34 protein-coding genes and 1 rRNA gene (1 of these 35 running past the window's edge) are annotated in these 57,671 nt (G+C 61.6%); 28 read left to right on the forward strand and 7 right to left on the reverse strand.

Annotation, left to right across the window (positions count from 1 at the left end; all coding sequences use genetic code 11):
* Positions 1–187: 187 nt before the first annotated feature.
* Positions 188–303: ribosomal RNA gene (gene rrf, locus KW841_RS09490) — 5S ribosomal RNA — on the forward strand.
* 125 nt (positions 304–428) lie between these two features.
* Here rrf and KW841_RS09495 read toward each other — a convergent pair.
* A complete protein-coding gene (locus tag KW841_RS09495) occupies positions 429–1,139 on the reverse strand; it encodes a GntR family transcriptional regulator (protein ID WP_218475500.1) in 711 nt (236 codons plus the stop codon).
* Between the two features lie 197 nt (positions 1,140–1,336).
* Between KW841_RS09495 and lapG the strand changes: the two genes are divergently transcribed.
* Together lapG and lapD are read left to right on the forward strand one after the other, a co-directional pair.
* Positions 1,337–2,029 (forward strand): cysteine protease LapG, encoded by a 693-nt coding sequence (lapG, locus tag KW841_RS09500; RefSeq protein ID WP_116583418.1) that lies wholly within the window; start codon positions 1,337–1,339, stop codon positions 2,027–2,029.
* 14 nt (positions 2,030–2,043) lie between these two features.
* On the forward strand, positions 2,044–3,990 hold the full coding sequence (gene lapD / locus KW841_RS09505) for a cyclic di-GMP receptor LapD (protein ID WP_218475502.1): 1,947 nt from the start codon (positions 2,044–2,046) through the stop codon (positions 3,988–3,990).
* A 44-nt stretch (positions 3,991–4,034) separates the two neighbouring features.
* Here the strand turns inward: lapD and KW841_RS09510 are convergent, their stop codons facing one another.
* Positions 4,035–4,373 carry a hypothetical protein gene (locus KW841_RS09510; protein ID WP_015092944.1) on the reverse strand — a complete coding sequence of 113 codons (339 nt, stop codon included), beginning with the start codon at positions 4,371–4,373 and terminating at the stop codon, positions 4,035–4,037.
* Positions 4,374–4,519: 146 nt separating this feature from the next.
* The gene (locus KW841_RS09515) at positions 4,520–20,062 is read right to left on the reverse strand and encodes a retention module-containing protein (protein WP_218475505.1); all 15,543 of its coding nucleotides are present in this window, start codon (positions 20,060–20,062) and stop codon (positions 4,520–4,522) included.
* 357 nt (positions 20,063–20,419) lie between these two features.
* On the opposite strand from KW841_RS09515, the gene KW841_RS09520 reads away from it, so the two are divergent.
* The 15 genes from KW841_RS09520 to KW841_RS09590 all read left to right on the forward strand — a co-directional run bounded on the left by KW841_RS09520 (position 20,420) and on the right by KW841_RS09590 (position 39,568).
* Positions 20,420–21,769 carry a TolC family outer membrane protein gene (locus tag KW841_RS09520; protein WP_218475508.1) on the forward strand — a complete coding sequence of 450 codons (1,350 nt, stop codon included), beginning with the start codon at positions 20,420–20,422 and terminating at the stop codon, positions 21,767–21,769.
* A gap of 42 nt (positions 21,770–21,811) precedes the next feature.
* On the forward strand, positions 21,812–23,968 hold the full coding sequence (locus KW841_RS09525) for a type I secretion system permease/ATPase (protein WP_102702432.1): 2,157 nt from the start codon (positions 21,812–21,814) through the stop codon (positions 23,966–23,968).
* Positions 23,958–25,322, forward strand: a complete 1,365-nt coding sequence (locus KW841_RS09530) for an HlyD family type I secretion periplasmic adaptor subunit (protein ID WP_218475511.1) — start codon at positions 23,958–23,960, stop codon at positions 25,320–25,322. The genes KW841_RS09525 and KW841_RS09530 overlap by 11 nt, the downstream gene beginning before the upstream one ends.
* Before the next feature lie 370 nt (positions 25,323–25,692).
* Positions 25,693–26,580 carry a TauD/TfdA family dioxygenase gene (locus KW841_RS09535; protein ID WP_218475514.1) on the forward strand — a complete coding sequence of 296 codons (888 nt, stop codon included), beginning with the start codon at positions 25,693–25,695 and terminating at the stop codon, positions 26,578–26,580.
* Positions 26,581–26,598: 18 nt separating this feature from the next.
* The gene (locus KW841_RS09540) at positions 26,599–27,624 is read left to right on the forward strand and encodes an ABC transporter substrate-binding protein (protein WP_102702429.1); all 1,026 of its coding nucleotides are present in this window, start codon (positions 26,599–26,601) and stop codon (positions 27,622–27,624) included.
* 5 nt (positions 27,625–27,629) lie between these two features.
* Positions 27,630–28,490: an ABC transporter ATP-binding protein gene (locus tag KW841_RS09545; protein WP_218475516.1), complete on the forward strand. Its 861-nt coding sequence runs from the start codon at positions 27,630–27,632 to the stop codon at positions 28,488–28,490.
* Positions 28,491–28,511: 21 nt separating this feature from the next.
* Positions 28,512–29,378 (forward strand): ABC transporter permease, encoded by an 867-nt coding sequence (locus KW841_RS09550; RefSeq protein WP_007977620.1) that lies wholly within the window; start codon positions 28,512–28,514, stop codon positions 29,376–29,378.
* A 108-nt stretch (positions 29,379–29,486) separates the two neighbouring features.
* Positions 29,487–30,404 (forward strand): LysR family transcriptional regulator, encoded by a 918-nt coding sequence (locus tag KW841_RS09555; protein WP_102702427.1) that lies wholly within the window; start codon positions 29,487–29,489, stop codon positions 30,402–30,404.
* Positions 30,405–30,619: 215 nt separating this feature from the next.
* Entirely contained in the window at positions 30,620–32,152 is a 1,533-nt protein-coding gene (locus KW841_RS09560) for an MFS transporter (RefSeq protein ID WP_218475519.1), read from the forward strand.
* Between the two features lie 26 nt (positions 32,153–32,178).
* Positions 32,179–33,243: an HlyD family secretion protein gene (locus KW841_RS09565; protein WP_218475522.1), complete on the forward strand. Its 1,065-nt coding sequence runs from the start codon at positions 32,179–32,181 to the stop codon at positions 33,241–33,243.
* Complete coding sequence (locus KW841_RS09570) at positions 33,240–34,787, forward strand: efflux transporter outer membrane subunit (protein ID WP_218475524.1); 1,548 nt, start codon at positions 33,240–33,242, stop codon at positions 34,785–34,787. Before KW841_RS09565 ends, KW841_RS09570 begins: the two co-directional genes overlap by 4 nt.
* 79 nt (positions 34,788–34,866) lie before the next feature.
* The gene (locus KW841_RS09575) at positions 34,867–35,646 is read left to right on the forward strand and encodes an efflux RND transporter periplasmic adaptor subunit (protein ID WP_218475525.1); all 780 of its coding nucleotides are present in this window, start codon (positions 34,867–34,869) and stop codon (positions 35,644–35,646) included.
* A complete protein-coding gene (locus tag KW841_RS09580) occupies positions 35,643–36,962 on the forward strand; it encodes an HlyD family efflux transporter periplasmic adaptor subunit (RefSeq protein WP_218475528.1) in 1,320 nt (439 codons plus the stop codon). The genes KW841_RS09575 and KW841_RS09580 overlap by 4 nt, the downstream gene beginning before the upstream one ends.
* Positions 36,963–39,059 (forward strand): biotin/lipoyl-binding protein, encoded by a 2,097-nt coding sequence (locus KW841_RS09585; protein WP_218475530.1) that lies wholly within the window; start codon positions 36,963–36,965, stop codon positions 39,057–39,059.
* 11 nt (positions 39,060–39,070) lie between these two features.
* Complete coding sequence (locus KW841_RS09590) at positions 39,071–39,568, forward strand: N-acetyltransferase (protein WP_218475534.1); 498 nt, start codon at positions 39,071–39,073, stop codon at positions 39,566–39,568.
* A gap of 23 nt (positions 39,569–39,591) precedes the next feature.
* On the opposite strand, the gene KW841_RS09595 is transcribed toward KW841_RS09590, so the two are convergent.
* Both KW841_RS09595 and KW841_RS09600 read right to left on the reverse strand, forming a co-directional pair.
* Entirely contained in the window at positions 39,592–39,903 is a 312-nt protein-coding gene (locus KW841_RS09595; protein WP_102702420.1) for a hypothetical protein, read from the reverse strand.
* Between the two features lie 54 nt (positions 39,904–39,957).
* Positions 39,958–40,545, reverse strand: a complete 588-nt coding sequence (locus KW841_RS09600; RefSeq protein ID WP_218475537.1) for a phage tail protein — start codon at positions 40,543–40,545, stop codon at positions 39,958–39,960.
* A gap of 307 nt (positions 40,546–40,852) precedes the next feature.
* On the opposite strand from KW841_RS09600, the gene KW841_RS09605 reads away from it, so the two are divergent.
* From KW841_RS09605 to cysC, 4 genes are read left to right on the forward strand one after another with little or no spacing between them, the layout of a single operon-like run.
* Positions 40,853–41,698, forward strand: a complete 846-nt coding sequence (locus KW841_RS09605; protein ID WP_102702434.1) for a sulfotransferase — start codon at positions 40,853–40,855, stop codon at positions 41,696–41,698.
* A gap of 56 nt (positions 41,699–41,754) precedes the next feature.
* The gene (locus tag KW841_RS09610) at positions 41,755–51,795 is read left to right on the forward strand and encodes an Ig-like domain-containing protein (protein WP_218475540.1); all 10,041 of its coding nucleotides are present in this window, start codon (positions 41,755–41,757) and stop codon (positions 51,793–51,795) included.
* 44 nt (positions 51,796–51,839) lie between these two features.
* Positions 51,840–53,354: a TolC family protein gene (locus KW841_RS09615; RefSeq protein ID WP_116582502.1), complete on the forward strand. Its 1,515-nt coding sequence runs from the start codon at positions 51,840–51,842 to the stop codon at positions 53,352–53,354.
* Positions 53,338–53,943, forward strand: coding sequence for an adenylyl-sulfate kinase (cysC, locus tag KW841_RS09620; protein WP_218475542.1), 606 nt, complete (start codon positions 53,338–53,340; stop codon positions 53,941–53,943). Before KW841_RS09615 ends, cysC begins: the two co-directional genes overlap by 17 nt.
* Before the next feature lie 11 nt (positions 53,944–53,954).
* Here cysC and KW841_RS09625 read toward each other — a convergent pair whose 3' ends face one another.
* Both KW841_RS09625 and KW841_RS09630 read right to left on the reverse strand, forming a co-directional pair.
* Positions 53,955–54,713 carry a slipin family protein gene (locus KW841_RS09625; protein ID WP_218475545.1) on the reverse strand — a complete coding sequence of 253 codons (759 nt, stop codon included), beginning with the start codon at positions 54,711–54,713 and terminating at the stop codon, positions 53,955–53,957.
* 2 nt (positions 54,714–54,715) lie between these two features.
* Positions 54,716–55,249: an NfeD family protein gene (locus tag KW841_RS09630; protein WP_218475549.1), complete on the reverse strand. Its 534-nt coding sequence runs from the start codon at positions 55,247–55,249 to the stop codon at positions 54,716–54,718.
* 199 nt (positions 55,250–55,448) lie between these two features.
* Here KW841_RS09630 and KW841_RS09635 point away from each other — a divergent pair, with 199 nt between their 5' ends.
* The 6 genes from KW841_RS09635 to KW841_RS09660 form a co-directional block, all read left to right on the forward strand.
* On the forward strand, positions 55,449–55,910 hold the full coding sequence (locus tag KW841_RS09635) for an aminoacyl-tRNA deacylase (RefSeq protein ID WP_217836835.1): 462 nt from the start codon (positions 55,449–55,451) through the stop codon (positions 55,908–55,910).
* 137 nt (positions 55,911–56,047) lie between these two features.
* Positions 56,048–56,293, forward strand: a complete 246-nt coding sequence (locus KW841_RS09640) for a DUF2789 domain-containing protein (protein ID WP_057399133.1) — start codon at positions 56,048–56,050, stop codon at positions 56,291–56,293.
* Between the two features lie 82 nt (positions 56,294–56,375).
* Positions 56,376–56,621: a type II toxin-antitoxin system prevent-host-death family antitoxin gene (locus KW841_RS09645; protein WP_007975643.1), complete on the forward strand. Its 246-nt coding sequence runs from the start codon at positions 56,376–56,378 to the stop codon at positions 56,619–56,621.
* Positions 56,611–56,892, forward strand: coding sequence for a type II toxin-antitoxin system RelE/ParE family toxin (locus KW841_RS09650; protein WP_218475551.1), 282 nt, complete (start codon positions 56,611–56,613; stop codon positions 56,890–56,892). Before KW841_RS09645 ends, KW841_RS09650 begins: the two co-directional genes overlap by 11 nt.
* 132 nt (positions 56,893–57,024) lie before the next feature.
* Positions 57,025–57,453: a MarR family winged helix-turn-helix transcriptional regulator gene (locus KW841_RS09655; RefSeq protein WP_033047983.1), complete on the forward strand. Its 429-nt coding sequence runs from the start codon at positions 57,025–57,027 to the stop codon at positions 57,451–57,453.
* Positions 57,450–57,671, forward strand: partial view of an FUSC family protein gene (locus KW841_RS09660; protein ID WP_218475554.1) — the beginning only. 1,851 nt of this gene lie beyond the right edge of the window; the window shows 222 of its 2,073 coding nt (coding positions 1–222); its start codon is at positions 57,450–57,452; the stop codon falls past the right edge of the window. The genes KW841_RS09655 and KW841_RS09660 overlap by 4 nt, the downstream gene beginning before the upstream one ends.

The raw sequence follows: 57,671 nt of genomic DNA on the forward strand, positions 1-57,671 counted from the left end.
ATCCCGAACTCAGAAGTGAAACGATGCATCGCCGATGGTAGTGTGGGGTTTCCCCATGTGAGAGTAGGTCATCGTCAAGATTAAATTCCGAAACCCCAATTGCGAAAGCAGTTGGGGTTTTGTTTTTAGTAGAAGTCACCCATTTTCACCGGCACGTTGATGTTCTAACGGGCTGGTCACAGAATTTCTTGACGACCATAGAGCGTTGGAACCACCTGATCCCATCCCGAACTCAGAAGTGAAACGATGCATCGCCGATGGTAGTGTGGGGTTTCCCCATGTGAGAGTAGGTCATCGTCAAGATTGAATTCCAAAACCCCTGTCTGCTAGCGCAGACAGGGGTTTTGTCGTTTCAGGGGTACTGAAAAGCCCGTTGTGGAGTCTCTCCACAACGGGCTTTCTCACGTCTTGTACTTGCCGCTGGGGGGTTACTTCGGTGTGTTTCTGGCCTGGACTTCAGGGCTGTTGAGGTAGCGCGTAATGACCTCGACCGCTCGGTTCAGGTGATGCTCGAGCAACTTCACGGAGCGTTCCACGTCCCGGTCCTTGGCGGCCCGCAACAGTGTCTGGTGGTCGTCCTGGGACAGTTTGCCCAGACCCATGGCTTCCAGGTTGAAACGCAGGAACCGCTCTTCCTCATTCAGGCCGTCTTCAACCAGTTTCAACAGCCGGCGATTGGGTGCTCGGCAATAAAGCGTCATGTGGAACAAGCGGTTGAGCCGGCCGATTTCGCTGTAGTCGCTTTGCGTTTCGAGTTCGTCGATGTAGCGGGCTGCCTGCTCCAGATCTTCGTCCTGGAGCAATGGCACCGAGAGACGCAGGGCCTCGGACTCCAACAGAATGCGCAGCGCGTAGGTTTCCACGGAGTCTCCCTGGACCAGCGGCGCGACCACGGCGCCCTTATGGGCCACTACGTTGAGCAACGACTGTGCTTCGAGCTGGCGCAAGGCTTCGCGCACGGGCATGCGGCTGACGCCGAACAGGTCGGCGAGGTCCTGCTGGCGCAGGGCCGCACCACAAGGGATGCGCCCGTCAAGTATCGCCGCGCGCAGGGTTTCTTCGATCACCGAGCGAGCCAGATGTGCGGGAATCGGCCCGTTGACCTTGATACTGCTCAGAGGGTTGGGCTTTTGTGTCACTAAACGCACCCTGAATAATGAAAGTTTTTTTGGATCCAAATGACACTAGTGACTGCCTGACAGCTTGTCAAACAAGTGAACGAATGCCTTTCCTCCAGTTTAGCGCGCCACCAGTGATCTCACCGTGCCATTGTCTTTTTCCGGACTAACCTTCACCATTCGAACAATTCTCTCCTGCCTACCCAGGATGCCTCGCATTGGCGGCATGTTTAACGATCCCCCGGATTTTACGCTGGCTGTGCAGCGCTTTGCTGCTGGCTGGCGTGATGCTGGGCAGCTTGAGTGCCGATTGGGACTTTTCCCTGATCAGCCGGCGGGCGCAGGCATTGTACGGACCTTTGGGAGAGGGCCAGCAACGCATTAATGATTGGCAATACTTGTTGGCCAGTCAGAAGCAGATCGGCGAGTCGGAACAACTCAATGTGGTCAATCGCTTCTTCAACAAACAGGTGCGATACGTTGAAGACATCGATCTGTGGCATGAAGTCGATTACTGGGAAACCCCGATCGAAGCCCTGTGGAAAGGCGCCGGCGACTGTGAAGACTACGCTATTGCCAAGTACTTCAGCCTGCGTCACCTCGGTGTAGCCAGTGAAAAGCTGCGTATTACCTACGTCAAGGCACTGACCCAGAACCGCGCGCACATGGTGCTGACCTACTACTCGAGTCCGGAGGCTGAGCCACTGGTGCTCGACAGCCTGATTGATGCAATCAAGCCGGCCAGCCAACGAAAGGATTTGCTGCCGGTCTACTCTTTCAACGCAGAAGGATTGTGGTTGCCGGGTGCCAAAGGCAACAAAAAGGTCGGCGATACCAAGCGTCTGTCGCGCTGGCAGGATGTGTTGAAGAAAATGCAGGCCGAAGGATTCCCGGTCGAGACGACTAACTAGGAGCACGTGCTCAGATGTCTTTGTTCAAACAGCTGTTGATTGCTATCTGTCTGTTCCTGGTGGTCGCCTTCACCGGCAGTTTCATGGTCAGTCTGGAGAGCTCGCGTACTCAGTACGTCAACCAGTTGCGCTCCCATGCCCAGGACGCTGCGACCGCGCTGGCGCTTTCCCTGACCCCGAATATCGACGACCCGGCGATGGTCGAGTTGCTGGTCAGCTCGATCTTCGACAGCGGTTACTACGCGAGCATCCGCGTGGTCGATCTGAAGACCGATCAGCCCCTGGTTGAGCGCACGGGCATTCCGGCGGTCAACAACGTTCCGGACTGGTTCGTCAAACTCATCGGCCTGGAGCCCGCCGGTGGTGATGCGATCGTCAGCCGCGGCTGGGAGCAGGCTGCCCGGGTCGAGGTCGTCAGCCATCCGATGTTCGCGCTGGCCAAGTTATGGCAAAGCGCCTTGGGCAGTCTGGGCTGGTTGCTGCTATGCGGTGCCGTCAGTGCGGTGCTCGGCGCGCTGTTGCTGCGCCAGCAATTGCGACCGCTGGATTACATGGTCAAGCAATCCCACGCCATCGCCCGACGGGAGTTCCTCAGTCTGCCCGAACTGCCGCGCACTCCCGAGCTTCGCCGGGTCGTGCAGGCCATGAACCAGATGGTGGAGAAGCTCAAGGCGCTGTTCCAGGAACAGGCCGAGCGTAGTGAAAAACTGCGGGTCGAGTCCTATCAGGATTCGTTGACCGGGTTGGCCAACCGGCGCTATTTCGAGATGCAACTGAATGCGCGCGTGAGCAACCCGGAGCAGGCCAGCTCCGGTTATCTGCTGCTGTTGCGGGTCAAGGATCTGGCCGGCCTCAACCAGCGTCTCGGCGGCCAGCGCACCGATGAAGTGCTCAAGGCCGTCGGTGAGCAACTGACTCGCGAGTGCGCCAAGTACCCGGAAACCCAGAACCTGGTCACCCGTATCCGTGGTGGCGAATTTGCCGTGCTGGCGCCGGGGCTGGTGCGCGAAGAAGCGCTGCAACTGGCGCAAAATCTCGATAGCGCCCTGGCCAGTCTGCACGCTACCGGCGCCACGGATGTGGCTGCCGTGGCGTCTATCGGCCTGGCACCTTTTGCTCACGGTGACTCGCCGCAAGCCGTGCTCAGCCTCGGTGATCAGGCGTTGGCCCAGGCCGAAGGTCAGGGGGAGCAAAATTGGGCCTGCCTCGAACACAGCCTCTCGGCCAGTGTCGGCGACGATCACCACGCCTGGCATCAGATGCTCGACCAGGCGCTGACACAGCGGCGCTTCGAGCTGTATTTCCAGCCGGTAGTGGCCGCCCAGGACACGCAACTGGTACTGCATTACAAAGTGCTGTCGCGACTGCTCGACGAGCACGGTCAGACCATCCCCGCCGGGCGTTTTCTGCCATGGCTGGAGCGCTTCGGCTGGACCGCGCGCCTGGATCGGCTGATGCTCGAACGGGTGTTGGCGCAAATGAGCGAACATGAGGAGTCGCTGGCGCTGAATCTGTCGTCGGCGACCCTGGGCGACCCCCAGGCGCAAAACAAAATCTTCGAGCTACTGCGTGCGCACTCCAACCTTGGCCCGCGTCTGACCCTGGAGATTGGCGAAGAGCAACTGCCTGATCAGGCAGTGCTGGAGCAGTTGACCCGGCGCCTGCGCGAACTCGGCTTCTCACTGAGCCTGCAACGTTTTGGCGGACGTTTCAGCATGATCGGTAACCTGGCGCGGCTGGGGCTGGCGTACCTCAAGATCGATGGCAGCTACATTCGCTCGATTGACCTGGAGAGTGACAAACGCCTGTTCATCGAGGCGATCCAGCGAGCGGCACACAGCATTGATCTGCCGCTGATTGCCGAGCGGGTCGAGACGGAAGGCGAGTTGTCGGTGATTCGCGAGATGGGGCTATACGGTGTGCAGGGCCAGTTGTTCGGCGAGCCCAAGCCCTGGCGCTGATTCGATCGCTCCCACGCAGGGCGCGGGAGTGATCGGAGGGGGCGTCAGATCAGCCCGGTCTCTTCATCATCGATCAATTGGCTCAAGCCACCCAAGGCTTCACGGGCCTGGTTTCGGTCCATGAGTTTGGCCTGGGCCGCCGTCGGCAGGTCGGTGACGCGGATCACGCCTTTCTGGGTCAGCACCTGAATCAAGTCATCAAGTACCCGGATCATTTCCAGGTCGCTTTGCTTGAGCTGTTTGAGGCTGTTCTCCACCGCCGCATTGGCAAACCAGGCCTGGATTTCATGATTGTCGGCCGGCAGCGTTTCCGTGGCCTCGGCATAGGCGGCGGGTTCCACGCGTACCAACAGGCCCTGCGCATCGCGTTGCACGTAAAACATTGAGCATCCCTCAGAATTGAGCCAGCGTCATGCTGTCAGCAGCATAGGTCAACTGCGCGCCAGTATGTGGCGCAGCGACGAAATCGTCACCGGGCAGTGGACACAAACGTGACGACCGCCCCGGAAGGGGCGGCCGTTTTCATGCATCAGCTGTTGTTGTGATCGATTTTGATGGTCGGGTCGCTACCGGCAATCAGGTTGTGCAGGTTGGCGCTTGACCAGTTGTTGCCCTCCAGCTTGATCGTCACATCCGGCGTGGCGGCTGCGGCGTTGCCAGAGTTGAACTGACCGGTCGAGCTGACTTGCAGCGACGACACGCCATCGACCGTGGTGATCTTCAGGAAGTTGTCGATGGTGCTGCCGGTTTCGCCCTGCAACAGATCGCGCAGGTCGATCCGGTCGCCTTCGCTGGCCTTGAAGTCCTTGATCACGTCGGTGCCGGTGTCGCCCGCTTTCCAGACGAAGGTGTCGCCGCCCAAACCGCCAGTCAGGGTGTCATTGCCCTTGCCGCCCAAGAGAATGTCATTGCCGTCGCCACCGTCCAGCAAGTCGTTTCCGGTACCGCCGAGCAGAATGTCATTGCCGGTGCCGCCGTAGAGTTTGTCGTCGCCACCCTGGCCAAAGATGATGTCATTGCCGGCGGCGCCGAGCAGCGTATCGGCACCATCCTGAGCCCCAGACACATCGAACACGTTGTAGTGCTCGGTGATGTACTGGTGCACATTGCTTGGTGTGACCAGATTGGTCTCGACCCCGGTTTGCAGGCCGACAAAAGCCTGCAGCGAAGCGTAACCCTCGCCGGTGACGCTATTGAAGCTCACCAGGTCGCCGAAGATGATGTCATTGCCATCACCGCTGTTGACGGTGTCGTGACCCGGTAGCGTGGCCTCGCTGTGGCCGAGAATCGCGTTGGCCAGATCCGAAGGGTTGATATTGGCCAGCGGCTTGCCGTCGGTGGTGTTGTACGGCGCCAGGTCGCTTTCCTTGACGTCGCCGTTCAGACCGATGGCTTGCACGGTGGAGTGGGCCGCGGCCAGCAGGGCAAATGCCGCTGCGGCATTGGTGGCGCTGGTGGTGTCGACATAGCCATCGCCATCGTTGGCCGACAGCTCATAAGTGCCGTCACCCTGCGCATGGAGTGTCAGGCCACTGTATTTTGAAGAGCTCCAGTTACCCTTGCTGTCCTCACTCCATTTGTAAACGGCGCCATTGGCATCGACCAACGTACGAGTCGCACCGCCGATCACTGTGGTGAAAGCAGTGCCAGGCCTGTAGTCACCCAGTTTCAACAGGCTGTCCAGGGTCAGGTCCGGGGAGCCGCTTGACTTGAAGTTGACGACGACCGGGTTGGTCTGTTCATTGCTGGTGTAAGCGGTTGGCTCACCGTCGGTAATGAAGTAGGTGAGATTGATCGCATTAGGGTTGCTCTTCGCATCAGCACTGTAGAACCAGTTGGCAGTGGTCTTGAACACGTCCTCGTAGTTGGTGTATCCGCCCGATTTCATGCCGTCGAGAACCGACTTCAAGTTCGCCAGGGCATCCTTGCTGGACAGGTCGATCGAAATCGACTGTTTGACCGTCGTGTCGAAGTCCACGAGGAACACTTTCACAGTACCCGGATTCGCGTCTTTCGAAGTCGCACTGGCGATCAGCGAAGTAAACACCGCCTCCAGAGACTTCTTCGCCGCCGACATGGAGGCGTCGCCCATACTGCCCGAGCTGTCGACCATGAAGGCGATATTGTAGTTCTGACCTGGTGCGACCGTCAGCCCGCCGATATCCGACACCACGATGTCATTGCTACTGGTGCCGGTGACTGTGTCGTTACCGGCGGTGGCAGTGAGCGGGTTATAGACCGCTGGATTGATCGTGATCGGAATCTGCGTCGTGTTGCTGGCCGAATCACCCTGGCTCTCGGTCGAGACTGCCGTAACGGTCAATGTGTTGGTGCCGGTGGCGTACGGTGCCGGGGTGTAGCTCAACTTGCTGACATCCCACCCGCTGAGGTTGACGACGCCGTTACCGGTTGTGCCGGTAAAGGTGTGCGTGCCATCGGTCAGGGTCGCACCCGCCGGGATTCCACCGATCGAGGTAATGGTCTGGGTTTCAGAGCCATCAGTGTCCACCGACGTTACCTTCAAGCCCAACGCGATGCTGCTGTTCTCGGCCACCTGAGAAGTGGTGGCAGTCACGATGGGAGTATCCGCGACCGCAGTCACACTGATGTCCAGCGTGGTGCTTGAACCGGTATTGGTGGTGTAGGTCACAGCCGGAACCTTGCCACTCCAATTGTCGGCAGGGGTAAAGCTGTAGTCACCGTTGGCACCGACTGTCAGCCTGCCCACGTTTGCGATGGTGGCAGTCCCCCCCGCGCTGTACTCGATGCCACCGATAGTGAACTTGGTCACGCTCAGAGCGTTGTCCACATCACGGTCGTTGGTCAGCACGTTACCGGTGGCGACCTGGTCTTCAAGGGTGGTTTTGAGGTCCGCAGCCAGCACACTCGGGTCATCGACCGACGTGACGCTGATATTCAGGGTCGAGGTGACGTTGGGGCCCGAACCGTCGGTGACGGTGTAGGTGACGGTTGGCACCGTGCCGTTGTAATTGGCGGCCGGGGTGAAGGTGTAGGCCCCGCTGGCTGCGATCACCAGGGTACCGACATTGGCGATGGACGCCGTGCTGCCGGCCGTGTAGGTGGTCGAACCAATGGTGAAGTTGACCACGCTGACCGGACCGTCGACGCTGCTCGTGCCGGAGAGGACGCTGCCGGTCAGGGCGGTGTCTTCCAGGGTGGAGAGCGTTTCGTTGGCATCGGTGAAGCTGTCGTCGACCGGCGTGACGCTGATGTTCAGGGTCGAGGTGTCGTTAGATCCCGAACCGTCGGTGACGGTGTAGGTGACGGTCGGCACAGCGCCGTTGTAGTTGGCGGCCGGGGTGAAGGTGTAAGCACCGTTCGCTGCGATCACCAGGGTGCCGACGTTGGCGATGGTCGCGGTCTGGCCGGCGGTAAAGGTTCCAGGAACACCGTTGATGGTGAAGTTGACCACGCTGACCGGGCCGTCGACGCTGCTCGTGCCACTGAGGACGCTGCCGGAGAGGGTGGTGTCTTCCAGGGTGGAGAGCGTTTCGCTGGCGTCGGTGAAGCTGTCGTCGACCGGCGTGACGCTGATATTCAGGGTCGAAGTGTCGTTTGTTCCCGAACCGTCGGTGACGGTGTAGGTAACAGTCGGCACTGTGCCGTTGTAGTTGGCGGCCGGAGTGAAGGTATAAGCGCCATTGGCGCCGATCACCAGGGTACCGACGTTAGCGATGGTCGCGCTCTGGCCGGCGTTGAAAGTGCCAGTCACGCCGTCGATGGTGAAGTTGACCACACTGACCGGGCCGTCGACGCTGCTCGTGCCGGAGAGGACGCTGCCGGTCAAGGTAGTGTCTTCCGGGGTGGACAGCGTTTCGTTGGCGTCGGTGAAGCTGTCGTCGACCGGCGTGACGCTGATGTTCAGGGTCGAAGTGTCGTCAGGTCCCAAACCGTCGGTGACGGTGTAGGTAACGGTTGGCACGGTGCCGTTGTAGTTGGCGGCCGGGGTAAAGGTGTAAGCCCCGTTCGCCGCAATCATCAGGGTACCGACATTGGCGATGGTCGCTGTGCTGCCGGCCGTGTAAGTGGTCGAACCAATGGTGAAGTTGACCACGCTGACCGGACCATCAACGCTGCTCGTGCCGGTGAGCACGCTGCCGCTGAGGGCAGTGTCTTCCAGGGTCGAGACCGTTTCGCTGGCGTCGGTGAAGTTGTCGTTGACCGGGGTTACGCTGATGTTCAGGGTCGAGGTGTCGTTAGGTCCCGAACCGTCGGTGACGGTGTAGCTCACGGTTGGCACCGTGCCGTTGTAGTTGGCAGTCGGAGTGAAGGTGTAAGCCCCGTTGGCACCGATCACCAGGGTACCGACGTTGGCGATGGTCGCCGTGCTGCCCGCGGCGTAGGTGGTATCACCGATGGTGAAGTTGACCACGCTGACCGGGCCGTCGACGCTGCTCGTGCCAGAGAGGACGCTGCCGGTCAAGGCGGTGTCTTCCGGGGTGGACAGCGTTTCGTTGGCGTCGGTGAAGTTGTCGTTGACCGGCGTAACGCTGATGTTCAGCGTACTGCTCGAGCCAGTATTGGTGGTGTATGTCACCTGTGGAACGTTGCCATTCCAGTCGGCAGCCGGCTTGAAGGTGTAGTCGCCGTTGCTGGAAATGATCAGCGTACCGACACCCGCGATGGTCGCGGTCTGGCCCGCCGTGAAACTGCCGTTGACCCCGTTCACGCTGAAGCTTGCGACGCTCAGGGCATTATCGACATCGTGGTCGTTAGTCAGCACGTTGCCGATCGCGTTGTGATCCTCTTCGACGGTGATCTGGTCCGACTGCAGCACGCTGGCGTCATCGACGGCAGCCACGTGCACCACCAGTGGCAGCGAGGTGCTCGCGCTTGGGGCATCGCCGTCTTTGGCGGTGGCCGTTACGGTCAGGGGGATGTCGCCATTGAAGTTCGTCGGCGGTGTCAGCTTGAGCGTGGACAGGTTCCAACCCGTAATGTCCACCGACGTCGAGCCGTCGGCAGCATTGAAGGTGTGGGTGCCATCGGTGAGGCTGGAACCCGCCGGCAAGCCGTTCAGTGTGAGGGTGAGCGTTTCCGAACCGTCGGCGTCATTGGTGTGGGCCTGGATGGTGGACAACAGGATCGCGTTGTCTTCAAGGCCCGAGTTGAGCACCTGAGTAACATTGATGTTGTCCAGCAGGCCGCCCAGGCTGTTGCTGTCCCCAGCGCGGAACTCGAGTTTATGGTTGCCATCGGCAGTGACCGGAATGTCGAAGCTGTAGTGCTGCATGCCCGTGGTCGAGGTGTTCAGGGTGCCAATGAGTTGACCGCCCCAGTACACGTTGATGAGCGAATTATCAACGCCGGCACGCGGTGCATAGTCGAACGATACGTTGTACGTGGTACCGGCCTTCGCATCGATAGTGGTGTAGAGGTTGCTCGCATCACCGGTATTGCGCTCGAGTTCGATGACCTGGTTATTGCCGCCGGCACCGTAGACGCTGGCTTTGCCGATTTCGACCATGCCCCCGTGGTTATCAGTGTGCCAGGCGCCGTTGCCGAGCTTGCTGACATCGACGTCGATACTCGCAGCGGCTTCCTGGAAGTCGGTCGAGGCAACCATACCGCCACCGGTCAGCGACAGGCTCGGGGTATCGGTGACTGGTGCGACGACGATGGTGCCGGTCGCCGAAGCCGCAGAAGGCATGCCCCCGTTGTCGGTCGCGCTGTAATTGAAGCTGGTGGTGCCACTCCAGTCGCCGGTGGGCTTGAAGTAAACCGTTGCACCATTGGCCGTTGCGGAGATCACGCTGCTGGTGGTCAGCTCGATGGTCCCGGCGGCGTCTGCGTAAAACTTGCCATTGGCCGGCAGGCTGGTCAGGGTGAAGTGGTTGACGCTGCCGTCAATGTCATTGCCGCCGAGCTGCACGGCGATCAAATGATCTTCATCACCCCTGGCCGAGGTGGCGTTAACGGTCGGAGCGTCATTGACCGGGTTGACCGTGATGTCCAGCGTACTGGTGGCGTTGGTGTTGGTGGTGTAGCCGATCTGTGGAACTGTTCCGTTCCAGTTCGCGGCAGGGCTGAAACTGTAATCGCCGTTGGTGGCGATAGTCACAGTACCGACGCCAGTGATAGTCGCGACTTGACCCGCGGTAAAGGAGCCGGGAACGCCTTGTATGGTGAATGTCGCGACACTCAGAGTGTTGTCGACATCGATGTCATTGCCAAGCACGTTGCCTGTTGCAATGTGGTCTTCATCGACCGACTTGGTATCTGCGATCAGAACGCTCGAGTCATCGACCGGAGTGACGTTGATGTTCAGGGTCGAAGTGACATTGCTGCCGGAGCCGTCGGTGACGGTGTAGCTGACCGTCGGCACTGTGCCGTTGTAATTGGCGGCCGGGGTGAAGGCGTAGGCGCCGTTGGCCCCGATGACCAGGGTGCCGACGTTGGCGATGGTTGCGGTCTGGCCGGCAGTGAAGGTGCCAGTCACGCCGTCGATGGCGAAATTGAGCACGCTGACCGGGCCGTCGACGCTCGAGGTGCCCGTCAACACGCTGCCGGTCACGGCGGTGTCTTCAGCGGTAGTCACGTTTTCACTGAGGTCGGTGAAGCTGTCGTCGACCGGGGTGACGTTGATGTTCAAGGTCGAGGTGACATTGCTGCCAGAACCGTCGGTGACGGTGTAGCTCACGGTCGGCACGCTGCCGTTGTAATTCTCGGCTGGGGTGAAGGTGTAGGCCCCGTTGGCCCCGATCACCAGGGTGCCGACATTGGCGATGGTCGCGGTGCTGCCGGCGGCGTAGGTGGTTTCACCGACGGTGAAGTTCACCACGCTGACCGGGCCGTCGACGCTCGAAGTGCCCGTCAACACACTGCCGGTCACCGGGGCATCTTCAGCGGTGGTCACACTTTCGCTGGCATCGATAAAGCTATCGTCGACCGGGGTGACGTCGATGTTCAGGGTCGAGGTGACATTGCTGCCGGAACCGTCGGTGACGGTGTAGCTCACGGTCGGCACGCTGCCGTTGTAATTCTCGGCTGGGGTGAAGGTGTAGGCCCCGTTGGCCCCGATCACCAGGGTGCCGACATTGGCGATGGTCGCGGTGCTGCCGGCGGCGTAGGTGGTTTCACCGACGGTGAAGTTCACCACGCTGACCGGGCCGTCGACGCTCGAAGTGCCCGTCAACACACTGCCGGTCACCGGGGTATCTTCAGCGGTGGTCACACTTTCGCTGGCATCGATAAAGCTATCGTCGACCGGGGTGACGTCGATGTTCAGGGTCGAGGTGACATTGCTGCCGGAACCGTCGGTGACGGTGTAGCTCACCGTCGGCACGCTGCCGTTGTAGTTATCGGCCGGCGTAAAGGTATAGGTGCCGTTGGCGCCGATCACCAGGGTGCCGACGTTGGCGATGGTCGCGGTTTCACCGGCCTGGTACTGGGTGCCGCCAACCGTGAAGTTGAGCACGCTGACCGGGCCGTCGACGCTGCTCGTGCCGGTGAGGACGCTGCCGCTGACGGCGGTGTCTTCGCTGGTGGTCACGTTTTCGCTGAGGTCGGTGAAGCTGTCGTCGACCGGCGTGACGCTGATGTTCAAGGTCGAGGTGACATTGCTGCCGGAGCCGTCGGTGACGGTGTAGCTCACGGTCGGTACTGTGCCGTTGTAGTTATCGGCCGGCGTAAAGGTGTAGGCGCCGTTGGCGCCGATCACCAGGGTGCCGACGTTGGCGATAGTCGCGGTCTGGCCCGCTGTGAAAGTGCCAGGAACGCCCTCGATGGTGAAGTTGAGCACACTGACCGGACCATCGACGCTGCTCGTGCCGGTGAGCACGCTGCCGCTGATGGCGGTGTCTTCGCTGGTGGTCACGCTTTCGCTGAGGTCGGTAAAGCTGTCATCGACTGGCGTGACGCTGATATTCAGGGTCGAGGTGACATTGCTGCCGGAACCGTCGGTGACGGTGTAGCTCACGGTCGGCACTGTGCCGTTGTAGTTGGCGTCCGGAGTGAAGGTGTAGGCGCCGTTCGCCCCGATCACCAGGGTGCCGACATTGGCGATGGTCGCGGTCTGACCGGCGGTGAAAGTGCCAGGAACACCCTCGATGGTGAAGTTGAGCACACTGACCGGACCATCGACGCTGCTCGTGCCGGTGAGCACGCTGCCGCTGATGGCGGTGTCTTCGCTGGTGGTCACGCTTTCGCTGAGGTCGGTAAAGCTGTCATCGACTGGCGTGACGCTGATATTCAGGGTCGAGGTGACATTGCTGCCGGAACCGTCGGTGACGGTGTAGCTCACGGTCGGCACTGTGCCGTTGTAGTTGGCGTCCGGAGTGAAGGTGTAGGCGCCGTTCGCCCCGATCACCAGGGTGCCGACATTGGCGATGGTCGCGGTCTGACCGGCGGTGAAAGTGCCAGGAACGCCATCGACGGAGAAATTGAGCACGCTGACCGGGCCATCGACGCTCGAAGTGCCGGTGAGGACGCTGCCGGTCACGGCGGTGTCTTCAGTGGTGGTCACGCTTTCGCTGAGGTCGGTGAAGCTGTCGTCAGCCGGGGTGACGTCGATGGTCAGGGTCGAGGTGACATTGCTGCCGGAACCGTCGGTGACGGTGTAACTGACGGTCGGCACGCTGCCGTTGTAGTTATCAGCCGGGGTAAAGGTGTAAGCACCGTTGGCGCCGATTACCAGGGTGCCGACGTTGGCGATGGTTGCCATCTGGCCGGCAGTGAAAGTGCCAGGAACGCCGTCGATGGCGAAATTCACCACGCTGACTGGACCGTCGACGCTCGAGGTGCCGCTGAGGACGCTGCCGTTCACGGCGGTGTCTTCAGCGGTGGTCACGTTTTCGCTGAGGTCGGTGAAGCTGTCGTCGACCGGGGTGACGTCGATGGTCAGGGTCGAAGTGACGTTGCTGCCCGAACCGTCGGTGACGGTGTAGCTGACGGTCGGCACGCTGCCGTTGTAGTTGGCATCCGGGGTGAAGGTGTAGGCGCCGTTGGCGCCGATCACCAGGGTGCCGACGTTGGCGATGGTTGCGGTCTGGCCCGCGTTGAAAGTGCCAGGAACGCCTTCGATGGCGAAATTCACCACGCTGACCGGACCGTCGACGCTCGAGGTGCCCGTCAACACACTGCCGCTGACGACGGTGTCTTCCTGGGTAGAGACCGTTTCACTGAGGTCGGTGAAGCTGTCGTCGACCGGGGTGACGTCGATGGTCAGGGTCGAGGTGACATTGCTGCCGGAGCCGTCGGTGACGGTGTAGCTGACGGTCGGCACCGCGCCGTTGTAGTTGGCGTCCGGAGTAAAGGTGTAGGCGCCGTTGGCGCCGATGACTAGGGTGCCGACGTTGGCGATGGTCGCGGTCTGGCCCGCTGTGAAGGTGCCAGGAACGCCGTCGATGGCGAAATTCACCACGCTGACCGGGCCGTCGACGCTCGAGGTGCCCGTCAACACGCTGCCAGTGACAGCCGTGTCTTCAGCGGTGGTCACGCTTTCACTGAGGTCGGTGAAGCTGTCATCGACCGGGGTCACGCTGATGGCCAGGGTCGAGGTGACATTACTGCCGGAGCCGTCGGTGACGGTGTAGCTCACCGTTGGCACGCTGCCGTTGTAGTTGGCGTCCGGGGTAAAGGTGTAAGCGCCGTTCGCCCCGATCACCAGGGTGCCGACGTTGGCGATGGTTGCGGTGCTGCCGGCGGCGTAGGTGGTTTCACCGATGGTGAAGTTGACCACGCTGACCGGACCGTCGACGCTCGAAGTGCCCGTCAACACGCTGCCAGTGACAGCCGTGTCTTCAGCGGTGGTCACGCTTTCACTGAGGTCGGTGAAGCTGTCATCAACCGGTGTAACACCGATGTTCAGGGTCGAAGTGACGTCCGTGCCGGAGCCGTCGGTGACGGTGTAGCTGACGGTCGGCACGCTGCCGTTGTAATTCTCGGCTGGGGTGAAGGTGTAGGCGCCGTTGGCGCCGATCACCAGGGTACCGACATTGGCAATGGTCGCCGTCTGACCGGCGGTGAAGGTGCCAGTAACACCGTCGATGGTGAAGTTAAGAACGCTGACCGGGCCGTCGACGCTCGAGGTGCCGGTGAGGACGTTGCCGGTGACAGCCGTGTCTTCAGCGGTGGTCACGTTTTCGCTGAGGTCGGTGAAGCTGTCGTCAACCGGTGTAACACCGATGTTCAGGGTCGAAGTGACGTCCGTGCCGGAGCCGTCGGTGACGGTGTAGCTCACCGTTGGCACGCTGCCGTTGTAGTTGGCGTCCGGAGTGAAGGTGTAGGCGCCATTGGCGCCGATCACCAGGGTGCCGACGTTGGCGATGGTTGCGGTGCTGCCGGCGGCGTAGGTGGTTTCACCGATGGTGAAGTTGACCACGCTGACCGGGCCGTCGACGCTGCTTGTGCCAGTGAGGACGCTACCGGTCACCGGGGCATCTTCAGTGGTGGTCACACTTTCGCTGAGGTCGGTGAAGCTGTCGTCGACCGGGGTCACGTCGATGTTCAGGGTCGAGGTGACATTGCTGCCGGAGCCGTCGGTGACGATGTAGCTGACGGTTGGTACTGTGCCGTTGTAGTTGGCATCCGGGGTAAAGGTGTAGGCGCCGTTGGCTCCGATCACCAGGGTGCCGACGTTGGTAATGGTCGCGGTGCTGCCGGCGGCGTAGGTGGTTTCACCGATGGTGAAGTTGACCACGCTGACCGGACCATCGACGCTGCTCGTGCCGGTGAGGACGCTGCCATTCACGGCGGTGTCTTCAGCGGTGGTCACGCTTTCGCTGATATCGGTGAAGCTGTCGTCGACCGGGGTGACGTCGATGGTCAGGGTCGAGGTGACATTGCTGCCGGAACCGTCGGTGACGGTGTAGCTCACGGTCGGCACGCTGCCGTTGTAATTGGCGTCCGGAGTAAAGGTGTAGGTGCCGTTGGCCCCGATCACCAGGGTGCCGACGTTGGCGATGGTCGCGGTCTGGCCGGCGACGTAGGTGGTATCACCAATGGTGAAGTTCACCACGCTGACCGGGCCGTCGACGCTGCTTGTGCCAGTGAGGACGCTACCGGTCACCGGGGCATCTTCAGCGGTGGTCACGCTTTCGTTGAGGTCGGTGAAGCTGTCGTCAACCGGGGTGACGTCGATGTTCAGGGTCGAGGTGACATTGCTGCCGGAACCGTCGGTGACGGTGTAGCTCACGGTCGGCACGCTGCCGTTGTAATTGGCGTCCGGGGTAAAGGTGTAGGCGCCGTTGGCGCCGATCACCAGGGTGCCGACGTTGGCGATGGTTGCGGTCTGGCCCGCGTTGAAAGTGCCAGGAACGCCTTCGATGGTGAAGTTCACCACGCTGACCGGGCCGTCGACGCTCGAGGTACCCGTCAACACGCTGCCGCTGACGGCGGTGTCTTCCTGGGTAGAGACCGTTTCACTGAGGTCGGTGAAACTGTCGTCGACCGGGGTGACGTCGATGTTCAGGGTCGAGGTGACATTGCTGCCGGAGCCATCGGTGACGGTGTAGCTGACGGTCGGCACTGTGCCGTTGTAATTGGCAGCCGGGGTAAAGGTGTAAGACCCGTTCGCCCCGATCACCAGGGTACCGACGTTGGCGATGGTCGCGGTGCTGCCGGCGGCGTAGGTGGTTTCACCGATGGTGAAGTTGACCACGCTGACCGGGCCGTCGACGCTGCTCGTACCGGTGAGGACGCTGCCGCTGACGGCAGTGTCTTCCTGGGTAGAGACCGTTTCGCTGAGATCGGTGAAGCTGTCATCGACCGGCGTCACGTTGATGGCCAAGGTCGAGGTGACGTCCGTGCCCGAACCGTCGGTGACGGTGTAGCTCACGGTCGGCACGCTGCCGTTGTAGTTATCGGCCGGGGTGAAGGTGTAGGCCCCGTTGGCCCCGATCACCAGGGTGCCGACATTGGCGATGGTCGCGGTCTGGCCGGCGTTGAAAGTGCCAGTAACACCGTCGATGGTGAAGTTCACCACGCTGACCGGGCCGTCGACACTCGAGGTACCCGTCAACACACTGCCGGTCACGGCGGTGTCTTCCTGGGTGGAGACCGTTTCGCTGAGGTCGGAAAAGCTGTCGTCGACCGGGGTGACGTCGATGTTCAAGGTCGAAGTGTCGTTGGTTCCCGAACCGTCGGTGACGGTGTAGCTGACGGTCGGCACCGTGCCGTTGTAGTTGGCGGCCGGGGTGAAGGTGTAAGCCCCATTAGCACCGATGACCAGGGTGCCGACATTGGCGATGGTTGCGGTCTGACCCGCGTTGAAAGTGCCAGGAACGCCGTCGATGGTGAAATTCACCACGCTGACCGGGCCGTCGACGCTCGAAGTGCCCGTCAACACACTGCCGGTTACCGGGGCATCTTCAGCGGTGGTCACGCTTTCGTTGAGGTCGGTGAAGCTGTCATCGACCGGCGTCACGTTGATGACCAGGGTCGAAGTGACGTCCGTGCCGGAACCGTCGGTGACGGTGTAGCTCACAGTCGGCACGCTGCCGTTGTAGTTGGCGTCCGGGGTGAAGGTGTAGGCGCCGTTGGTGCCGATGACCAGGGTGCCAACGTTGGCGATGGTTGCGGTCTGGCCCGCGTTGAAAGTGCCAGGAACGCCTTCGATGGTGAAGTTCACCACGCTGACCGGACCGTCGACACTCGAAGTACCGGTGAGGACGCTGCCGGTCACCGGGGCATCTTCAGTGGTGGTCACACTTTCGCTGAGGTCGGTGAAGCTGTCGTCGACCGGGGTGACGTCGATGTTCAGGGTCGAGGTGACATTGCTGCCGGAACCGTCGGTGACGGTGTAGCTCACGGTCGGCACTGTGCCGTTGTAATTCTCGGCTGGGGTGAAGGTGTAGGCGCCGTTGGCCCCGATCACCAGGGTGCCGACATTGGCGATGGTCGCGGTCTGGCCGGCGTTGAAAGTGCCAGTAACACCGTCGATGGTGAAGTTCACCACGCTGACCGGGCCGTCGACGCTCGAGGTGCCAGTAAGGACGCTGCCGGTCACCGGGGCATCTTCAGTGGTGGTCACGCTTTCGCTGAGGTCGGTGAAGCTGTCGTCGACCGGCGTGACGTTGATGTTCAAGGTCGAGGTGACATTGCTGCCGGAACCGTCGGTGACGGTGTAGCTGACGGTTGGCACGCTGCCGTTGTAGTTGGCGTCCGGGGTAAAGGTGTAAGCGCCATTGGCCCCGATCACCAATGTGCCGACGTTGGCGATGGTCGCGGTGCTGCCGGCGGCGTAGGTGGTTTCACCGATGGTGAAGTTAAGCACGCTGACCGGACCATCGACGCTCGAAGTGCCGGTGAGGACGCTGCCAGTCACGGCGGTGTCTTCTTGAGTGGAGACCGTTTCGCTGAGGTCGGTGAAGCTGTCGTCGACCGTCGTGACGTCGATGGTCAGGGTCGAAGTGACGTCCGTGCCCGAACCGTCGGTGACGGTGTAGCTGACAGTCGGCACGTTGCCGTTGTAGTTGGCGTCCGGGGTGAAGGTGTAAGCGCCGTTAGCCGCGATCACCAGGGTGCCGACGTTGGCGATGGTCGCAGTCTGGCCGGCGTTGAAAGTACCCGTCACACCGTCGATGGTGAAGTTGACCACGCTGACCGGGCCATCGACGCTGCTTGTGCCGGTGAGGACGCTGCCAGTCACGGCGGTGTCTTCTTGAGTGGAGACCGTTTCGCTGAGGTCGGTGAAGCTGTCGTCGACCGGCGTGACGTCGATGGTCAGGGTCGAAGTGACGTCCGTGCCGGAACCGTCGGTGACGGTGTAGCTGACAGTCGGCACGTTGCCGTTGTAGTTGGCGTCCGGGGTGAAGGTGTAAGCGCCGTTAGCCCCGATGACCAGAGTGCCGACATTGGCGATGGTCGCGGTGCTGCCAGCGGCGTAGGTGGTTTCACCGATGGTGAAGTTGACCACGCTGACTGGACCGTCGACGCTGCTCGTACCGGTGAGCACACTGCCGGTCACCGGGGCATCTTCAGTGGTGGTCACACTTTCGCTGAGGTCGGTGAAGCTGTCATCGACCGGCGTGACGTTGATGTTCAAGGTCGAGGTGACATTGCTGCCGGACCCGTCAGTGACGGTGTAGCTGACGGTCGGCACCGCGCCGTTGTAGTTATCGGCCGGGGTGAAGGTGTAGGTGCCGTTGGCCCCGATCACCAATGTGCCGACGTTGGCGATGGTCGCGGTGCTGCCGGCGGCGTAGGTGGTTTCACCGATGGTGAAGTTAAGCACGCTGACCGGACCATCGACGCTCGAAGTGCCGGTGAGGACGCTGCTAGTCACGGCGGTGTCTTCTTGAGTGGCGACCGTTTCGCTGAGGTCGGTGAAGCTGTCGTCGACCGGGGTGACGTCGATGGTCAGGGTCGAGGTGACATTGCTGCCGGAGCCATCGGTGACGGTGTAGCTCACGGTTGGCACGCTGCCGTTGTAGTTGGCATCCGGGGTAAAGGTATAAGCGCCGTTGGCCCCGATCACCAGAGTGCCGACATTGGCGATGGTCGCGGTCTGGCCGGCGACGTAGGTGGTATCACCAATGGTGAAAGTGACCACGCTGACCGGGCCGTCGACGCTCGAAGTGCCGGTGAGTACGCTGCCGGTCACCGGGGCATCTTCAGTGGTGGTCACGTTTTCGCTGAGGTCAGTGAAGCTGTCGTCGACCGGGGTCACGATGATGTTCAAAGACGAGGTGACATTGCTGCCGGAGCCGTCGGCGACGGTGTAGCTCACCGTCGGCACGCTGCCGTTGTAATTCTCGGCAGGAGTAAAGGTGTAAGCGCCATTGGCCCCGATCACCAGGGTGCCGACGTTGGCGATGGTCGCCGTCTGGCCGGCGTTGAAAGTGCCAGGAGCGCCGTCAATGGTGAAATTGACCACGCTGACCGGGCCGTCGACGCTCGAGGTGCCCGTCAACACACTGCCGGTCACCGGGGCATCTTCAGCGGTTGTCACGCTTTCGCTGGCATCGATAAAGCTGTCATCAACCGGCGTAACACCGATGTTCAGCGTCGAGGTGGAACCGTCGGTAACGGTGTAGCTCACGGTCGGCACCGTGCCGTTGTAATTCTCGGCCGGTGTGAAGGTGTAAGCGCCGTCGGCCCCGATCACCAGGGTGCCGACGTTGGCGATGGTCGCCGTCTGGCCCGCGGTGAAGGTGCCAGGAAATCCGTCGATGGTGAAGGTGACCACGCTCAGGGCGTTATCGATGTCGCTGTCGTTGCTCAGCACATTGCCGATCGCGGTGGTGTCTTCAGCAATGGTTTGGGTGTCAGCAGTCAAAACGCTCGGATCATCGACCGCTGTCACGGTGAGGTCCAGCGTGCTGCTCGAGCCAGTGTTGGTGGTGTACGTGACTTGCGGTACGGCACCGTTGTAGTTGGCGTCCGGAGTAAAGGTGTAGTTGCCGTTGGCGCCAATGGTCAACGTACCAACGCCGACGATGGTCGCTGTCTGGCCTGCGATGAAACTGCCGGTCACGCCGGCGATGGTGAAGCTGGTGACGCTGAGCGGCGTCTCGGCATCGCTATCGTTGTTCAGTACGTTGCCCGTTGCGACGCTGTCTTCGGCCAGAGTGCCCGTATCCGCGGTCAGTACACTCGGAGCGTTGAAGGTCGTGAGGGTCGTGGTGTTCTGGTTGCCAGTATCGAGCGTAGTGGGAGTAGCCGTGGACTCAGGACCGGTGGTTGGGAAGCCAATGGTCGGGTCGACGCGGCCAGCCGTGGCGTCGAGCATGACGAAGCTGTGACCGCCCCCGGCGGCACCACCCGAACCTGCGGCAGTCGGGCCCGCGGCGGTGGCTTCAAGGTCTTTGGTCGGGTCGGCACCGGCGGCAATGGCCTGTTGCAGCTCTTCAACGGACGGCGCGGCTTGTGCGGTGGCGGCTGCCAGGTCAGCACTGGAGTCCGGCGCGTCAGCGCTCCACTGGGTTTCGCGGCCCAGGTCGAGTGTGCGGCCATCGGCCAGTTCCAGGGACACGGCACCGGAAAGGCCAGTGTCGATCTGGTCCCCGGCGAACAGTTTGTCGCCTTCAACGAGAACGCGGCGGATGCCCTCTGGGGACACCACGAAAACTTGACCGACAATGCTTTTGACGATGGCAACAACACTGCTCATTGAAGACTCTCCGGGGTGTCACGTTCAGTTGACTTCCATAGACCTGATGGCGCCTACGCCGACCAGACTGGACGTTCATTGCAAAATAGATGCACAAGTTTGACGCTGCAATTCGTCAATATTTTGGCTATATTTTTTCGCTATTAACTTTATGCCAAACTATTGACCTTCTTGGAGCCATCCTAAACAATCGTCCCAGTAATGTCACATTGATATTTGAGCTGTGACCCTGTCTTCGGTATGTGATCCAGTTCCGCTTTTGAGCTTTCCGACATACGGTCACTCCGCTTGCCATCTTCCGACACCGCGCGCTTTTCAGCCGTGATTCAAGACAAGAAGTCCTGGGAAATTCCTACAATGCGTTCGCCTTTGTTCATGGCTCTACCTTTCGCCCTCGCCGCGTCTTTCGTCCAGGCGCAATCCTTACCAGAAGCCATGCAACAAGCGCTGGATGTCCATCCGGAGGTCCAGGCCGGCGTCAACAGCCGGCTGGCGGCTGATTATCAGTTGAAGGCTGCGAAAGGTGGATATTTGCCACGGGTCGATCTGCTGGGCGGTTATGGTCGTGAAGGCACCGATAGCGTGACGACGCGAGACGGCAGCAACAATCACTTCGAAACCCTGAACCGCAGTGAATCGAGCTTGCGACTGACCCAGATGGTTTTTGACGGTTTTGCGACGACCAGCGAAGTAGGGCGTCAACAAGCCACCGTCAACTCCCGCGCCTATTCGCTGCTGAGTACTTCCGAGCGTACCGGGCTGACCGTGGCCCAGGTCTATCTCGACGTGCTGACCCGTCGCGAATTCGTGCGCCTGGCCGAGGACAACCTCAAGAGCCACCAACGCATTTACGACCAGATCCAGCTGCGCACCCAGCGTGGCGTCGGCAGCGGCGCCGACCTCGATCAGGCGGAGGCGCGGATGGCCCAGGCGCGCAACAACCTGATCACCGAGCAGACCAACCTGGCTGATGCCGAGACCAACTACCTGTCCGCTGTCGGCCAGATGCCCGATCAACTGGAGCGCCCGGTGAGTTTCCTGGCGCTGATGCCGGCCAACCTGAATGAAGCGCGCGCGCAGATGCTGGAAAACAGCCCGATCCTGCGCTCGGCCGAATCCGACATCGCCGCCGCCGAAAAGCAGTACGACACGGCCAAGTCGACCTTCTACCCACGCTTCGATGCTGAACTGGGGCGCACCGCCGACAACGATATCGATGGTCAGAACGGCCACAACAACGAATGGCAGGCCATGCTGCGCATGCGCTTCAACCTGTATGCCGGCGGCAGCAACAAGGCCGACCTGGAATCCAAGTCCTACCTGTCGAACCAGGCGCTGGATATCCGCAACAATGCCCTGCGCCAATTGAATGAAGAGCTGGGCCTGGCCTGGAACGCCCTGAACAACGCCAATGCCCAGGTGCCGATCGCTCAGCAATACGTCGATCACAGCACCGCGGTGCGTACCGCTTATCAGCGTCAGTTCACCCTCGGCGAGCGCTCCCTGCTCGATTTGCTCGACAGCGAGAACGAGTTGTTCTCCTCTTCTCGCCGTCTGGCGGAGATCAAGAACATTCAGTTATTTACTCAGTACCGAATCAAGGCGACCATGGGCGAGTTGCTCAAGAGCCAGGGAGTGGTCGCACCATTGGCATCCGTTGTGCAGAACGACGTGAAGCCGAAGGTCCAATTGCCCGGTATGAATTGAGCAGGACCTTCATTGTTCAATTGTTAGCCAAGAGTGCCGAGCGTGGAATCAGAAGTCAGTCGGGTTCAACTCATTCATGATCCGCGCGCGTTGCATGACGATCCGTTGCTGGATGGTCTGCTCGCTCTTTGCATGCTGCACCAGAAGCCGGCCAGCGCGGCCATGCTCACCACCGGCCTGCCACTGCCCGAGCAGCGTTTGAGTGTCGAGCTGCTGCCACGTGCGGCGGCTCGCGCGGGGCTGCAAGGTCGGGTGCTGCAGCGCAAGCTGGAGGATATTCCGGCGATTGCCATGCCGGCATTGTTGCTGCTCAAGGACGGTCGCAGCGCCGTCCTGCTTGGCTGGCAAGGCGAAGATCAGGTGCGGGTGCTGCTCAGCGAAAGCGATGGCGGTGAGTCCCTGGTCAGCCGCGAGCTGCTGGCCGACGACTACACCGGCAAAGTCTTTTTTGCCCAACCGCAGCACAAGTTCGACGTCAATCACGGCACGCTGATTCCGCGTGCGCGCTCGTGGTTTCGGGACACTCTCAAGCGTTCGCGCTGGCTGTACGCCGACGCCATTGCCGCCAGTTTCCTGATCAACATCATTGCCATGGCCGCGCCGTTGTTCGTGATGAACGTCTACGACCGTGTCGTGCCGAACCAGGCCGAAGCGACGCTATGGGTGCTGGCCGTCGGCATCTCTGGCGCCTACCTCTTCGACCTGATCCTGAAAAGCCTGCGCAGCCTGTGCCTGGACCTGGCCGGCAAGAAAACCGACCTGATCATCTCGGCCACGCTGTTCGAACGCATCGTCGGCATGACCATGAAGTACCGGCCGGCACGGGTCGGCAGTTTTGCCCAGAACATCCATGAATTTCAGAGTCTGCGCGATTTCCTCGCCTCGCTGACCCTTACCAGCCTGATCGACCTGCCGTTCACCCTCCTGATTTTCATGGTTATCGCGATCCTCGGCGGCCATCTGGTGTGGATACCGGTGCTGGCCTTCCCGATCGCCCTGGCCATCGGCTATGCGTTGCAGAAACCCCTGGTAGCGACCATGGAGCGGACCATGGCGCTGGGGGCCGAGCGGCAGTCGAGCCTGATCGAAACCCTGGCCGGGCTGGATGCGGTAAAGGTCAACAACGCCGAAAGCGAACGCCAGTATCAGTGGGAACAGACCATTGGCACCCTCAGTCGCCTTGAATTGCGGGTGAAGATGCTGTCCGGCCTGGCGATGAACATCACCTTGCTGATCCAGCAACTGGCCGGGGTGATCATGATCGTCTTCGGTGTGTACCAGATCATTGACGGTCACCTGAGCATGGGCGGTCTGATTGCCTGCTATATGCTCAGTGGCCGTGCGCTCAGCCCGCTGGCGTCGCTCTCCGGGTTGCTGACGCGCTATCAACAGGCACGGGTGACCATGACGTCCGTCGACCAAATGATGGAACTGCCCCAGGAGCGCAATTTCGAAGAGCGCCCGCTCAGCCGCAAGATATTGCAGGGCGCCATTGAATGCCGCCAGCTCAATTTCACCTACCCCCAACAGCAGAACCTGGCGCTGAAGAACATCAATCTGTCGATTCAGCCCGGTGAGAAGATCGGCATCATTGGCCGAAGCGGCTCGGGCAAGAGCTCGCTGGCCAAACTGCTGGTAGGGCTCTATCAGCCGGATGATGGCTCGCTGTTGGTCGATGGTGTGGATATCCGCCAGATCGACGTCAGCGAGCTGCGCTACAACATCGGCTACGTGCCCCAGGACATTCAGCTGCTCGCCGGCACCTTGCGCGACAACCTGGTTTCCGGTGCGCGGTATGTCGAGGATGAACTGGTGCTGCAAGCGGCAGAGCTGGCCGGTGTCCACGAATATGCGCGCCTGCATCCGCAGGGTTATGAGCTGCAAGTGGGCGAACGCGGGCAGAACCTTTCCGGCGGCCAGCGGCAAAACGTGGCCCTGGCCCGTGCATTACTGCTCAATCCGCCGATCCTGCTGCTCGACGAACCGACCAGTGCCATGGATAACACCGGTGAAGAGCGCCTCAAGCAGCGCCTGGCAGCCGTGATCGAAAACAAGACCGTGGTGCTGGTGACACACCGGGCATCGCTGTTGTCGCTGGTGGATCGGCTGATCGTGATCGACCGCGGGCAGATACTCGCCGACGGCCCGAAAGCCGCGGTGATGGAAGCGTTGAAGAAGGGGCAGATCAGTGTTGCTTAAGTCGGGTAAGGGTTCGATCCTTCGCTACTTCAAGGGCTCTTCTTCGCTCCAGGGCCAGCCGCTGCCGGAGGTCAACAAGGCGCTGATCGAAGATGCGCCGCGTGTGGTGCGGCTGACGATCTGGGCGATCATCGCGTTCTTCGTCTTCCTGATGGTCTGGGCCAACTTCGCGGTCATCGACGAAGTGACCAAGGGCGATGGCAAGGCGATTCCGTCGTCAAAGATCCAGAAAATCCAGAACCTTGAGGGCGGTATCATTTCCGAGCTGTTCGTCAAGGAAGGCCAGATCGTCGACGCCGGTGCACCGCTGCTTCGCCTGGACGACACGCGATTTGCGTCGAACGTCGGTGAAACCGAGGCCGATCGGTTGTCGATGGTGCTGCGGGTCGAGCGCCTGAGTGCCGAGGTCGACGATCGTCCGCTGAACTTCCCCGAGGATGTACTCAAGGCTGTGCCAGGTCAGGCCAAGAGCGAAGAGTCGCTCTATATCAGCCGCCGTCAGCAGTTGCACGACGAAATTGGCGGCTTGCAGGAGCAGTTGATCCAGCGCCAGCAAGAGCTGCGCGAGTTCACCTCCAAGCAGGCGCAATACCGCCAGCAATTGGGCTTCCAGCGTCAGGAAATCAGCATGTCCGAGCCATTGGTGGCCCAGGGCGCGGTATCACCGGTGGAAGTCCTGCGCCTCAGGCGTGCCGAAGCGGAGACCCGTGGCCAGCTCGACGCTACCACCCTTGCTATTCCGCGAGCCGAGTCGGCGATCAAGGAAGTACAGCGCAAGATCGACGAAACCCGCGGCAAGTTCCGTAGCGAAGCCCTTACCCAGCTCAATGAAGCACGCACCGATCTGAACAAGGCCCAGGCCACCGGCAAGGCCCTGGAAGACCGGGTCAGCCGGACGCTGGTCACCTCGCCGGTGCGGGGTATCGTCAACAAGCTGCTGGTCAATACCATCGGCGGGGTTATCCAGCCAGGCAGCGACCTGGTGGAAATCGTGCCGCTGGACGACACCTTGCTGGTCGAGGCGAAGATCCGCCCGCAGGACATCGCGTTCCTGCACCCGGGGCAGGAAGCGACGGTGAAATTCACGGCCTATGACTACACCATCTACGGTGGGCTGAAGGCCAAGCTGGAACAGATCGGTGCCGACACCATTACCGACGATGACAAGAAAACCACCTACTACATCATCAAGCTGCGCACCGACCGCAGCCACTTGGGCACCGACGAAAAGCCCTTGTTGATCATTCCGGGGATGGTGGCTTCCGTGGACATCATCACTGGCAAGAAGACCATCCTCAGCTACCTGCTCAAGCCGATCATCCGCGCGCGGGCCGAGGCGCTGCACGAGCGCTAGATCTTTAGTGAATTCACTGGCCTCATCGCGGGCAAGCCCGGCTCCCACAAGTTCTCTGTTGAAACACAATCATGTGTTTGACACAGAAACCTGTGGGAGCCGGGCTTGCCCGCGATGGGGCCAGGAAAAACACCACAACCCTGTCAGTAAGTGACAAATAACGTCACTCCGCAATCCACGCAGCCCCTTAGCAATCGCCATATCGTTATTCATTAACGGTATTTAAATTTCAATTCTTATACCTATAAAGTCAATTTCCTGCGTACCTGCCGACCAATCGGCGCGCCGCACGACACGAACCAACACGGGACCTCCGTGAGTTTCTGATCGACGCGCGCGCCATTGAGCGTGCCGTGCGTGGGAGTGATTTATGTCTGCAGCCTCAGCTTCGCCAAGCATCGCGCCACAATTCTTTGAAATCCGCCCGTTCAGCGGAGCGGTGGGCGCCGAAATCCTCGGCCTCGATTTGTCCCGCCCGATCAATGATCAGGACTTCGCCCGCATTCACCGCGCGCACCTGGACCATCATGTGGTGGTGTTCCGCGACCAGCGCATCACCCCGCAGCAGCACATCGACTTCAGCCGTCGTTTTGGCGTGTTGCAGATTCACGTGCTCAAACAGTTCCTGCTGGCAGGGCATCCGGAAATCCTCATCGTTTCCAACATCGTCGAAAACGGCCAGAACATCGGCCTGGGTGATGCCGGCAAGTTCTGGCATTCCGATCTCTCCTACAAACAACTGCCGAGCCTGGGCTCGATGCTGCACGCCCAGGAGCTGCCAGCGGAGGGCGGCGACACCTTGTTCGCCGACATGCACAAGGCCTGGGACAACCTGCCCGAGGCGCTGCGCAAAGCGGTGGAAGGCCGCTCGGCCGCGCACTCCTACACAGCGCGTTACAGCGAAACCAAATTCGAAGGCAACTGGCGCCCGACCCTGACCCCGGAGCAACTGGCCCAGGTCGCCGAAGTCGTCCACCCGGTCGTGCGTACCCACCCGGAAAACGGCCGCAAGGCCTTGTTCGTCAGTGAGGGGTTCACCACCCGCGTCGTTGGCCTGCCGGAGGACGAGAGCCAGCAACTGCTGGCCGAACTCTACGCCCACAGCGTGTTGCCGCAAAACATCTACCGCCATCAGTGGCAGCCCCATGACCTGGTGTTCTGGGACAACCGCTCGCTGATCCACCTTGCCGCCGGATGCCCGAGCTATCTGCGCCGCAAGTTGTTTCGCACCACCATCCAGGGCGACGCGCCTTTCTGAATTGCCGGAGAATTGATCATGTCCAAACGTCTGCCCTTTGCACCCCTGGCCGCCGCCATCGGCCTGGGTTTCAGTCTGATCGCCGGCAGCCTGGTCGCGCCGACCGTGGCCCATGCCGAAGGTGAAATCCGCATCGCCGAACAGTTCGGCATCGTCTACCTGCTGCTCAACGTGGTGCGCGATCAGAACCTGATCGAGAAGTACGGCAAGCAGGAAGGTATCGACATCAAGGTCGACTGGACCCAGCTCTCCGGCGGCGCGGCGGTCAACGATGCGCTGCTGTCCGGCTCGATCGACATTGCCGGTGCCGGTGTCGGCCCGCTGTTGACCATCTGGGACCGCACCCACGGCAAGCAGAACGTCAAGGCCGTGGCTTCCCTCGGCAACTTCCCGTACTACCTGGTGAGCAACAACCCCAAGGTCAAGACCATTGCCGATTTCACCGAGAAGGACCGCATCGCGGTGCCGGCGGTGGGCGTGTCGGTACAGTCGCGCTTCCTGCAATACGCGGCCGCCAGGCAGTGGGGCGACAAGGATTTCAATCGCCTCGACAAGTACACCATCGCTGTTCCGCACCCCGACGCTACAGCGGCGCTGGTAGCCGGTGGCACCGAGTTGACCGGGCACTTTTCCAACCCGCCATTCCAGGATCAGGCGCTGGAAAACCCCAATGTACACGTGGTGCTGAACACTTATGACCTGCTCGGCCCGAACTCACCGACGGTGCTGTTCGCCACCGAGAAATTCCGCAACGAGAACCCGAAAACCTACAAAGCCTTCATCGAAGCGCTGACCGAGGCCGCACAGTTTGCGCAGAACGATAAAGGCGCAGCAGCGGACACTTACATCCGCGTGACCAAGGCCAAAATCGACCGCGCCGCGTTGCTGAAAATCATCGACAACCCGCAGTTCGAGTTCAGCGTCACGCCGAAAAACACTTACCCGTTGGCCGAGTTCCTCTACCGCGTCGGCGCGATCAAAAACAAACCGGACTCGTGGAAGGACTATTTCTTCCAGGACGCCAAGCCGCTGCAAGGGAGCTGACCGAAATGAACGCCCCTTTGCAAGGCCACACGGTCAGCAATCCGATCGCGGCAGCCCAGGCGCTGCTGTCGGTCGACAACGTCAGCCTCGAGTACCGCACGCCGCAGCGGGTAGTGCGGGCGACCCATCAAGTCAGCTTCGAGATCGATCCGGCAGACCGTTTTGTCCTGCTCGGGCCGTCCGGTTGCGGCAAGTCGACCTTGCTCAAGGCCGCTGCCGGCTTCATCCAGCCCGTGGAAGGCGAGATCCGTCTGCAAGGTCAGCGCGTCGATGCGCCGGGGCCGGACCGGATCGTGGTGTTCCAGGAGTTTGATCAACTGCCACCGTGGAAAACCGTCAAACAGAACGTGATGTTTCCGCTGCTGGCCTCGAAAACCCTCAAGCGCAAAGAGGCTGAAGAGCGGGCCTTGCACTACCTGGAGAAGGTCGGTCTGGCGGCGTTTGCCGATGCCTATCCACACACCTTGTCCGGTGGCATGAAGGCTCGGGTTGCCATCGCCCGGGCGCTGGCGATGCAGCCGAAAATCCTCCTGATGGACGAACCCTTCGCCGCCCTCGATGCGCTGACCCGACGCAAGATGCAGGAAGAACTGCTGCTGCTCTGGGAAGAGGTGCGCTTCACACTGCTGTTCGTCACGCACTCCATCGAAGAGGCGCTGGTGGTGGGTAACCGCATTCTGTTGCTGTCACCGCATCCGGGGCGAGTGCGGGCGGAAGTGCACAGCCACCAATACGATTTGCACAGCCTCGGCGGTGTGGCGTTTCAGGAATCGGCGCGTCGCATTCACCGGCTGTTGTTCGACGAAGGTCAATCACCGCAAGCCGAGCATGAGCTGGATTTCGCTGACATTCGCATTGCGTATTGAGCCAGTTGAGAGGAGGGCCCGATGAGCCATTTATCATCCCCGCGTGAAGCGTTCGAAACGGTTTTGCAGCCACTGACCAGCGTGCCGCTGGAGCGTGAACTGCCCCTTGGGCAACGCCTGTGGCAACAGGGCTGGTTGCGTAAAAGCCTGATCCTGGTGTTGCTCGCCGTGCTCTGGGAAGCCGTTGCGCGCTATCAGAACAACGACCTGCTGCTGCCGAGCTTCTTGCAGACCGCTCACGCGCTGTACGACGGCCTGCTCAGTGGCGAGCTGCTGGGCAAGGTGTGGATCTCTCTGGTGGTGTTGCTCAAGGGTTACCTGATCGGCATCGTCCTGGCGTTTGGCCTGACGACACTGGCGGTGTCGACGCAATTCGGTCGCGACTTGCTCAGTACCCTGACGTCGATGTTCAACCCGTTGCCCGCTATCGCGCTTTTGCCGCTGGCGCTGTTGTGGTTCGGCCTGGGGCAGAACAGCCTGATTTTCGTGCTGGTGCATTCGGTGCTCTGGGCCTTGGCGCTGAACACCTACGCCGGGTTTCTCGGCGTCTCGGAAACACTGCGCATGGCCGGGCGCAACTATGGTCTCAAGGGCATGCGTTTTGTGCTGTTCATCCTGATCCCGGCGGCGCTGCCGTCGATCCTCGCCGGGTTGAAAATCGGCTGGGCGTTTGCCTGGCGGACGTTGATTGCTGCCGAGTTGGTGTTTGGCGCGACCAGCGGCAAGGGTGGGTTGGGCTGGTATATCTTTCAGAATCGCAATGAGCTGTACACCGACAAGGTGTTTGCCGGCCTGGCGGTGGTGATTCTTATTGGGTTGCTGGTGGAGAATCTGGTGTTTGATTCGTTGGAGCGGGTGACGGTGAAGCGCTGGGGGATGCAGCGCTGATCGCAAATCAGAAGATCACATGCCTCTGTAGGCGCTGCCGAAGGCTGCGATCTTTTGATCTGCTAGCATTGCATCTGGATCAATCCTGATCGGCCATGAGTGCCCTGCATGCAACTCCCGGACATGAACCTGCTGGTCGCCCTCGACGCCTTGCTCGACGAGGGCAGTGTGGTGGGGGCGGCGCGGCGGATGAACCTGAGCCCGGCGGCCATGAGCCGGACGTTGACGCGCATCCGCGAAGCCATTGGCGACCCGATCCTGGTGCGCGCCGGCCGTGGCCTGGTGCCGACCCCCAAGGCGCTGGAATTGCGCGAGCAAGTGCGCAGCGTGGTGGAGCAGGCCGGGTTGCTGTTTCGGTCGGCCGATGCGGTGGAGCTGAGTTCACTGCGGCGGCGGTTCAGCATTCGGGCTAACGACTTCTTTGTCGGTGTCTACGGCGGCAGGTTGTTCGACACACTCGACCGGCAGGCGCCGCACTGTGAATTGCGTTTCGTCCCGGAAGGCGATGGCGATGATGAGGCCTTGCGCGAAGGGCGGATCGATCTGAGTGTCAGCAACACACGGCCGTTGACCCCGGAAGTGAAGGTTCAGAACCTGTTTTCCACCCACTTCGTCGGCCTGGTGCGCGAGGATCATCCGCTGCTGGACGAAGAGATCACGGCAGAGCGCTATGCCGGTTATTCCCATATCAGCATGTCCCGGCGTGGCATTGCCCGGGGGCCGATCGATACCGCGCTCAATGCCCTGGGCCTGGAGCGACGGGTGGCGGTGATCGCGCCAAGTTTTCATGCGGCGATGTTTGCCCTGCCCGATTCCGACCTGATCCTGCCGGTGCCCAAGGAAGCCTTGCTGAGTGTGCGGCGGCTGGGGTTGAAACTGCGCTCGTTCAACCTGCCGATTCCGTTGCCGACCCTGATGCTGACCCAGGCCTGGCACCCGCGCTTCGACAAGGACCCGGCGCACCGCTGGCTGCGTGAAACCCTGAAAACCTGCTGCGATGAAACGTGGCTGGCTGCTCAACCATGAGCTGATCAGTTCCCCTGTGGGAGCGAGCTTGCTCGCGATGAGGCCGGCAGCCTCGACATCCCTATTGGCTGACCTGCCGCTATCGCGAGCAAGCTCGCTCCCACAGGAGGGTATCGTTGCGTCTGGCGCACTTATAACCTGCCGATAAGTTGATTTTCGTCAGGCATCACGCTTTTTAGAATGCTTCGGTCTTTCCACGCCGGAGCTCGCAGTACATGACTTCCCTTACGGTCACGGCACCTGTCGCTGCGGTCAGCACGGCAGCCGCACCGCCGGTCTTCGGCCCACGGATCATCATCGGCCTGGTGGGCGTGCTGCTGGCGGTGCTGGTGTCGGGCCTGAACGAGATGGTGACCAAGGTCGCGCTCGCCGACATCCGTGGTGCATTGGCCATCGGCTACGACGAAGGCACCTGGCTGGTCGCCTGTTACACCGCGACGTCGGTGGCGGCCATGGCGTTTGCGCCCTGGTGTGCGGTGACGTTCTCGTTGCGGCGTTTCACCCTGTGCGCCATCAGCCTGTTCACCCTGTTGGGTGTGTTGTGCCCCTTTGCCCCGAATTACGAAAGCCTGCTGTTGCTGCGCACCTTGCAAGGCCTGGCGGGCGGCGCACTGCCCCCCATGTTGATGACCGTGGCCCTGCGGTTTCTGCCCGCCAACGTGAAATTGTATGGCCTGGCCGGTTATGCCCTGACGGCGACGTTCGGCCCGGGCCTGGGCACGCCATTGGCCGGGCTGTGGACCGACTACGTCGGCTGGCAATGGACCTTCTGGCAAATCATCGCACCGTGCCTGATTGCCATGGCCGCGGTAGCGTATGGCCTGCCCCAGGACCCGCTGCGCCTGGAGCGCTTCAAGTCCTTCAACTGGCGCGGATTGCTGTTGGGCTTTCCCGCCATCTGCATGCTGGTGATCGGCATCCTGCAGGGCAACCGTCTGGACTGGTTCGAGTCGAACCTGATCTGCGGATTGCTCGGTGGCGGGCTGTTGCTGCTGGTGCTGTTTTTGAGCGGCGAGTGGTCGCAGCCGATACCGTTTTTCAAGATGCAAATGCTCGGCATCCGCAACCTGTCTTTCGCCCTGCTGACCCTGGCGGGCGTGCTGGTGGTGTTGCAGGCGGTGATCATCATTCCGTCCAGCTACCTGGCGCAGGTCCAGGGTTATCGCCCGGTGCAGACCGCACCGATCATGCTGCTGGCGGCGCTGCCGCAATTGATCGCGCTGCCGTTGGTGGCGACCCTGTGCAACTTTCGCTGGGTTGATTGCCGCTGGGTGTTGGGCATCGGCCTGGGCATGCTGGCGTTGTCGTGCGTCGGCGGCTCGCAACTGACGTCCGCGTGGATCCGCGACGATTTCTATGTGCTGCAATGGCTGCAGATTTTCGGTCAGCCCATGGCGGTATTGCCGCTGTTGATGTTGTCCACCGGCAGCATCAGTCCTATGGAAGGGCCGTTCGCATCGGCCTGGTTCAACACCGTCAAAGGCCTGTCGGCGGTCATCGCCACCGGGGTGATCGAAGCGCTGACCACGGCCCGTCTGCATTTTCATTCGACCATGTTGGTCGATCGCCTCGGCAACTCGCCGCTTGCCGAGCGCGACGGCGCAAGTCTCGCTCATCGTCTGCATGAGCAAGCGCTGGTGCTCACGTCCTCTGATCTTTACCTGTGCATGGCCGGTCTCGCCGTGACCTTGATCCTGCTGATTTTCTGGCTGCCGACGCGGATCTATCCGCCGCGCATACCGACCTGAATGCTCCACTGAAACAGAAGGTTTTTATGAACACCCAAGCAAAGCAGAAAGTCGCGGTGGCCGTGGCCGTCGCATTGGTCGTCGGTGGGGCGCTGTACCTCGCAATGCCCGGCCTGTTCGGCAAGCGTACCCAGCAGAACACCAACGATGCATACGTCTCGGCGGACTTCACCCTGGTCGTGCCGCGGGTCGCCGGGTTTATCAAGGAAGTGCTGGTCGAGGACAACCAGCAGGTCAAGGCGGGGCAATTGCTGGCGCTGATCGATGACCGGGATTTGCGCGCCGCCGCCCAGGCCGCCGACGCCGAAACGCTGGTGGCCAGGGCGCAACTGCAAAACGCCCGGGCGACCCTGGAGCGCCAGGCATCGGTGATTGCCCAGGCGCAATCTTCGGTGGTTTCGGCCAAGGCGGAAATGGCCTTTGCCGAGCATGAATTGAACCGCTACAAGCACCTCGCCGGGGTGGGCGCCGGCACGGTGCAAAATGCGCAACAGGCGCAAACACGCATCGACCAGGCTGGCGCACGTCTGGCTAACGCCACGGCAGTGCTGGCGGCGGAGCGCAAGCAGGTGGAGATCCTGACGGCCCAGCGCGATGCAGCCGAAGGCGGGCTGAAACGGGCGCAAGCGAAGCTGGAAATGGCCAGCTACGAGTTGTCCTATACGCGGATCGTGGCGCCACAGGACGGTATGGTCGGAGAACGCGCGGTGCGGGTCGGCGCCTACGTCACGCCGGGCAGCAAGATCCTTGCCGTGGTGCCGCTGGCGCAGGCTTATGTGATGGCCAATTTCCAGGAAACGCAACTGACGGATGTGCAGCCGGGGCAGGCGGTGCAAGTGCGCGTCGATAGCCTGGGCGGTGCGGCACTCAACGGTCGTGTCGAAAGCATCGCGCCGGCCACCGGGGTGACGTTCGCCGCGATCAAACCGGACAATGCCACTGGCAACTTCACCAAGGTGGTGCAGCGGATACCGGTGAAGATCGTGCTGGAGCCGGGGCAGTCGCTGGCCGAGCGCTTGCGGGTGGGGATGTCGGTGGAGGCGAGTATTGATACGGCCACCGCCGAGGCGAAAGAGGTTGTTCAGCGATGAAGATATTCGTTGATCGCGCTGACGCCTTCGCGAGCAAGCCCGCTCCCACAGGGGAATGCGGTCAACTGTGGGAGCGGGCTTGCCCGCGAAGAGGCCTGTGGCAGTCACTCACCTTCAGTGCCTTGCTCGTCATGAGCCTCAGCGCCTGCACCGTCGGCCCCGATTTCCAAAAGCCCGAAACCACACAAATCACCGAATGGGCAAAACCATCAAAGGCAGCCACCAGCCAGGCCATCGCCGAAACAATGGCCGAGCGCTGGTGGGAAGTGTTCCACGACCCGAAACTCTCGGCCTTGAGCCAGCGCGCCCTGACCGACAACCTCGACCTGAAGCTGGCCGGCAGCCGTTTGCAGCAAAGTCGTGCGGTGCGCCAGGTGATCACTGCCAACCGCTACCCCAACACGGCCGCCAGTGGCAGTTACGGGCGCAATCGCAGCAGTGCTGAAGGCTTGAACGACCCGTCGGGACACAATGGCCAATCGGCTTTCAACCTGTGGAATGCCGGCTTTTCCGCTTCCTGGGAGCTCGACTTCTGGGGCCGCGTGCGTCGGGAAACCGAAGCAGCCGACGCCACCTTGGAGGTCGCCGAGAACGACCGGCGTGGTGTGCTGCTGTCGGTGCTGGCCGAAACCGCCCAGGACTACATTCAATTGCGCGGTGTGCAGAACACCCGGCTCGTTACCGAACAGAACCTCGACGTCGCCCGCCATAGCCTGAAGCTCTCGCAACTGCGCCTGGCCGACGGCGTCGCGACGGATCTGGATGTCGCCGAAGCCGCCGCGCAGGTGGCGGCCATCGAATCGCGTCTGCCCGCGCTGGAGCAGCGCCAGTGGCAACTGATCAATGCCTTGAGCCTGTTGATGGGCGAAGCACCCCAGGCATTGGCGGCGGAATTATCCACAGACGCCCCGGTGCCACAAACGCCCCGCCAGGTCGCCATTGGCTTGCCCTCGCAACTGGCTGAGCGTCGACCGGACATTCGCCAGGCCGAAGCGCGACTGCATGCCGCCACGGCCAGCATTGGCGTGGCCAAGGGGGATTTCTATCCGCGAATCATCCTGTCGGGGAACATCGGCTCCCAGGCCATGCAGCTGAGCGATTTTGGCTCCTGGGGTTCGCGTTCATTCGGGATCGGCCCGCAATTGAGCTTGCCGTTGTTCGACGGTGGCCGTTTGCGTGGCGTGCTCCAATTGCGTGAAGCACAACAACAGGAAGCGGCCATTGCCTATCAGCAAACCGTGTTGCGCGCCTGGCATGAAATCGATGACCAACTGACCGCCTATAACGCCAGCCAATTGCGCCGCGACAGCCTGGCCGAAGCCGTGCGGCAGAACCGCATTGCGCTGGACACCGCGCAACAGCAGTACGTGGAGGGCGTGGTGGATTTCGTCACCGTACTCACCGTGCAAGGGGCGTTGCTGGCCACGCAGGAGCAGTGGGTCGAAAGCTCGACCGGCGTGTCGCTGGCGGCCGTCGGGTTGTACAAGGCGTTGGGTGGGGGGTGGGAGTCGGTGTATCCGTTGAGCGAGTCGGCGCAGCGTTAATACACAGGCAATGATGGCCATCTGCTTGACGCTAGTCACCGCTGTCGTAGACTCCGTTGATCCGAAAGGGAGTGCGGTCATGCGGATTTTCTGTGTGTTGGGGTTGGGATGGGTCCTCGTCGCGAGCGTTGTCCAGGCGCAAACGCCTGGGGTAGACGATCCGCTTACGCAAATGGATGCAGGCGCCAGTGCTGCGACCAGCACCGAGGCCCGTGGTGTATTGCGCGCCAGGGACCAGGCCGTACTGGCCAGTGAGGTGCCCGGGCGGATTGTCGAATTGCCGTTCAGCGAGGGGGAATCGTTCAAGAAGGGCGATACCCTGGCGCGGTTCGATTGCTCGGCCTATCAGGCGCAGCTCAATGCCGCTCAAGCGGCCAGCCGTGGCGCAGGTGAAGAACTGGCGCACAACCGGCAACTGGCCGCGCTGAATTCGGTCGGGCGTTTCGAAGTGGCACGTGCCGAGGCCAAGGTCAGTGAAACCCAGGCGCAGTCCCAGGTGTATCAAGTGCAGGTCAAGCGTTGCAGCGTGCTGGCGCCGTTCGATGGTCAGGTCGTCGAGCGCAAGGTACAGCGCTTTGAAAGCGTTCCAGCCGGCGCGCCATTGCTGGACGTTGTCGATAATCGCACCCTGGAAATCCACCTGCTCGTGCCCTCGCGCTGGATGGCCCGACTCAAGCCCGGGCAGACTTTCAGTTTTGTTCCCGATGAAACCGGCAAGCCGTTGGACGCGACGGTCAAGCGCCTGGGCGCGCGAATCGATGAAGGCAGTCAGACCTTGCTGCTGGTGGCCAGCGTGCCCGATGCCAGCGGGTTGCTGGCGGGCATGAGCGGCACGGCGCATTTCGCGGAGTTCAAGTGAACGCGCCGGTGAGCGGCGGTGCCGAGCAGGTATTCGCACGTTTTCTAGATTTGGAGCGCCAGACCCGCGCAGCCCGAACGCCCGCCCAATTGGCCTACAGCCTGGTCAATGATGGCCAGGCACTGTTTGGCTTTCGCCATGCGGCCCTGTTGATCGCCGGGAAGGTGCAGGCCGTGACCGGTGTCAGCGCGGTGGAACCGAATTCGCCGTTTGTCGCGTTCGTCGAGCAGGCGGTGGCGCAGTTGTTCAAAGGCGAGCAGTTGCAACAGGCGCGGGTCATTGCCGCCGACCTCCTCAGCGAATCACTGCAGGCGGAATGGCAAAGCCTGTCGGCGGCGCAGGTGTTCTGGCTGCCGCTGATCGATCGCCAGGGCGCAGTGTTCGGCGGGTTGTGGCTGGCCCGGGATGTTCCGTGGAACCCTGGCGAACAAGTGCTGCTGTCGCAACTGGGCGATACCTACAGCCACGCCTGGCAGGCGTTGCAACCGCGCAAGCCGTGGCGCCTGCGCTGGACGCGCAAACGCCAGGCATTGCTGGTGGCAATGCTATTGCTCGGGCTGTTGATCCCGGTGCGCCAATCCGTGTTGGCACCGGCCGAAGTGGTGCCGCTGGGCGGTCGGGTGGTGGCGGCGCCGCTGGACGGTGTGATAGCCGAATTCCTGGTCAAACCCAACCAGACGGTGAAGGCCGGCGACCTGTTGCTGCGCTTCGAAAGCACCACGCTCAAGGCTCAGGCCGATGTTGCCGAACGCGCCCTCGGGGTTGCCGAGGCGGAACTCAAGGCCAACTCCCAGCGCTCGTTTGCCGATGCCGAGTCCAGCTCGAAACTGGATTTGCTGGCCGCCCGGGTCGAACAGAAACGCGCCGAGCGTGACTACGCCCGTGAGCTGCTCAAACGCAGCGAAGTGCGCGCCGAGCGCGATGGCATCGCGGTGTTTGCCGATGCCGAGCGCTGGACCGGCAAACCCGTGCAGACGGGCGAGCGACTGATGGAGATCGCCGATCCGGCTCAGGCGCAATTGCGTATCGAACTGGCCGTGGGCGATGCGATTTCCCTGGAGCCCGGCGCCGAGGTCGCCTTGTTCCTCGACAGTGACCCGCTGCAACGGCATCTGGCCAGGCTCGAACGTTCGGCTTATGAAGCGCAGCCCACGGCAGGCGGGCAGTTGGCCTATCGCCTGGATGCGATTTTCGACGCGGCACCCCCGCGCATCGGTTTGCGCGGCACGGCGAAAATCTTCGGTGACCGGGCGCCGCTGGCGTTGTACCTGCTGCGTCGACCGCTGGCCGGTTTGCGTCAGAGCGTGGGCCTGTAAATGAGCCTGCCCGGCCTGCGTGCCGATCTGCAATTGTCTCCGGCAGCGCCGGCGCTGGACGGTGCGCCCTGCTGGACGCTGGCCGACCCGGTGCGGGGGCGTTACTTCAAGCTCGGTACCACGGCCATGCGATTGTTGCGCCACTGGTCGCTGGGTGAACCCGAGCAAGTCCTGCAAGCGGCCAATCGTGAACCGGGACTGGTACTGGACGCTGCAGATCTTGAGCAGTTGCTGGTGTTCTTGCGCAGCCACGACCTGATTACCGCCCTCGATCCCCAGCAGCGAGCCAGTTACAGCCTTAAAGCGGCTGCCCAGCACCAGAGCCTGTGGCAGCAGCTGCTGCATCAATACCTGTTTTTTCGTATTCCGCTGTGGCGTCCCGAGCGTTTTCTCAACCGTGCCTGGCCATGGCTGGAGCGCTTTGGCCCACGGGCGCTGCGCTACGGATTGCCCGCCGTGCTGGGGTTGGGGGTGTTTCTGGTGTCGCGGGACTGGCAGCGGTTTATCGCGACCTTTCCGCATTTGTTCAGCCTTGGCGGTGCATTGGCGTTTGGCGTGGCCCTGTTCTTCGCCAAGCTCTGCCACGAATTCGGTCATGCGTTCATGGCCAAGCGCGCCGGGTGCCGGGTACAGAGCATGGGCGTGGCGTTCATGGTGCTGCTGCCGATGTTCTATACCGATGTCAGCGATGCCTGGCGGGTCAATGATCGCAAGGCCCGGTTGCTGATTGGCGCGGGCGGTGTGCTGGCCGAGTTGCTGTTGGCGTGCCTGGCCTTGCTGGCGTGGTCGTTGTTGCCCGACGGGCCGGCTCGCACCGCGGCGTTCATGCTCGCCAGTGCTACGTGGATCACGACGTTGGTGGTCAACCTCAACCCGTTCATGCGCTTTGATGGTTATTTTTTGCTCAGCGATTTCTGGCAGGTTGATAACCTGCAAGGCCGGGCGTTTGCCTTGTGCCGTTGGCGCCTGCGCGAGTTTTTGTTCGGCTACGGTGCCACGGCGCCGGAGCCTTGGTCGCCGACAATGCAACGGCGCTTGCTGATCTGGGGGTATGGCTCGTGGTTATGGCGCGCGGCATTGTTTTTCGGGATCGCTCTGGCGGTCTACCACCTGTTCTTCAAGGTGTTGGGGATCTTCCTGATGCTGGTGGAACTGGTGTGGTTCATCTTTCTGCCCATCATGAGTGAATGGCGCCAGTGGTGGAGCCGCCGCGAGCAGGCGCATGGGCCGCGGGTGTTGCTCAGCAGCCTGGTGGTGTTCGGGCTGTTGCTGCTGCTGATCCTGCCGTGGCGCAGTGCCGTCGAGGTGCCGGCCATGCTCGAAGCGGGACGGGTCAGCACCTTGCATGCGCCAGTGGCAGCACGGATCAAGGCGGTGAATGTATATGACGGGCAGTCGGTGGCGCAGGGCGATGTCCTGATCGAACTGGAGTCTCCGGATCTCGATTCGCGCCAGGCCATCGCGCGCCGGGAAATCGACATTCAGCAGTTGCAGATGCGTCGTCAGGCCAGCCGCAGCGAAACGGCTTCCGATGCCGGGATCGTCGAGCAGCGCCTGGCCGAAGCGGTCGCGGAATACCGGGGGCTGGCGGCTCAGCGCGAGCGATTACTCCTGCGCGCCCCCCATGCCGGCACTGTGCGCGACCTGCTGCCGCAATGGGCGGTGGGGCGCTGGCTGTCGACCCGGGAGCCGCTGGCTCGGGTTGTCGAGCGGGGGGTGCGCTTGCGTGGCTATCTGGCCGAGGCGGAGCTCTGGCGCGTGGCACCGGGTGCCACCGGACGGTTTATCGCGGACGATCCGATGCACCCGGCGATTGCCGTGCAACTGAGCGAAATCGATACCAATGGTGCGGCGTTTGTCGATCAGGAGGCGCTGACGTCCGATCACCACGGGCCGATTGCCGTGCGCCGCGATCAGTATCAACGGGCCGAGCCGGTACAGGCGCAGTACGGTGCGCGGTTGATGACCCTCGAACCGGCGCCGACGCCGGTGCAGCCATTGCGTGGCGTTGCAGTGTTGCAGGGCAGCGGCGAGTCGTTATTGGGGGTCGCTTGGCGGCGCATGGCGGCGCTGGGGGTCAGGGAAAGCGGTTTTTAAGGAGAGCGACGATGGCGAACAACAGTGCTGTGGCAGCCGAAGGCTTGGTGGTACGGCCTTCGCTAGCCAGTGACGGGCCTTTTTTGCAGCGCCTGTATCAATCGGCCCGACCAGACCTGCAATGGATCGACGACAGCGCGGAGGTGGTCGAGCAGGTTGTGGCCCAGCAGTTCCAGGTGCAGGAGCAAGGCCTGGGTGAAAACTTCCCCAATGCCATGCATTACGTGGTTGAAAAACTTGGCACTGCGATCGGCGCGTTGAGCACTGATTTCGGGGCGAACGAGATTCGCGTGCTGTATCTGGCCTTCATCCCCGCTGCGCGGGGGCAGGGGTATGGGCGGGCGGTATTGCAGGGGGTGCAGAAAGCCGCCCAACAGATTCGTTGCCCGGTGGCGACGGTGGTCTGGGCCAGCAATCCCCATGCGCTTGGGCATTACCTGGCCCTGGGCTTTACCGTGCAGGAATACAACGTCGCGGCAAAACGACTGGTGTGGTATCCGCAAGGCTGAAGGCACTGCGAGCCAGAAATGGGTCAGTTGAACGCGATGTAGAAGTAGCCTCGCTGCGGATCACGTCCCATCGACGGCACTCGGGAAACGAAAATGTTTTCCACTTTGCCCAGTTCCGGCAATTGCAGCGTGCATAACCCGTCCACAAAATCGGTCGGGACCAGGCTGTTGAGCTCGACACTGAATGGCATGCGCTCACTGTTGCGCATGCGGGCGCGGGGTGAGTCCTCAAGGTGTTCGATCTGCACCGACAATTCGCTGCCGTCGGGCAGGCGTAGGGCGACGGTCTGACCCAGCAGGGTCTGGAAATGATGGCTTTGAACCGCTTGCAACATGATCAGGCTCCGAAAAGTGAACAGTGCCGGGGGCGCGCGGCCCCCGGCGAACCCTCAGCCACGCGATGGAAAATACCCTTGCAGAGCGATGCTGAAGTTGATGACCAGGAACGGGTTCATCACGCTCATGGGCTGGGTCCCGCCAGTGGAGGCAATCTCACCGGTGACGGTGGTGCTCACGCCCTGGAGTGCCACTGCCGTTGCTCCTTGTTGATCCGAATAGATATTCGCCGTCCCCGGTCCGCCACTTGAAGCGCCGATGAACGAGTTGGTTGCCGTTGGCACGCTCACGGGATTGCTCGAGGGGTTGGCCAGTTGCAGGGTCGTGGTGGCGGTCAGTCCGGACATCTGGTGGGTGTGGTTGGGCATGTTGCCGATAGTCGCGGTGACGTTTTCGGTACCGGAAATCTCGCCAATGGTGCGCGTGCTGAGATTAGTGCCGGTGCCTTGGGCCATCGGTAATCGACCTTGCAGGTTGGGTAGCATGAAGGTGGTCTGGCCGTTGCCGCCGTAGTTCACGCCAATCAGCGAGAACAATGCACTCCATTGCGAAATGCTTAACGTCTGACCATTGCAAAGGGCCCAGTTCTGGGGGGCGAAATCAAAGGCGAAAGGCTGGATAGTGCCGATAAATACTTCCATGAATCCTCATCCTTCAGGTTGGTGGTTGGCGCGCCACGCGGCTGCCAGACACTGGGGTGTCGACTCCTTTTCCTTTACGTGGCTCGGTCACGCCACGCCACAGCGTAGACGCAGATTATGGGTGTCGTGGCGAGGCTGTGTTTGCCCGATGGACGCATTCCCCAAGACAGTCATCGTTAACGTCCTTCACTGATTGCGCAAAGCTCGGTATCAAGCTGGTTTAGCTTCAAATTGATATCAAAACACCACTAGTCGAAACTTCATCGATCGACTACGCTTTGTCCTACAAAAAGGACTTAACGCCATGGTGAAGGAATTGCACCAGTTCCACTTTATTTCCGGTTTGCCACGCTCAGGCTCGACGCTACTTTCTGCCATTCTTTTGCAGAACCCGCGTTTCCATGCCGGAATGACCAGTCCCGTGGGTTCCCTGTTTTCCGGTGTTCTGGACCAGTGCAGCGCTGGCAGCGAGTTCGGCGCGGTGATCGACATCGACATGCGCCGCCGCCTGTTGCGCGGTCTGTTTGATTCCTTCTATGCCGACAAGGCCGACAAACCGGTGGTGTTCGACACCAATCGCCTTTGGAGCGCCAAGCTGCCGGCCATCAACGATCTGTTTCCCAAGGCCAAGGTGATTGCCTGTGTGCGCAACGTCGCCTGGATCATGGACAGCATCGAACGTCTTTACCGCGCCAATCCCTATGAAAACACCAAGCTCTTCGGCGATGCCGTCGAGCGCAACACCGTCTACAGCCGTTGCGAAACCCTGGCCCAGCGCAATCGCCTGGTGGGTTTTGCCTGGGCGGCGCTCAAGGAAGCCTATTACGGCGAACATGCCGACTCCTTGCTGATCATCGACTATGACTTGCTGACCCAGGCACCGGAGCGGGTGTTGCGGCTGGTCTATGACTTTATCGACGAGCCCTGGTTCGAGCACGACTTTGAGCACCTGGCGTACGACGCCCCGGAATTCGACCAGGCCCTCGGGGTAACCGGCCTGCACAAGGTCAGACCCAAGGTTGCCGTACAGGCCCGGCGCACCATCCTGCCGCCGGATCTGTTCAAGCAATACTCAGATTTGTCCTTTTGGCTCGATGGCTCTGCCAGCGCCGCCAACGTCATTCGTATGAAGTCCGACGCCGCGAACATTTGATCGCGGCGTTTTTCATTGATGCGTTACGTACATTCGTTCGAGTTCGGGTGAGCAGCATGTGGTGGAGCATTTTTGGCGGAGCAAAGGCAAAGTCACGGGTAACCGAAGGCCAGCGGACGCCAGCGGCGCCCATGATCATGTCCCTTGAACCGCGCATGCTGTTCGACGGTGCCGTCGCCGCCACAGTGGCCGATACCGCCGCCCAGACCGACAGCCATTCCACAGCCGATGCCGCCAAGGCGCCGACCGCCGATCACCCGACGGTCAGCAAGGATACCCATGGCCAGGCCGATGCCACACCGGCGGCCAGCCCCGTTGCGGTGCCGGGGCAGAGCGTGGTGTTCGTCGACTCCCGGGTGAAAGATGCCGACAGCCTGCTCACAGGCATCGCCCCTGGGACCCAGGTCGTGAAACTGGACGCGGGCAAGGATGGGCTGCAACAGATTGCCCAATACCTGGATCAGCATCAGGGCATCAGCTCGGTGCAGATCATCGCCCACGGTAACGCCGGCGACCTGTGGCTGGGCGACAGCTATCTGTCGGCCGACAACGTCGCCGCCCGCAGCGCGGTGCTGGCGGAAATCGGCAAGGACATCAACGCCGGCGGCGACATCCTGATCTACGGCTGCTACACCGCCGAAGGCGAGCGTGGCCTGAGCTTCGTCGATTCGCTGGCGCAAATGACCGGCCGCGATGTAGCGGCCTCGAACAACCGCACGGGTATTGGCGGTGACTGGGATCTGGAAATCGCCACCGGCAACATCGAGAGTGCCAATGTCCTCTCGACCACGGCCATGAGCGACTATCAGTGGGGCCTGGCCACCTGGACCGCCACCAACAACGCCAACACCGGAGTCGGTTCATTGCGCGCGGCGATCGCCTCGGCGCAGAACGGCGATATCGTCACCTTCAACAGCAGCATGACGGTGCAGTTGACGTCCGAGTTGCTGATCAACAAGAACATCACCGTTGATGGCGACTTGAACAACGACGGTGCGGCCGACGTGATTCTTGACGGCCAGTACAGGACTCGAGTGATTGAAGTGGCGTCCGGCAGCACCGTGACCCTCGATGGCCTGGTGATCACCCGTGGCCTGGTGTCGGGTACGGGCGGCAACGGTGGCTACGGTGCCTCGGGCGCGATGGCCGGGGGGATTTTCAACGCAGGGATTCTGACCCTGAACAACGTTACCGTGACCTCCAACGCCGCTTCTGGTGGCGGTGGCGGCGGCGGTGTCACCGGCGCTTTTTACGGCGGTGGTGGGGGCGGTGGCGGCGGTTTGGGCGGCCAGGGCGGCGGGCATGGCGGTTCGGCAGGGCCGGGTACCGGCACATTGGGCGGCCAGGCGGGCGGCGGTGGTGTCGGTGGATACGGCGGCGGTTATGACGCCACCCACATGGGCGGTCGCGGCGGTACCACCACTGGCGGGGCTGGCGGCGTAGGCGTTTCCTATTACAGCAACGGCGGTAACGGTGCGACGGCCACCAATGGCACGATTTCCATTGGCGGTGGTGGCGGCGGAGCCGGTTGGGACAAGGTGGGTGGCGCCGGTGGCAATGCGGTGGGCGGGATCTACAACGCCAGCAGCGGCACCATGACCATCATCGGTACGTCGACCATCAGCAACAACATCGGCGCTGGCGGCGGCGGTGGCGGTGGCGGTGGCCAAGGCAGCAATGCCAGCAATGGCGGCCTGGGCGGCCGGGGCGTCGGTGCAGTCTGGAACAAGGGCACGCTGCTGATCACGGCCGCCAACTTCGCCGCCCTGGCGGGTAATGCCGCGGCCAGTGGTACAGGCGGTACCGCGCAGGGTGGAGGTACAACCGGTACCTCGCCGACCTCTGTCGCGACCATCTACAACGACGGCGGCACACTCAACACAGCGTATGCGCCGCCACCGACCGCCACCATCGTGGTGGCCGACAATGCGCTGAGAATCGGCGAAACCTCGCTGGTAACCATTACCTTCAGCGAAGCAGTGAGCGGTTTCACCAACGCCGACCTGACCATTGCCAACGGGACTCTGACAGCGGTGAGCAGCAGCGATGGCGGCATCACCTGGACCGCGACTTTTACCCCGACCGCCAGCATTACCGACACGACCAACGTCATCACCCTGGACAACACCGGGGTGATAAACGGTCTGGGCACCGCCGGCATCGGCACCACCAACTCCAACAACTACACGGTCGACACCGTACGCCCGACCGCCAGCATCGTGTTTACCGACACGGCGCTGAGAGTCGGCGAAACCTCCCTGGTAACCATCACCTTTAACGAAGCGGTCAGCGGTTTCACCAATGCCGACCTGACCATTGCCAACGGCACCTTGACCTCGGTGAGCAGCAGCGATGGCGGCATCACCTGGACGGGGACTTTCACGCCGAGCGCGAGCATCACCGACACGACCAACCTGATCACCCTGGACAACACCGGGGTCAGTGACATTGCGGGCAACGCTGGCAGCGGCACCACCGACTCCAACAACTATGCGATCGACACCGTGCGGCCAACGGTAACCATCGTGGTGGCGGACACGGCGCTGAGAATCGGCGAAACCTCGCTGGTGACGATTACCTTCAGTGAAGCGGTCAGCGGTTTCACCAACGCCGACCTGAGCATCGCCAACGGCACCCTGACCGCGGTCAGCAGCAGCGACGGCGGCATCACCTGGACCGCGACCTTCACGCCTTCCGCGAGCATCAACGACTCGACCAACCTGATCACCCTGAACAACACCGGGGTCAGCGATCTGGCGGGCAATGCCGGTAGCGGCACCACCGATTCCAACAACCATGCCATCGATACACTCCGTCCGACCGCAACCATCGTGGTGGCCGACAATGCGCTGAGAATCGGCGAAACCTCGCTGGTGACCATTACCTTCAGCGAAGCAGTGAGCGGTTTCACCAACGCCGACCTGACCATTGCCAACGGGACTCTGGCAGCGGTGAGCAGCAGCGATGGCGGCATCACTTGGACCGCGACTTTTACCCCGACCGCCAGCATCACCGACACGACCAACCTGATCACCCTGGACAACACCGGCGTGGCTGATCTGGCGGGCAACGCCGGCAGCGGCACCACCGACTCCAACAACTATGCGATCGACACCGTGCGCCCGACGGCAACCATCGTGGTGGCGGACACGGCGCTGAGAATCGGCGAAACCTCGCTGGTGACGATTACCTTCAGTGAAGCGGTCAGCGGTTTCACCAACGCCGACCTGAGCATCGCCAACGGCACCCTGAGCGCGGTCAGCAGCAGCGACGGCGGCATCACCTGGACCGCGACCTTCACTCCTTCCGCGAGCATCAACGACTCGACCAACCTGATCACCCTGAACAACACCGGGGTCAGCGATCTGGCGGGCAATGCCGGTAGCGGCACCACCGATTCGAACAACTACGTCATCGACACGGTGCGTCCGACCGCCACGATTGTACTGGCCGATACAACACTGGCAGCGGGCGAAACCTCGCTGGTAACCATCACCTTCAGTGAAGCGGTCAGCGGTTTCACCAACGCCGACCTGACGATTGCCAACGGCACCTTGAGCGCGGTCAGCAGCAGCGACGGCGGGATTACCTGGACCGCGACCTTCACCCCGACCGTCGGCGTGATTGACTTGAGCAACGTCATCACCCTGAACAATACCGGTATCACCGACGTGGCGGGCAACACCGGCAGCGGCACCACCAACTCCGGCAATTACACCATCGATACGGTGCTGCCGACGGCGACCATCGTGGTGGCCGACAATGTGTTGAAAATCGGTGAAACGTCGCTGGTGACCATCACCTTCAGCGAAGCCGTCAGTGGGTTCTCCAACACCGACCTGACCATCGCCAACGGCACCTTGACCTCTGTCAGCAGCAGCGATGGCGGCATCACCTGGACCGCGACCTTCACCCCGAGCAGCGCCATCACCGACGCCACCAACCTGATCACCCTGGATAACAGCGGTGTGCAGAACGCCTCGGGCAATGCCGGCAGCGGCACCACCGATTCCAACAACTACGCCATCGACACCGTGCGCCCGACGGCCACCATTGTGGTCGCGGACTCGGCGCTGGCGGTGGGTCAGACATCGGTGGTGACTATCACGTTCTCCGAGGCGGTGACTGGCTTTACCACGGCCGACCTGACGGTGAGCAACGGTACCCTGAGCAGCCTGAGCACCAGCGATAACATCACCTGGACCGCCACCCTGACGCCAACGGCGAGCATCACCGATCCGACCAACCTGATCACCCTGGACAATACCGGGGTGATCGATGGGGTCGGCAACGCCGGTAGCGGCACCACCGATTCGAATAATTACGCGATCGACAGCCAGCGTCCGACGGCCACCATCGTCCTGGCGGACGCCACCCTGAGTGCCGGAGAAACGTCGTTGGTGACGATCACCTTCTCCGAGGCGGTGACCGGTTTCGACAACAGTGACCTGAGCATCGCCAACGGCACGCTCAGCGCAGTCAGCAGCAGCGACGGCGGGATTACCTGGACCGCGACCTTCACCCCGACCGTCGGCGTGAATGACTTGAGCAACGTCATCACCCTGAACAATACCGGTGTCACCGACGTGGCGGGCAACACCGGCAGCGGCACCACCAACTCCGGCAATTACACCATCGATACGGTGCTGCCGACGGCGACCATCGTGGTGGCCGACAATGTGTTGAAAATCGGTGAAACGTCGCTGGTGACCATCACCTTCAGCGAAGCCGTCAGTGGGTTCTCCAACACCGACCTGACCATCGCCAACGGCACCTTGACCTCTGTCAGCAGCAGCGATGGCGGCATCACCTGGACCGCGACCTTCACCCCGAGCAGCGCCATCACCGACGCCAGCAACGTCATCACCCTGGACAACAGCGGTGTGCAGAACGCCTCGGGCAATGCCGGCAGCGGCACCACCGATTCCAACAACTACGCCATCGACACCGTGCGCCCGACGGCCACCATTGTGGTCGCGGACACCGCGCTGAGCATCGGCGAAACCTCGCTGGTGACGATCACCTTCAGTGAAGCGGTGGTTGGCTTTACCACGGCCGATCTGATGGTGAGCAACGGTACTCTGAGCAGTCTCAGCACCAGCGATAACATCACTTATACCGCGACCCTGACGCCGACGGCGGGCATCACTGATGCAACCAACCTGGTCACACTGGACAACAGCGTTGTGCAGGATGCAGCGGGTAACACCGGCAGCGGCACCACCGACTCCAATAACTTCGCCGTCGACAACCAGCGCCCGACAGCTACCATCGTCCTGGCGGACGCGACCCTGAGTGCCGGCGAAACTTCACTGGTGACGATCACCTTCAGCGAGGCGGTGAGCGGTTTTGACAACACTGACTTGAGCATTGCCAACGGCACGCTCAGCGCAGTCAGCAGCAGCGATGGCGGGATCACCTGGACCGCGACGTTTACGCCAACCGCGGGCATAAGCGACGCCAGCAATGTCATCACCCTGGCCAATACCGGCGTGACCGACATAGCCGGCAACACCGGCAGCGGCACCACGAGTTCCGGTAACTACACCATCGATACGGTGCTGCCGACGGCGACCATCGTGGTGGCCGACAATGCGTTGAAAATCGGTGAAACGTCGCTGGTGACCATCACGTTCAGCGAAGCGGTCAGCGGTTTCAGTAATGCCGACCTGACCATCGCCAACGGCACCTTGACCTCCGTCAGCAGCAGCGACGGCGGCATAACCTGGACCGCGACCTTCACCCCGACCAGCGCCATCACCGACACCAGCAACGTCATCACCCTGGACAACAGCGGTGTGCAGAACGCCTCGGGCAATGCCGGCAGCGGCACCACCGATTCCAACAACTACGCCATCGACACCGTGCGCCCGACGGCCACCATTGTGGTCGCGGACACCGCGCTGAGCATCGGCGAAACCTCGCTGGTGACGATCACCTTCAGTGAAGCGGTGAGCGGTTTCACCAACGCCGACCTGACCATCACCAACGGCACGTTGACCGCGGTAAGCAGCAGCGACGGCGGCATCACCTGGACGGCAACCTTCACGCCTTCGGCGATCATCAACGACACGAGCAACCTGATCACCCTGGACAACACCGGGGTCAGCGACCTGTCGGGCAACGCCGGCAGCGGTACCACCGACTCCAACAGCTACGCCATCGACACGGTTCGCCCAACCGCCACGATCGTGCTGGCCGATACGACGCTGAGCGCCGGTGAAACCTCGTTGGTAACCATCACCTTCTCGGAGGCGGTGAGCGGTTTCGACAACGCCGACCTGTCCGTTCCCAACGGCACGTTGAGCGCGGTGAGCAGCAGCGACGGCGGCATTACCTGGACCGCGACGTTCACGCCGGACGTTGCGATCAAGGACACGACCAACCTCATCATCCTGGACAACAGCGGCGTCACCGATCTGGCGGGCAACACGGGTACCGGTACGACCAACTCCGCCAATTTCACCATCGACACCGTGCTGCCAACGGCCACCATCGTGGTCGCCGACAACGCCCTGAACATTGGCGAAAGTACGGTAGTGACCATCACGTTCAGCGAAGCGGTCAGCGGTTTCAGTAATGCCGACCTGACCGTCGCCAACGGTGCATTGAGCAATGTCAACAGCAGCGACGGCGGCGTCACCTGGACGGCGACCTTTACGCCCACCGCCAACATCACCGACGCCAGCAACCTGATCACCCTGGACAACAGCGGCGTGCAGAACGCCTCTGGCAACGTCGGCAGCGGCACCACCGATTCCAACAACTACGCCATCGACACCGTGCGCCCGACCGCTACCATCGTGGTCGCCGACACGGCCCTGAATGTAGGCGAAACCACGCTGGTGACGATCACGTTCGATGAAGCGGTGACGGGTTTCACGACCGCCGATCTGACCGTGGCCAACGGCACTTTGAGCAGCTTGAGCACTGGCGACGGCATCACCTGGACAGCGATCTTCACGCCGACTACCAACATCACCGATACCAGCAACGTCATCACCCTGGACAACAGCGGGATCGCTGACCTGGCGGGTAACGCCGGCAGCGGCACCACCGATTCGAACAATTTCAGCATCGACACCCAACGTCCAACCGCGACTATCGTGGTCGCCGACCCGACCTTGAGTGCTGGTGAAACGACCCTGGTGACCATTACTTTCAGTGAGCCGGTAAGCGGTTTCACCAACGCGGACCTGTCTGTTCCAAACGGCACGCTGAGCGCGGTCAGCAGCAGCGACGGCGGCATCACCTGGACGGCGACCTTCACACCGAACGCCGCGATCAACGACACGTCCAACCTGGTCACCCTGGACAACACCGGCATCGCCGACCTGGCCGGCAACGCCGGGACCGGTACGACAAATTCCGCCAATTTCACCATCGACACCGTGTTGCCAACGGCCACCATCGTGATCGCCGACAACGCCCTGAACGTCGGCGAAACCTCGCTGGTGACCATCACGTTCAGCGAGGCAGTGACCGGCTTCAGCAACGCCGACCTGAGCATCGCCAACGGCACCTTGAGCGCTGTGAGCAGCAGCGACGGCGGCGTCACCTGGACGGCGACCTTTACGCCCACCGCCAACATCACCGACGCCAGCAACCTGATCATCCTGGACAACAGCGGCGTGCAAAACGCCTCGGGCAATGCCGGCAGCGGCACCACCGATTCCAACACCTACGCCATCGACACCCAGCGCCCGACCGCCACCATCGTGGTCGCCGACACTGCCCTGAACGTCGGCGAAACCTCGCTGGTGACCATTACCTTCAGCGAAGCGGTGAGTGGTTTCAGCAACGCCGACCTGACCATCGCCAATGGCACCCTGAGCGCGGTGAGCAGCAGCGATGGCGGCATCACCTGGACGGCCACCCTGACACCGTTGGCGGCTATCACCGATACCAGCAACCTCATCCAACTCGATAACAGCGGTGTTCAGGATGCGGCGGGCAACGCCGGCAGCGGCACCACGGATTCGAACAACTACGCCATCGACAGCCAGCGCCCGACCGCGACCATCGTCATGGCCGACACCGACCTGCGTCCCGGCGAAACGACCCTGGTGACCATCACCTTCAGCGAAGCGGTCAGTGGTCTGGACAGTTCCGATCTGAGCGTCGCCAACGGCAGCTTGAGCGGGTTGAGCAGCAGCGACGGCGGCGTCTCCTGGACGGCGACTTTCACGCCGACCGCCAGCATCACCGACACCACCAACCTCATCACTCTGGACAACACCGGTGTCACCGACGCGGCAGGCAACGCCGGGAGCGGGGTGACCAACTCGGCGAATTACCTGGTGCAAACCAGTGTGCCGACGGCCAGCATCGTGATCGCCGACACGGCGCTCAAGGCTGGCGAAACGACCCTGGTAACCATCACCTTCAGCGAGGCAGTCAACGGTTTCAGCAATGCGGACCTGAGCGTCGTCAACGGTGCGTTGAGCAATGTCAGCAGCAGTGACGGCGGCATCACCTGGACAGCGGTCTTTACGCCAACCTCGAACGTGACCGACGCCAGCAACCTGATTACGCTCGACAATAGCGGCGTGGCCAATGGGTCGGGCAACATCGGGTCGGGCACCACCGATTCGAACGGTTTTACCATCGACACCGCACTGCCCACCGCGACCATCGTGGTTGCCGACTCGCAGCTCGGCATCGGCGAAACCACCACTGTGACCATCACCTTCAGCGAAGCGGTGAGCGGTTTCGACCTGTCGGACATCAGTGTTGCCAATGGCACGCTGTCGAACCTGAGCAGCAGCGATGGCGGCGTGACCTGGACCGCGACCCTGACACCGACCGCCAATGTCAGCGATGCAACCAACCTGATCGTGCTCGACACCGGTCGAGTGCAGGACGTTGCCGGCAACTTCGGTGCGAGTATCGCCATCTCCAACAACTACGCGCTCGATGCGACCCGGCCGACGGTGAGCATCGTGGTTGCCAACCCGAACCTCGGTATCGGTCAGACCACTACGGTGACCTTCACCTTCAGCGAGGCCGTCGGCAACTTCGATCTGTCTGATTTGAGCGTGACCAATGGCGACCTGAGCAATCTCGCCAGCAGCGATGGCGGCAAGACCTGGACCGCGACGTTCACACCGACGGCCAATGTCACCGACCCAAGCAACTTCATCGCGCTGGACACCCGTAACGTCACCGATCTGGTGGGCAATACCGGCAACTCGGTCGCAGTGTCGAACAATTACACACTCGACAGCGAGCTGCCGACCGCCACCGTGGTAGTCGCCAATCCAAACCTGGGTGTGGGCCAGACCTCGCAGGTGACCATCACCTTCAGTGAAGCGGTCAGCGGTTTTGATTTGTCCGACATCAGTATTGCCAACGGCACCTTGTCCGACCTGCGCAGCAGCGATGGCGGCAAGACCTGGACCGCGATGCTGACGCCGACCGCCAACGTCAATATCGCCAGCAATGCGATCAGCATCAACCGCGCCGGTATCAGCGACATGGCCGGCAACAGTGGCAGCGGCGTGAGCCAGTCCGACAACTTTGTCATCAACACGGTGCCGACCTCAGCGGTTGTCGTCGTAACGGTAGACCCCGAGTTCCAAAGCAGCACCCCGGTGACGCTGCCCGATGTGCCTAACGTGCCGCTGCAACCGACCATTTTCACGCCTCCGACGGGCAACCTCACTTCACCATTGACCTTCCAGCCATTGTTCGAACAACGGGTGATCGGCAACGGCATCCGGCCGTTGGGCGATATCTTCATGAACCACGGCGCACTGACCCCGAGTTTCATCGCGCAGGTTTTCACCAGCAATGACAGCGGTGGCGATGGTTCGGGGCATGGTTTCCTCGGATTCGGTGGCGGCGACGGCGGTGTGTTCAGCACCAGCACGCTGTCGAGCCTGTTCAATCAGGACAGCAGTGCAGAGCGCGATTCGTTGAACGCCTTTGGCAGTCAGTCGATCAAGTCCGGCGATGTTTCCCAGGGCCTGCGCGGGGTATTTGGCGCACCGACCCTGGGTCAGCAATTGCAACAACTCAAAGACAACGAGCGGCAGCAGGTCGACAAGCTGGCCGCCGCTCTGAAGCTGGCCGGCATCAGCGAAATGCAGGCCTGAAGAAAACTTTCACTTTTGATGCGGCACCCAGGGGCGATGCAAGGATGAAAAAAAGTCATAAGTTGTTCGGCGCCAGCCTGCTGGCACTGGCGATCAGCGGATGCGCAGTCACCAGTGAGCCGATCGAACGCAGTGTCAGTGAGCAGCGGGCCAAAAGTGACCTGCAAGCCATGTACAAGGGGCAGGAGCCTCTTGGCGGCCCGTTGACCCTGCACCAGGCCATGGCCCGTGCGGTGAAGTACAACCTCGAAGGCCGGTTGAAAATCATGGAAGAGGCCCTGGCCAAGCGTCAGCTCGACCTCGCCAGTTTCGACATGCTGCCGCGCATGGCGCTGGACGCCGGATACGTGGGGCGCAACAACGTCAACGCCTCCAGCAGCCAGAGTGTGCGCACCGGCACGCAGTCCCTGGAACCTTCGACCTCCCAGGACCGCGACCGTGATGTAGCGGACCTGACCATGGTCTGGAACGTGCTCGATTTTGGTGTCAGCTACATCAGCGCCAAGCAGCAGGGCGACCAGCGCCTGATCGTTCAGGAACGTCGACGCAAGGTGATCAACACCATCGTCCAGGACGTGCGTTCGGCGTACTGGCGGGCGATGGCTGCCGAACGCCTGCTCACACAGATCGACAGCCTGATGGCGCGGGTTGAGACCGCGCGCAACAACAGCCAGAGCATGAGCCAGCAGCGCATTGGCGACCCGGTGCAGGCCCTCGGTTATCAGCGCTCGCTGATCGAGGCGACCCGCCAACTGGAGGAGCAGCGCCGTGCGTTGTCACTGGCCAAGACCGAACTGGCAACCCTGATCAACCTGCCGATGGGCACGGAGCTGACCCTGGCGACCGATAACGGTTATGAGATTCCCGAGCTCAAGGTCGACCTGGCCAGTCTCGAACAGGAAGCCCTGACCAGCCGTCCGGAACTGCGTGAACAGGACTATCAGACCCGCATCAGCGCGGCCGAAACCCGCAAGGCCATGCTGCGCCTGCTGCCGGGCCTGGAATTCTCCGCCGGCGGCCATTACGACAGCAACTCGTTCCTGGTGGAGCAAGGCTGGGCCGATTATGGCGTCAAAGTCACCTGGAACCTGTTCAACGTGATCTCGGCTCCAGCGGCGATCGACGTAGCCAAGGCTGGTGAAGAAGTCGCCACGGCGCGCCGTCAGGCGATGTCGATTGCGGTGCTGGCGCAGCTGTATGTGGCCAATGCCAACTACCGCGAGGCCTTGCGCCAGTTCAAGACCAATCAGCAATTGTCGGACATCGACGGGCAAATCGTCGGTCAGTTGCGCAACCGTCACCAGGCGGACGGTATCGGCGAGCTCGATCTGATCCAGGGGGAACTCAACACCTTGCAGGCCGATTTGCGTCGTGACCTGTCCTACGCGGACCTGCGCAACGCCTATGGGCAGATTTTCGCCAGCGCCGGTCTCGACCCGCTGCCGGATCAAGTGCAATCGACACAAGTCCAGTCCATCGCCACGGCCCTGGCCAACCGCGAAGCGGCCTGGGCGGCAGGTGATATTACGGTGCCGGTGACGCATGCCCCGGTGCGCTGACGTGAAGGCCCCGACCGCCAGCGTCAGCCGGGCTCAGCGCGAGCGACGCAACGGTCATCGCGGCGCGGCCATCCTGCTGACCGGCCTGCCGGCGGCAGGCAAGTCGACCCTTGCACAAGCGCTGCACGCCGAGTTGTTTGCCCGCGGACTGCAAAGCGTGGTGCTCGATGGTGACGGGCTGCGGGTGGGGCTCAATCGAGACCTGGGCTTTGGCGACAGCGATCGTCAGGAGAACATCCGCCGCGCCAGTGAGCTGGCGTCGTTGCTGGTGGAGAACGGCCACATCGTGATCCTGGCGATGATCGCGCCCTTGGTGGAGTTGCGTGATGTGTTCGCCCGGCGACTCGGTGAGGACTACCGGGAGGTCTGGTGCAGCGCGGCCCTGGCGGTGTGCGAGCAACGTGATCCGAAAGGTCACTATGCCCGCGCCCGACGGGGTGAGTTGACCGGCTTTACCGGGGTGTCTGCACCGTATCAGGCGCCGGTCGATGCGGCGCTGGTGCTCGACACCGGGGTACAAACGGTCGAGGCCTGCCTTGATCGACTGCTGACCTGGCTCGCTGAGTCCGAAGTGCTGCCTTGGTCCTGACCGATCGGTGTTCAGGGTTTTGGCGACAAGTCAGCCATGCCCTTGAGCAACTCGATCGGCAACGGAAAGACGATGGTCGAGCTCTTGTCGCCGGCAATCGAACTCAGGGTCTGCATGTAGCGCAGTTGCATGGCCCCCGGTTGGCGGCCCAGCATTTCGGCGGCCTGCATGAGTTTTTCCGAGGCCTGCAATTCGCCTTCGGCGTGGATCACCTTGGCGCGCCGTTCCCGCTCGGCTTCCGCTTGCTTGGCGATGGCGCGGACCATCGATTCGTTGAGGTCCACGTGCTTGATCTCGACGTTGGCGACCTTGATGCCCCAGGCGTCGGTCTGGGCGTCGAGCACTTGCTGGATGTCCAGGTTCAACCGCTCGCGTTCGGCCAGCAGTTCGTCCAGCTCGTGTTTACCCAGCACCGCCCGCAACGTGGTTTGCGCCAATTGGCTGGTGGCGGCCAGGAAATCCTCGACCTGGATGATGGCTTTCTGCGGATCGAGCACACGGAAATACAGCACCGCGTTGACCTTGACCGACACGTTGTCGCGGGTGATCACGTCTTGCGGCGGCACGTCCAGCACCACGGTGCGCAAGTCGACCCTGACCATTTGCTGGACCACTGGAATCAGCAGGATCAGGCCGGGGCCCTTGACCTGCCAGAAGCGCCCGAGCTGGAACACCACCCCGCGCTCGTACTCGCGCAGGATGCGGAACGTCGACCCCGCCAGTGCGATGAGCAACAGCAGCAGCGCGACAAAACCCAATTGCAAACCCATGACTATTCTCCGCCCGGCGCCGCGTCAGCCGCGGCCACTTGCAGCAGCAAGCCCTTGCGCCCCACCACCCGCACCCGTTGCCCGGGTTGCAGCGGCGTCGCGCTGAGTACCTGCCATTGTTCTCCTTGCAGATGAATCCAGCCGCCATAGGCGTTGCCGGCCTGCAATGACGTCACTGCCGTCACGCTGCCGAGCAACCCGGCATCACCGCTGACGGTGTGGCGCGGTCGTGTCTTCAGGGCGTGAATCACCAGGTAGATCAGTAGCAACGCGCTGACTACTGCCAGGCCGATCATCAACGGCACGGGCACTTCGGTGTTGGACAGGATCACCGCGCCGATCACGAACATCACGATGCCGCCCAGGCCGATCACGCCGTAATTGGGTAGGGCCGCTTCGGCGATCAGGAACGCGATGCCGAAGGTGATCAGCCAGATCCCCACGGGATTGGGCACCAGCAACACAACCGTGTCGGCTGCGCAGGCCGATCCGCTCAACGCCAACAGCAACGCAACTGCACAACAACGCGTGTTCACTTGACCCTCCGGGAGAGTCGTGGAGTGGCTCTGAGTACAGTTTAGTTGAGCCTCGGTCTGTATGAATTTTGCTCAATTGTCGTCGTCCGCCGATGGGCGGATTTCCCGCCGGATCGTGCCAGCGGGCCTAGACTTTTACTACGCAAGCAACGCTTTAACCATCGTCTGCCAGCGATCACGGCGGACACCGAGGTGCATCATGCGTATGGCAAGAACCGTGCAGCGAAGCCTGGAAAAGGCTCAATGCGAATATGACATCGTCAGCCACCCCCACTCGGCCAGCAGCCTTGAAACGGCGCGGGTCGCCGGTATTCCTGCCGAACGGGTGGCCAAATCGGTGATCCTTGACGATCACCATGGGCACTACCTGATGGCCGTGCTGCCCGCCAGCCGTCACCTTGACCTGAGCAAGGTCCGCAGCAGCGGTGAGTGGCAGGTTTCCCGCGAAAGCAACCTGGCGCACCTGTTCGACGATTGCGAACGCGGTGCCGTACCGGCGCTGGGTGAGTCCTATGGATTGGAAGTGGTCATCGACCCGCTGCTGACCCGGCAGAAAGACATCTATCTGGAGGCCGGCAACCACGTCAACCTGCTGCGTATGGACATGCCCGAGTTCCTGAAAATGGTGCCCCATGCGGAGGTGCGGGAGTTGAGTCATTAGGTCTGCAGCGTCTTCGCTGCCGTCATCGCGAGCAAGCTCGCTCCCACAGGGGTCTGTGTCGATCACAAAACCTGTGGGAGCGAGCTTGCTCGCGATGACCGCGTAGCGGTCCCTAAATTGGTCCCCAGGAGTTCGACATGGAAAACCCAACCCACAACCTCCCTTCGCTGTTCAAACAACTCGGCCTGCCGGACGACGCCGAAAGCATCGATAAATTCATCGCCACCCATTCACCGCTCAAACCGGAACTGCACCTTGCGGATGCATTTTTCTGGAGCCCGAGCCAGGCGGAGCTTCTGCGAGACGAGATTCTCGATGACGCGGATTGGGCTGAGGTGGTGGATCAACTGGATGTGATGTTGAGGAAGGGGCGGGGGGTGTAAATAACGGATAGGCGGCGGCTCACAGAGGTTGCTCTGATCGAACGAATTGACCAAAATTAAGACCTTATTTGAGGTCTTAATTATGCAAAATGTTTTGGCCGATATGGCTGTCAGCGTGTCTGAACTAAAGAAAAACCCCTCTGCCGTTTTGAATGGCGCCCATGGAGGGCCTGTCGCGGTGCTCAATCACAATCGCGTCATGGGCTACATGGTTCCTGCCGATGTGTTCGAAGCCATGATGGAGCGCCTTGATGATTTGGAGTTGGCGGAACTCGTGCGTTCTCGTCGTCATGAAACGCCGATCCCGGTAACGCTGGATGACTTATAAGCTCGAATTTCTCCCGTCTGCACGCAAAGAATGGGACAAGCTGGGGCACACAGTGCGTGAGCAATTCAAAAAGAAACTGTCAGAGCGGCTTGAGGTGCCTCGAATCCAGTCTGACGCGCTGCATGGCATGCCTGACTGCTACAAGATCAAGCTGAGGTCATCGGGGTATCGACTCGTCTACGAGGTGATAGATGAGCGCATCGTTGTTTCTGTCGTTGCAGTAGGAAAGCGCGAACGCAGTGAGGTGTATGAGCGCGCCAGGAAAAGTTGAGGGCTCTCGGCAGGTCGCTGTTGCGTATTTGTTTCAAAACTTGACGGAAAATCCTCTCCAATGCAATATTGATAGTTAGCAAACTAACAGTGTGTATTTTCCCTCGTGCCGAACAACCTCGACGTTCTCCAGATGAACATCAGCAGCGCCATGGTGGTGGCCGCCAGGCATTGGCGCAAAATCTGCCAGACTACGCTGGTCAACTATGGAATCTCCGAAGCCTGCGCCGTTCCGCTGTTGATGATCGGGCGCCTGGGCGAGGGCGTGCGCCAGGTGACGGTGGCGCAAGCCGCAGGGATGGAGAGTCCATCGCTGGTGCGCCTGCTGGATCAACTGTGCCATTCCGGTTATGTCTGCCGGACCGAAGATGCGCAGGACCGCCGCGCCAAATGCCTGAGCCTGACCGAAACCGGCCGGGAGCTGGTGCAGGCCGTCGAAGTGGAGCTGGTGCGCTTGCGCCAGGAAGTCCTGGAAGGCATTGACCAGAGTGATCTGGAAGCTACGCTGCGGGTACTGAGAGCTTTTGAAGCGGCCACGCCGCCATCGGTGGCCAACTCTTGAACGGATTTTTCGCAGGCATGCCCCCGGCGCGAGACTGGTTCTATGGGGTCCGCACCTTCGCCGCCTCGATGATCGCGCTGTACATCGCCTTGCTCATGCAAATGCCGCGTCCGTACTGGGCGATGGCCACGGTGTACATCGTTTCCAGCCCGTTTCTCGGCCCTACCAGTTCCAAGGCGTTGTACCGGGCAGTCGGCACCTTTATCGGCGCTGCGGCG

Origin of the sequence: Pseudomonas sp. PDM28 (assembly GCF_019219115.1) — a bacterium.
In the GTDB taxonomy this organism is placed as follows: Bacteria; Pseudomonadota; Gammaproteobacteria; order Pseudomonadales; family Pseudomonadaceae; genus Aquipseudomonas; species Aquipseudomonas laurylsulfatiphila.

Excerpts from the sequence above, each read along its gene's own strand:
- lapD (WP_218475502.1), top strand. The coding sequence starts at position 2,044 with ATGTCTTTGTTCAAACAGCTGTTGATTGCTATCTGTCTGTTCCTGGTG.
- KW841_RS09510 (WP_015092944.1), bottom strand. The coding sequence starts at position 4,373 with ATGTTTTACGTGCAACGCGATGCGCAGGGCCTGTTGGTACGCGTGGAA.
- KW841_RS09515 (WP_218475505.1), bottom strand. The coding sequence starts at position 20,062 with ATGAGCAGTGTTGTTGCCATCGTCAAAAGCATTGTCGGTCAAGTTTTC.
- KW841_RS09520 (WP_218475508.1), top strand. The coding sequence starts at position 20,420 with ATGCGTTCGCCTTTGTTCATGGCTCTACCTTTCGCCCTCGCCGCGTCT.
- KW841_RS09535 (WP_218475514.1), top strand. The coding sequence starts at position 25,693 with ATGTCTGCAGCCTCAGCTTCGCCAAGCATCGCGCCACAATTCTTTGAA.
- KW841_RS09540 (WP_102702429.1), top strand. The coding sequence starts at position 26,599 with ATGTCCAAACGTCTGCCCTTTGCACCCCTGGCCGCCGCCATCGGCCTG.
- KW841_RS09545 (WP_218475516.1), top strand. The coding sequence starts at position 27,630 with ATGAACGCCCCTTTGCAAGGCCACACGGTCAGCAATCCGATCGCGGCA.
- KW841_RS09550 (WP_007977620.1), top strand. The coding sequence starts at position 28,512 with ATGAGCCATTTATCATCCCCGCGTGAAGCGTTCGAAACGGTTTTGCAG.
- KW841_RS09555 (WP_102702427.1), top strand. The coding sequence starts at position 29,487 with ATGCAACTCCCGGACATGAACCTGCTGGTCGCCCTCGACGCCTTGCTC.
- KW841_RS09560 (WP_218475519.1), top strand. The coding sequence starts at position 30,620 with ATGACTTCCCTTACGGTCACGGCACCTGTCGCTGCGGTCAGCACGGCA.
- KW841_RS09565 (WP_218475522.1), top strand. The coding sequence starts at position 32,179 with ATGAACACCCAAGCAAAGCAGAAAGTCGCGGTGGCCGTGGCCGTCGCA.
- KW841_RS09570 (WP_218475524.1), top strand. The coding sequence starts at position 33,240 with ATGAAGATATTCGTTGATCGCGCTGACGCCTTCGCGAGCAAGCCCGCT.
- KW841_RS09575 (WP_218475525.1), top strand. The coding sequence starts at position 34,867 with ATGCGGATTTTCTGTGTGTTGGGGTTGGGATGGGTCCTCGTCGCGAGC.
- KW841_RS09585 (WP_218475530.1), top strand. The coding sequence starts at position 36,963 with ATGAGCCTGCCCGGCCTGCGTGCCGATCTGCAATTGTCTCCGGCAGCG.
- KW841_RS09590 (WP_218475534.1), top strand. The coding sequence starts at position 39,071 with ATGGCGAACAACAGTGCTGTGGCAGCCGAAGGCTTGGTGGTACGGCCT.
- KW841_RS09595 (WP_102702420.1), bottom strand. The coding sequence starts at position 39,903 with ATGTTGCAAGCGGTTCAAAGCCATCATTTCCAGACCCTGCTGGGTCAG.
- KW841_RS09600 (WP_218475537.1), bottom strand. The coding sequence starts at position 40,545 with ATGGAAGTATTTATCGGCACTATCCAGCCTTTCGCCTTTGATTTCGCC.
- KW841_RS09610 (WP_218475540.1), top strand. The coding sequence starts at position 41,755 with ATGTGGTGGAGCATTTTTGGCGGAGCAAAGGCAAAGTCACGGGTAACC.
- KW841_RS09615 (WP_116582502.1), top strand. The coding sequence starts at position 51,840 with ATGAAAAAAAGTCATAAGTTGTTCGGCGCCAGCCTGCTGGCACTGGCG.
- cysC (WP_218475542.1), top strand. The coding sequence starts at position 53,338 with ATGCCCCGGTGCGCTGACGTGAAGGCCCCGACCGCCAGCGTCAGCCGG.
- KW841_RS09625 (WP_218475545.1), bottom strand. The coding sequence starts at position 54,713 with ATGGGTTTGCAATTGGGTTTTGTCGCGCTGCTGCTGTTGCTCATCGCA.
- KW841_RS09635 (WP_217836835.1), top strand. The coding sequence starts at position 55,449 with ATGCGTATGGCAAGAACCGTGCAGCGAAGCCTGGAAAAGGCTCAATGC.
- KW841_RS09640 (WP_057399133.1), top strand. The coding sequence starts at position 56,048 with ATGGAAAACCCAACCCACAACCTCCCTTCGCTGTTCAAACAACTCGGC.
- KW841_RS09645 (WP_007975643.1), top strand. The coding sequence starts at position 56,376 with ATGCAAAATGTTTTGGCCGATATGGCTGTCAGCGTGTCTGAACTAAAG.
- KW841_RS09650 (WP_218475551.1), top strand. The coding sequence starts at position 56,611 with ATGACTTATAAGCTCGAATTTCTCCCGTCTGCACGCAAAGAATGGGAC.
- KW841_RS09655 (WP_033047983.1), top strand. The coding sequence starts at position 57,025 with ATGAACATCAGCAGCGCCATGGTGGTGGCCGCCAGGCATTGGCGCAAA.